The sequence below is a fragment of the Hydrogenophaga sp. RAC07 genome (assembly GCF_001713375.1).
Lineage (GTDB): Bacteria > Pseudomonadota > Gammaproteobacteria > Burkholderiales > Burkholderiaceae_C > Hydrogenophaga.
The window spans coordinates 170,318-224,275 of the sequence record NZ_CP016449.1 but is presented as its reverse complement, the minus strand read 5'-3'; the positions used below and the strand labels follow the sequence as shown (position 1 = coordinate 224,275).

The following is a 53,958-nucleotide window of genomic DNA, read 5'->3' as shown; positions in this document are numbered from 1 at the left end:
CCAGCAGCTTGCCCTGCGAGTCGACCACGCTGAGCGCGCACGGCAGGCTTTCGATGACGTTGTTGAGCAGCTCGTTGCTGCGCTCCATGGCTTCCGAGAGTTGTTTGCGCGCGGTCACGTCCTGCACGGCGCCCACCAGCTTGTGGGGAACACCGCCGAGCAGCTCCAACTCGCCCACGACACGCACCCAGGCAAAGCGCCCGCTGGCCGTCAGCATGGGCAGCTCCAGGTCGAACGGCTGTCCGCAGGCGATGGCCTGGTCGATCGCTTCTTCGATCTGAACCCGCGCATCGGGCAAATAGAACGCAATGCTTTCGTCCAGCGTGGGCACGTGCCCCGGCGGCAGGTCGTGGATGCGGCAGGTCTGGTCGGTCCAGCGCAGGCTGTGGGTCGCCAGATCCATTTCCCAGCCACCGATGCTGCCGATACGCCCCGTGCGGTCCAGGAAGGCCTGGCTCGATTGCAGGGCCGCAGCGCTCAGCCGGCGCTCGGTGACATCGTTCTGGATCGCCATGAAACCCAGGAACTTGCCGGCCTCGGATTTGAGCTGCTGGATCTCCAGCTCGATCCAGTACTCGCGTCCATGTTTTCCCCGGTTGAGCAACTCGCCCAGGAAAGGCTCGCCCGCATTGAGCGTTTCCCGCAGGCGCGCCAGCTCGCGCGCGTCAGTGCCTTCGAACTGCAGAAACGTGCCCGGTCGTTGCCCCAGCACCTCGGCCATGCTGTAACCGGTGATGCGCTCGAACCCGTCGTTGACCCAGGTGATGCGCCGCTGTGTGTCGGTGATCACCACCGCGTTGGAGGTGCGGCGCGCCACCACCGCCAGCCGCTCCAGGTCGATCGTCATGGAGCGCGCCAGCGCCTCGGCTTGGCGCCGCGCGCGGACCGTGTGCGATGCCATCCAGGCCAGCGCCAGCGTGAGCAGGATGCCCACGCCCAGCACCACCATCGCCGGGGTTTGCGTCACCGAAGCCTCGAAGCTGCTGGTGCTGCTGGTGAGCACGGTGAACGATCGGCCGTAGACCTTGAAGTGCAACTCCTGGCTGTAGGCCGACGCGGTGGGCAGGCGCGGCTCGTCGGTGCGGGTGATGCCTTTGCCTCCCTCGATGGAGTGAAAGCCTGCGACCCAGTTCTCCAGCGTGGGCGGTTCCAGATTGGTGTACAGCTGGAAGGTCAGCAGATCGTCGGTGATGCCGTTGATGCCGCGCAGCACGTCGCGGGCAATCAGGGGTGCGTACAACACGCCCTTGAGTTGGGCCTTGCGTTCGGCCTCGGTCGCCAGCTTCGCGCCGGTGTTGTAGACCGGCTTGAGCAGCAAAAAGCCGGGGGAAGCCGACCCGTCGCGGGTCAGGGGAACAGGCGGCGTGAGCGTGGTTTCGCCGCTGGCGATGGCGTGTTCGATGGCGGCGCGTCCGCGCGGATCGCTCCCCACGTCGGTCCCCATGGCGCCCTGGTTCAGATCCACGGGTTCGATGTAGCGGATGACGTAGAGGGTGTCGTGCTGCTTCTCGTCAAACTGGCGCAAGGTGAGTCCGGGCGAGTCGCCCGCGCGCATCTCGCGCAGGTAGGCGGGCAGTTCGCTGCGTTTCACCGGGTCGATCCAGCCAAAGCCGCGGTTGCCGGGCAGCGTCTGTTGCAGATTCATCGATTCAACCAGGGCCTTGAACTCCGCGCGGTCCACCCGCTCGCTGGCCACAAACGCACCGCGTGCACCCCGCAGGCCGTACACCGAGGCGGACAAGCGCTGGGTGATCTCGGTGGCGAGCAGATCGCTTTTGCGCCAGAAGTCGGCCTGGGCATCGAGCTGGACACGGCGTGCGAGGCTGTAGGCACTCAAGATGCTGACGATCAGCCCCAGGCACAGAACCACCGCAGTGAGGCGGTGGCCGGCCAGTGTCTGTTCGCGGCTTGAGAGGGCGGGTTTCATGGGCTGGGGGCGCAGAAGGGGCAGGACCTCCCAGTGTCTGGCCGCTGCCACCGTCCAAGGCGTGGATAAGCGGCAGCGCCACCGCCCAGTTGCGGCGATCAGGACGCCCACCGGGCGTCAATGCGAGGATTTGCGCCCGGCTTGTGCCGCTTTTCCGCGCTTGACAGCGCGCACAAGCGAGGAACATCGAGCACTCATTGACTGGAGCTGCCGTGGACCCCACATCACACGACCCAACCACCGAACGCCGCCGGGTGCTGATCGTCGACGACGACCCCACCATGGTGCATGTGCTGGCACGCACGCTGATGGACTGCGCCCAGCTCTATTTTTCGGTGCGCGGCGAAGACGCACTCAAGAAGCTCGACGCGCACCAGCCCGACCTGATGCTGATCGATGCGGACATGCCCGACCTGAGCGGCTACGAGGTGATGCAGCGCATGCTGCACAACCCCAGGACCCGCAACACGCAGGTCATCATGGTGACCTCACACACCGAAGACAGTCATCGCCGCCGCGCCATGGAGTTCGGTGCGGTGGATTTCTTTGTCAAACCGATCAACCGCGAAGCCATCCGCGCGCGGGTGGAACAGCTGCTCAACGACGATGTGGAATCCATCGAACTGAGTCTGTCGTCGCAGGGCGATTTCACCAGCAAGACCGCCCACACCACAGCGCCCAAGACTGCGTCACGCGCGGGGCAATCACGGGTGGAGATCGAGAACAGCTTCGCGGAGACCCAGATCTTTGCCGACTTCACCAGCATCCCGATCACCCAGGCGGTTGCACCGGCGACACCCCCTGCCCCGGTTGCACCCCCTGCCATCGTGCGCACAACGGTGGCACCGTCTGCCACCGACATGGCCAGCAGCGACAGCATCACCTCCGAGTTGTTCGAGCGCATGTCGGCCATCCTGGAGCAGACCGAATCGATCCGCCACACCGATCAGAAGGGCCTCTCGCCCGAGGTGTCGCGGCGCATCGGGCGCATCGAGGAAGAATGCGCCGAGGTGATCCAGTTGCTGGTCACCCTGAGCGAGTCCGCAAACTAGACACGAGCCCCCACGTTCCGCCGCTGCGCAGCTACGGCGCCACGCGCGAAAGGAAATGCGCCAGCGCCTTGAGGTCGCCGTCGGACACACCGTAGAGCGAGGCCGCCATGATGGTGTCACGCCCGATGGCCTGGTTGTTCTTGAACTGCAGCATCGAATACAGCAGGTAGTCCTCGCGCTGGCCGGCCAGCCGGGGCATCTGTTCGCGCCCGCGGTAGTCGGGCAGGTGGCAGATGCCGCAGCGCATGCCTTCGGCCAGCACCTTGCCCTGCGCCATGAGCGCAGGATCCCCCGGTGGTGGCGCGTTGCGCGCCGGCAGCTTCGCGAAGTGCACCGCCATGGCGGTGATGTCCGCGTCGCTCACGCCGTCGAGCAGGCCCTTCATGGCCGGGATGTCGCGCAGTCCCTCGCGAATGATCACGAGCTGGTTTTCAACGAACACCTTGGGCTGCCCGGCCAGCGACGGAATGTTGGGCAACTGCGAGTTGCCGTCCGCCCCGTGGCAGGCCGCGCAGGCCATCAGCCGCGCCGAGATGTCTTGCGCCCACACCGGGGAGCCGACCCACAGAAAAGCCCCGAGGAGTGCGCACACCCCCCGCGCAAGCAACATCTTCGCCATCGCTTACTTCTGGTACGAGATGCGGTAGATCGCACCCAGCTGCTCGTCGGACACCAGCATGGAGCCGTCCTTCATCTGCAGCATGTAGGCCGGGCGGCCCCAGAACGACTGGTCGGCTTCGTTCATGAAACCGGTCATGAAAGGCACGACCTGGCTGTTCTTGCCATCGGCGCTGGCCTTGACCATCACGATGTCGTAGCCGATCTTTTTCGTGCGGTTCCAGGAGCCCTTGCGCGCATTGAACAAGACGCCCTTGTACTCGGCCGGGAACATGTCGCCGGTGTAGAAGGTCACGCCCATGCTCGCGGCGTGCGGGCCCATGAGCGCCACGGGTGGCTCCACACCGGCGCAGGCGTTGTCCTTCTTCACGTCGGGGTCCGGCAGGTTGCCCTGGTGGCAGCTCGGGAAGCCGAAGTTCAGGCCCACCTTGTGCATGCGGTTGACAGTGTCGTTGGGCGTGTCGTCACCCAGCCAGTCGCGGCCGTGGTTGCTGAACCAGAGCTCCTGGGTGGTGGGGTGCCAGTCGAAGCCCACGCTGTTGCGCACGCCGGTGGCCACCACCTCCATGCCCGAGCCGTCGGGGTTGTAGCGGCGGATCTGGGCGTACTCGGGCGTGGGCAGTGCGCAAATGTTGCACGGCGCACCAAACGGCACATAGAGCTTGCCGTCCGGACCGAAGGCGATGTACTTCCAGTTGTGGTGCTGTTCCTTGGGCAGGTTGAACGCGGCGGTGATGTCCACCGGTGCGGCGGCCGGGTTGGTGGCGATGCCGTCGAAGCGCAACACCTTGTCGATGGCCATCACGTACAGCGCGCCCTTGTTGAAGGCCACGCCGGCGGGCTGGTTGAGCTTGTCCACCACGGTGCGCACGCTGCGCGAGCCACCGTTGTCGGACACCTCGTACACGCGCCCCAGGCCGCGCGTGCCCACGTAGATCTTGCCCGCGTCGCCTTGCGTCATGGCGCGACCGCCCGGCAGGCCGGTGGCCCAGATCTCGGCCTTGAAGCCCGGTGGCAGCTTGATCTTGTCGATCGGAATGTCGGCCGCCGCGGTGGCGGTGTTCTTGCCGGCCAGCGGCGCCAGCGTGGAGGTGGCCATGCTCTCGGGCATGCCCTGCTTCCAGGCGGGTGCGGGGGGCGCGGCGGGGGCAGCGGTCTGTGCCAGGGCGGCGCCTGTGCCGAGGGCCAGGCCCATGGCGAGGGCCACCGAGCTCATGCGGTGAAAGGCTTTCATGTCTTGTCTCCTGAGGTTTTTTGATGAGGGCACTTGGGCGGAAAACACGGGCGCAAGGCCACACCCGGACGCGCATTCTGGCGCGATCGTGAGCATGGTAACGGTCACGCAGCGGACTGTGAAGCGACTTCGATGCTGCACTGCGACTACAGTGCGCTGACCTCCTCACACACGGCACCACACCCCATGACAGACTCCGCACGCTTCGACCTCTACGCCTTCTGGCGCACCTCGGCCACCTACCGCGTGCGCGTGGCCTTCCACCTCAAGGGCGTGCAGCCCAACGAGATCAACGTCAACCTCGAGGCCGGCGAACAGAAGAGCGAGGCTTTCCTCCAGATCAACCCCATGGGCGCGATTCCCGCGTTGATCGACAACGCACCCGACCAGCCGCACACACCCATCACGCAGTCGCTGGCCATCCTCGAATTCATCGAGGAAACCCACCCCACGCCAGCCCTGCTGCCGGCCGACGCACACGGCCGCGCGCGGGTGCGCTCGCTCGCTGCCCTGCTCGCGGCCGACACCCACCCGCTCATCACACCCCGGGTGAAGAAGTACCTCACCAGCGTGGGCGGTTTTGACGAGGCGGCCTGGCGCGCCTGGCAGATCCAGTGGTTCAGCACCGGCCTGCAGGCGCTGGAACAGCGTCTGGCCAGCGAGCCCGAGACCGGTACCTTCTGCCACGGCCACACGCCCACCTTCGCCGACATCTGCCTGGCCAGCATCGTGGTCATGACGCGCCTCTTCAAGATCGAGGTGCCCGGATTGCCCAACGTGCACCGCATCATGGCGGCCTGCGAACAACTCGATGCGTTCGCGCGCGCCGCCCCCGGCCTGCAAGCCGGCGCACCCACGGCCTGACCCCAGGTTCCTCACCCCGGGTTTTGCAGTTTCTGCAAATTTGATTTCCAGCCCGGGGGGGCTTTCCGCAGGGTGATCGACATAGAGTGCGCCCAGAGCGGGCGAGGAGATCGGCCCGTTGGTCTTTCAACACCAGGACACACCATGACATTCAACGTCGTTGCCATCTCCGGCAGCCTTCGCAAGAGTTCCACCAACACCATGGCGCTGCGCGCCGCGCAACGCCTGGCGCCCGAGGGCATGGCGATCGAGATTGTCGACATCGCCGACATTCCCTTCTACAACGACGACGTGCGGGCCGCGGGTGAACCGGCCCCGGTGACGGCACTGAAAGCGAAGATCGCCGCCGCAGACGCAGTGCTCATCGCCACGCCCGAGTACAACTTCTCCATCCCCGGTGTGCTCAAGAACACGCTGGACTGGATGTCGCGCCCACCGTCGCCACCGTTTGACGGCAAGCCGGTGGCCATCCTCGGGGCGAGCCCCGGCCCGGTGGGCACCGCACGTGTGCAGTACCACCTGCGTCAGGTGCTGGTGTTTCTGAACGCCTTCACGCTGAACAAGCCCGAGGTGTTCATCAACCAGTCGGGCAGCAAGTTCAACGCCAAGGGCGAACTGACCGACGAGACCACGGCCAAATTCATCGGTGAACAGCTGGTGGCCTTGCGCACGCTGGCCGAGCGGGTGAAGCCGCGCTGAACACCACGAAGCGGCAAGCCCCCGCGACAGCAGAAATCACAGGGGCTGATTAAGATTCCGGTGCACACCCACAACACCGGAGACACCATGTTCGACACCGCGATCGCAGGCAGCCTGCCCAAACCGGCCTGGTTGGCCGAAACCGAAAAACTCTGGCCCCAGTGGAAGACACAAGGCCCCGAGTTGCAGCAGGCCAAGGCCGACGCCACGCTGTTGTGGATCAAGGCGCAGGAAGACGCGGGCCTGGACGTGATCGGTGACGGTGAACAGGCGCGCCAGCACTTCGTGCACGGGTTTGTGGAGCAGGTCGAGGGCATCGACTTCGAGCACAAGGTGACCATGGGCATCCGCAACAACCGCTACGACGCGCAGGTGCCGCAGGTGGTGGCACCGCTGCGCCTCAAGGGCCGCGTGCACGCGTTTGAAGCCCAGCTCGCGCGCAAGCACACGAAGAAAAAGCTCAAGTTCACCCTGCCCGGTCCCATGACCATCGTGGACACCGTGGCCGACCGTTTTTATGGCGACAAGGTCAAGATGGCCATGGCGTTTGCCGAGCTGCTCAACCAGGAAGCGCTGGCGCTGCAGGCCGATGGCGTGGACATCATCCAGTTCGACGAACCGGCCTTCAACGTCTACATGCAGGACGCGGCCGACTGGGGCGTGGCCGCACTCGAAGTGGCCGCGCGTGGCCTGACCTGCACCACCGCGGTCCACATCTGCTACGGCTACGGCATCAAGGCCAATGTCGACTGGAAACAGACGCTGGGCGACCAGTGGCGCCAGTACGAGCAGGTGTTCCCGGCGCTCGCGAAAAGCAGCATCCAGCAGGTGAGCCTGGAGTGTTTCCACTCACACGTGCCGCCCGAGCTGATGCAGCTGCTCGAAGGCAAGGACGTGATGGTGGGCGTGATCGACGTGGCCAGCGACGTGATCGAAACGCCCGAGCAGGTGGCCGACACCATCGGCCTCGCGCTCCAGTACGTGCCGAAAAAACACCTGATCGCCTGCACCAACTGCGGTCTGGCGCCCATGAGCCGCGAAGTGGCCATGGCCAAGCTTGAAGCGCTCGCACAGGGCGCCGCGCTGGCGCGCCAACGTTACGGGGCCTGACATGCGCGCGCCCCTGCCACCGGCCGACCTGGCCGATCTGGGCCTGTGCCCCATTCGCATGCGCCACCTCGTGGGCGTGTTCCAGGCCGATGTCGAGCGTGGCCGCCTGCCCGGTGCCGTGCTGGTGCTGGCGCGGCACGGCCGCATTGCGCTCATGGAGTCGGTGGGTCAACTCGACCCGGCACGCGACGCTGCCATGTCGCTCGACGCCATCTTCCGCATCTACTCCATGACCAAGCCCATCGTGTCGGTGGCGGTGATGATGTTGATTGAACAAGGGCGACTGAAACTGGCCGACCCGGTGCACCTGCACTTGCCCGAGTTTGCGAATCAGCAAGTGGCCGTGCAGACACCCGACGGCGCAACGCTGCGTACGGTGCAACGGGCCGCCACCGTGCAGGACCTGCTGCGCCACACCGCCGGCCTCACCTACGAGTTCCTCGGCGACTCGTCTGTGCAGCAGCTGTACCGGCGGGAAAACATGGGCTCGCGCGAACGCAGCAACGCCGAGTTCAGCCAGGCGCTGGCCGCCCTGCCGCTGATGTTCGAGCCCGGCAGCGTGTGGGCCTACAGCCGCGCCACCGACGTGCTGGGCCGGCTGGTCGAAGTGATCTCGGGCCAGCCACTCGCGGAGCATCTGCAGCAGGCCATCCTGGCACCGCTGGGCATGAACGACACGGCGTTTGTGGTGCCCGAGGCCGACCACAAGCGAATCGCCGAAGCGTTTGCGCACGACCCCGACGGCGGCATTCCCATGCGCCTGATCGACCCGCGCGAAACGCCGGCGCTGCACAGCGGTGGCGGCGGGCTCATGTCCACTGCGGCCGACTACGCGCGCTTCCTGCAGTTCATGCTCAACAAGGGCGAGCTTGGCGGCGTGCGACTGCTCGGCCCGCGCACGGTGGACTTCATGACGGCCGACCACCTGGGCCGCATTCCCGGCAACGACCCGTCGCTGCTGCCACCGGGCCACGGCTTCGGTCTGGGCTTTGCAGTGCGCACCGCTGCAGGCGAGGCCCCCATGCCGGGGTCGGTGGGCACGTTCCACTGGAGCGGCATCGGCGGCACCAGCTTCTTCGTCGACCCGGCGGAGCAACTCTTCGGCATCTTCCTCGCGCAAGCGCCCAACCAGCGCGAGCACTACCGCGCGCTGTTCCGCACGCTGGCTTATTCGGCGCTGGTGGACTGACTGGCTTTCGCCGGCGGCTGCCAGCGAAAGAACATGGGATAGACCTTCTCCACCACCGGGCCGTTGAAGTCCCAGGCCAGGCATTGGCCCAGGTGCACCGGCGGGCTGCCGTCGGCCGGTGGGGCGAACGAGGCCGAGCGTGTTTGAAACGCAGCGGTGGCCAGGTTGAACAACAGCTCGCGCAGGTGCGTGCAGCCCTGGATGCCGCCCAGGTGGCGCTGGATGGTGTGGCGCCAGCCCTTGCCCAGCACCTCGCCCACCATGCCCTGCATGGGCGCCATTGCTTCGGGACAGGGGCCGTGCGGGTGGGCGTCCATGGCCACCGCGATGTCGCGGATCACCATGGTCTCGTCCACCGTGACGCGGATGTGCATGTGGTGCACCGGCTCGCCGGCTTCCCAGCGGCGTTCGCCCTGGATCTCGAAACTGTGCGGCTTGCTGTCGTGCAGCGTGCCTTCGATGTCCCACAAGCCATCATCACGGCGAAAGCCCCGGTACTCGACGCGGCGGGTGTGCATGGGGGTGCGGGGCTGGGGGGCGGGCAGGGGCAAAACGGTTTCTCCAACAGGGTCGATGCAATGCCGTGATTTTCGGGCATCGGGAGCGGTGGCACACTGGGTCTTCCATTGCCCCGGAGACACGGCATGTCACACGACCACGATCACGAACACCCGCACGAACACACCCCGGCCTGGAAGCACGACGGTGTGCGCGTGGTGCCCGGCAACCAGCTCGACGGCAACGTGCCCTCGACCCCGGGCATGGACCGCAAGGCAGCGATCAACTTTGCGCGCGTGGGTGCGCAGAAGCTCTGGGCCGGCACGGTCACCATCCACCCCGATGCCAAGACCGGCGCCCACCACCACGGGCCGCTGGAGAGCGTGATCTATGTGGTCAAGGGCCGTGCGCGCATGCGTTGGGGCGAGCAGCTGGAGTTCACCGCCGAGGCCGGCCCGGGCGACTTCATCTACGTGCCGCCCTTCGTGCCGCACCAGGAGATCAACGCCAGCGCCACCGAAGTGCTGGAATGCGTGCTGTGCCGCAGCGATGGCCAGGCGGTGGCGGTCAACCTGGACATTGCACCGGTGGAAAAACCCGAGCAGGTGCTGTGGGTGGACCCCACGCACCCGACCGGCGCGGTCTGAGTTTCAGCCTTTGACCGCGGCTTCGAGCGCCAGCGCGGCGCTCAGCGCCTGGGCATCGCGCCAGCGCGGCCCGATCACCGTCACTCCCACCGGCATGCCGTGGCGGCCCAAGCCCGTGGGCACGTGCACACAGGGCACGCCGAGCAAGCTCCACATGCGGCTGAAGATCGGGTTGCCGGTGGCGTCCAGGCCCAGCGGTGCTTCACCCGTGGCGCTCGGTGCGATCAACACGTCCACCTGCTTCAGCAGGCCCTCGATCTCGCCGCGGGCATGGATGGCAAGCGCATGGGCCTCGGCCAGGCGTTCCCCGGTCACCGCAGCACCGCCAGCCAGCACGTCGGCAAAGGCCGGGCTGAACAGGTTCGAGTGGCTGTTGCGCTCGGGCGCAAACGCAGCCCAGGCCTCGAAACCCATGATGTCCATCTGCGCCTGCGCCAGACCGGCCCACGCGCCCGGGACCACCGCCTCGACCAGGCGCGTACCGAGCTTGTCGAAGTGGTGCGCAGCCAGTTGCAGCGCACGGCGGGCGTCTTCGTCGGCCAGGTCCCAATGCGGTGTGTGGCATACACCGACACGCCAGCCCTTGACCGGTGCCATCGGCAGCTCGACGCGCGAGAGCGTGCTCACGAAAAACGCGGCGTCGTCCACCGAGCGCGCGAACACGCCGGCGGTGTCCAGCGTGGGCGAGAGCGACTTGATGCCGGCCATGGGCAGCAGGCCAAACGTGGGCTTGTAGCCGACCACGCCGCAGTAGGCCGCGGGCCGGACGATGGAGGCGGCTGTCTGCGTGCCGAAGGCCAGCGGCACCATGCCGCACGCCACCGCCGCGGCCGAGCCGCTGGAGGAGCCACCGGGCGTGCGAGGTGCATCAAACGCGGCGCGCGGGTTGCGCGTGACGCCGGGCTTGAAGGTGGCGAACTCGGTGGTCACGGTCTTGCCCATGACCACACCGCCCGCTTCGCGCACGCTGGCGACCACGGCCGCGTCCACCGCCGGGCGGTGGCCCGCGTAGATCGGCGAACCGTAGGTGGTGGGCATGTCGGCCGTGTCGATGAGGTCTTTCACGGCGATCGGCACTCCGGCCAGAGGCCCTTGTGCGCCCGCGCGGTCCTGGGCTTGCGCCTGCGCGATCACCTGCGCGGCGTCGAAGTGCTGCCAGGCCAGGACGCCGGGCTCCAGCGCCTCGACGCGTTCCACCAACGCACGCGCCACGGTCTCTGCGCTGAGCTCGCGCCGCGCCACCTGCGCGGCGATCTCGCGCGCGGAACTGTCTTCAATCTTCTGCATGCCCATGCCTTCATCCAGCGTGCCGAACAGCCGGCACGTCAGTTCCGCATTCTGCGGGCCACGCGGCGCGAGGCGAGCCACTGAAGTGACATCTGGGGCGGGTCATGGGTGCGAAGCGCCCGCGCACGCCGCTACCATGCGCGCATGAACTACGAACAGATCCTTCTCGAACAAGCCGAAGCCTTTGCCCTGCACCTGGGTGAACACATCGACCAGATGCCCGAACGCGACGACAGCCACCGCGCGCTGGCCTGCGCCCTGGCGTGTGAGCTCAGCATCGAACACGCCTACGCCCTGCGCATCCTGTTTGCCACCGGCGCACAGAACGCGGCCAGTGCCATGCTGCAGGTGCAATACGAGGCGCTGGTGCGGGCTGCGTGGTTTGCCTACGTGACCACCGACGCCGAGCTCGAGGCCATGCTCGATCCAGACAGTGGGTTCACCCGCCCGGACCCCGGTCGCATGGTGCACGGGCTGAAGGCGCAGCTGGCGGGCGAACCTGCGTTGGCGGGCTTGGTGAAACCGCTGCTCGCGATGAACGATGCGTTCACCCGAGTCCTGGGCATGCTCGAGCGTGGCGGCATCAATCCCTTGCAGCACGCAAAAGTGGGCTTTCCGCTGGACGTGTTCGACACCGTGGTGCGCTGCTCCAACGGCCTCATGTACCTGGCTTTCCGTTTGCTCGCGCGGCAGGGCCCGGTGGGTGAGTTCATCCAGCGCATGGACGGTGCCCTGGCGGGCTTTGAAGACGCCCTGCCCATCGCCTGCTTCCAGGACCCGGCACTCGCGGCCTGAAACGGTTCAGCGCGGCTGGCGCTGGATGCGGATGGACTGGACGGTGCCGGAGCGGATGCGCACCGTGGCCATCAGGTTGCCCCGACCACGGTCGTAGATCCAGTCGTCGATCTGCTGGCACGGCACGGCGTTGCTGGCAAACGGCTCGGGCACGGGAACCAGCGATTTGTTCTGGAACACCGGCGCACAAAAACTGTCCTGCAACTGAGGGCGGCCACATTTCTGCAGCAGCGACACACGCGAGTCGCCTTCTTCCACGGTGCCTCCGCCGCAGCGCAGCGCGTCGGCGTGCGCCGGCAACGACAGCCAGGCGACAACCACCAACAAACCCAGACGACCCCGCAGACCCATGTGAACCTTTCGCATTCGAGAACCTGCAGTGTGCATGGGATGTGTGTCTGGCGTGTGTGTGGCCACCACAGTCCGTGTCAACGCGGCACATCGGGCCACGGCGACGTGCTTCGGTTCACCAGAGAGCGGAGTCGCGCATGTCCTGCACCTTGCGGCGGTTGCGCACGCGCAAGACGCTCAGGCCGTAAGCCAGTGCTGCCACCAACAGCACGGTGACGACCACCAGCTCACCCAGGCTCAGATGGCGCCCCAGAAAGACCGACATCAACCACGAGAACCCCAACAGGCACGCGGCGATGGCTGCGGCTGCAAGAGCTATGTACGGCAAGGAACGCAACATGGGGTGGTGGGGCTCGGGTGTTCTCAGGGACGTGCGCCAGCCTGGGCGGGCGCGGGAGGGGCAGAGCATCTGCCATGAATCCCGGGCTTTGCATTCTCGCACCAAGGCACGGGATTGCGTCACTACACTCTCCCCTCCTTGTGTGTGCCGATGGCCGCGCACGATCGGCCAGACAAATGGCTACCAAAGAACTACAAGATTTCGACGGACTGACGATGGACTTCCTGATTCTGGTGACGCTGGCGCTTTCGGGCCTGTGGTTTCTGCGCTCGATGGAGCAACGGCGCCGCGTGGTCCTGCTGGGCAGTTTTCTGGGCAAGTACCAGATCGAAGTGCTGATGGAAACGCTCACGCAGGGCTACCTGCGGGCGCTGGGTGAAGACGACCCGGCGCGGCGCGAGCAGATCCTCAACATGCTGACAGCGGCCGAACAGTCGGTGGCGCTGCAGTTCGGCAGCTTTGCCACCGAGTTTGCCCGTCTGGACGAGGAGCAGGCCCGGGTGAGCACCCTGAGCATGGCGTTGCCATTCGCCACCCGCCTGCTGCCCCAGGCCACGTTCGACGTGCGCGAGGCCTTCCGCATTCACGCGCGGGGACTGGCGGAGGCAGCCGGCAACGAACTGCAACGTTCACCCCGGGACAAGGCGTTCACGATGTCGGCCGAGTTGCTGCTGATGCAACACAGCTGCCACTGGTTTTGCCGTTCCAAGGCCACCGCCTCGGCGCGCTCGCTGATGCGCCATCAGACACCCCACGAACAACTGGTGGCCTCGGTGGCACCTGCCACGCGACGGGACTACCTGGCGCTGGTGAAGGGCTGACGCCGGTCAGCCCTTCGCGGGTCCGTTGAGCAGGCCAGCGTCGAGCTGCTGCAGCAACTCACGCAACGACTCCGCGTTTTGGGGGTCCTGGGCGCTGTCGAGTGCGTCCACCAGCACGTCGCGCACCGCGTCGGCCGTGACCAGCTCCATGTCCCAGTCGGGGAAAAGCCGCTCACGCACCTCTTCGCCCGAGGTCAACAACACCACGGTGTGGTGCCGGGGGTCCTTCTTGAGCAGCGCCAGCAGCGCGAGCACGCTGTCGCGCGGGCCTTCGAGCCACTGGAAAAAGATGCCGCTGCCGAAGACCAACAGGCCGGTGATGCTGCGCGCCGGATTGCAGCGACGCGAGGTTTCGATGATCTGGTTTACCGCGTCGTTGTCCACCCCGTCGGAGGCCCGGCTGCAGTAAACGAGGTTGTAGAGCAGCGGCGGGTTGTGGCCAGGCAAGGGTTCGTCGGCCGCTTCCGTGGGGCGTGTGTTCATGGTTCAGCCTCCCAGGCCAGCGAACACGTTCTGCACATCTTCGTTGGCGTCCAGCGCGGCCAGGAACGCTTCGACTTCTTCCAGGTCTTCTGCGCTCAGACTGCCCGGGTCGATCGGATTCTTGGGCTTGTAGCCCAGCTTGGCCGACAGCACGGTGAAGCCCTGCGCCGGCAGCGCGCGGCTCACCAGGTCGAGGTCGGTGGGGTCGGTGAGAAAGACCACCACACCATCCTCATCGGCCGGGTGAAAGTCTTGCGCACCCGCCTCGATGGCGGCCACCTCGGCATCGGCATCCTTCCTGGTGGCCTCCGCTTCGATGATGCCGAGGTGATCAAAATCCCACGACACGGAGCCCGATGTGCCCAGCTGCCCCTTGCGGAACAGCACACGCATGTCGGAGGCCGCACGGTTCACGTTGTCGGTCAGGCACTCGACCATGACCGGCACGCGGTGCGGCGCGAAGCCTTCGTAGACCACGTGTTCGAAGTGAACGGTTTCACCCGTGAGTCCGGCACCTTTCTTGATGGCGCGGTCCAGCGTCTCCTTGGGCATGGACACCTTGCGTGCCTGCTCCACCACCAGCCGCAGCCGCGAATTCGCAGCCGGGTCGGCGCCGTGACGCGCCGCGATCATGATGTCCTTGGCCAGCTTGCCGAACAGCCTGCCCTTGGCGTTGGCCGCCAGATCCTTGTGTTTTGCTTTCCACTGCGCGCCCATGGCAATCTTCCTTTGAGTTGACGCACGAGTTTACGCGTCAGCTACCGGGCGCCGTAGTACGCCCCTCCGACCCCCACCACCCGACCCGGCTCCAGCGAGGCCTTGTCGAACAGGCGGCGCAGCGATTGGGCGGGCGTCCTGCTGACGCTGGTCTCGCCCTGGGCCGACTCCGCCTGCGCCAACGTGAACTGGATGAGCTGGATGAACTGCGCGCGCGCCGCCGGATCGGTGCGAAACGCACGCACGCAAACGGGCGACGTGTCCAGGATCAAACCTTCCACCGCCACCCGCATGCACTCCCTGGCAAAGTCGATCGTCTGGCTGCGTGCAGGCATTGAAATCAACAGACCTGCCAGAAGCAACCATGCCCAGCGCCCGGACCTGAGGTCCGAGGGCTGGGCATGGCGGGAAGCGGCTGGGTTGGGCATGGCCTGATTTTCAGGCCCACCCACGACAGAGGGTGTCCACGAGGGACCGCCGGGCCACCGGCGGCCTCCGGTGGTCAGACCTTCGCAGAGGTGATGTAGCTGTCGTAACGCCACTCGGAGAAGCGGCTCCACAGGATCTGGTCGCGCTGGAAGGCGCGCATGTCCTGGTGGATCTTCTTGAACTCGGGCGACTTCGCTTCGTGCGCAGCGAACACTTCCATCGACGCCTTGAAGCCGGCGTCCATGACAGCTTTGGAGAACGGCATCAACTTGGTGCCACCAGCCACCAGGCGCTTGAGCGCTGCAGGGTTCTGGGCATCGTACTTGGCGGTCATGTCGCGCGCGGCCACGGCGCCGGCAGCGCGGACGATGGCCTTGTTCTCTGGCGACAAGGCATCAAAGGCCTTCTTGTTGATGAAGAACTCCAGTTCGGCGCCGCCTTCCCACCAGCCAGGGTAGTAATAGAAGGGCGCGACCTTGTTGAAGCCCAGGCGCTCGTCGTCGAAAGGACCGACGAATTCGGTGGCGTCCAGCGTGCCTTTTTCCAGCGCCTGGTACACCTCGCCGGCGGGCATGTTCTGCGCCACCACGCCCAGCTTGGCCATGGCCTCACCGAACAAGCCGCCGCCCATGCGCATCTTCAGGCCCTTGAGGTCGGCCACGGTCTTGATTTCCTTGCGGTACCAGCCACCCATCTGGGTGCCGGTGTTGCCGGAGCTCATGGAGACGATGTTGAACTTGCCGTAGAACTCGTCCATCAGCTTGCGGCCATTGCCGTGCTCCATCCAGGCGTCCATGTGGCGAGCGGTCAGGCCGAAGGGCACAGCGCAGCCGAACGCAAAGATCGAATCCTTGCCGGTGAAGTAATAAGGCGCGGTCTGCGCCATTTCAATCGTGTTGTCCTGGATGGCGTCGACCACACCAAATGCCGGCACGATATCGCCCGCGGCGTGCACAGACACCTCGAACTTGCCGCCCGACAGCGCCTTGACGGTCTCGGAGAATTTTTCAGCCGAGCCAAAGATGGTGGGCAACGACTTCGGGAAGCTGGAGGCCAGGCGCCAGCGAACAGCGGCCTGTGCGTGCACGGCAGGTGCGATACCGGTGGTCAGCACGCCGGCGATGCCGGCGTTCTTGATCAGGGAGCGACGATCCATTGGAAAAATCTCCTGTACTGGTTGGAAGGAAACAGCAAACCGTGCGATGGTCTTCATGGAACCAAAGGCCCTGAGCGATGACGCATCTTTGTGGAGGCAGACTCAGCCACAAACGTCGGCACAAACAAAAAAGCCCTCGTGACCGAGGGCTTGCTTGCCAAGCGAGTGCTTGATCTGGTTGGTTGCGCGGGCAAGATTTGAACTTGCGACCTTTGGGTTATGAGCCCAACGAGCTACCAGGCTGCTCCACCGCGCGTCAAGCCTATGATTCTATCACGCTTTGTCAGCGTCTGCGGCTGGCGCAGCATCTTCTGCACGATCAACCAACTCGACGAGCGCCATCGGAGCGTTGTCGCCCACGCGGTAACCCATCTTCAGGATGCGGGTATAGCCACCGGGTCGTGCGGCGAAGCGCGGGCCCAGTTCGTTGAACAGCTTCACGACCACATCACGGTCGCGCAAACGGTCGAATGCCAGGCGGCGGTTGGCCACGGTGGCAACCTTGGCCAGCGTGATCATGGGTTCCACCACGCGGCGCAATTCTTTCGCCTTGGGCACCGTGGTCTTGATGACCTCGTGCGTCAGCAGCGAATTCATCATGTTGCGAAGCATCGCAAGGCGGTGCTCGCTCGTGCGGTTGAGTTTTCTAAGTCCGTGTCCGTGACGCATTTTTCATCCTTTCAGTTGTTTTGCCCGCAGCCGTGTCAGGTACTGCAGGTTCGTCCGTGGCCGGCTTCGTGCCGGCTTGCGGAGTTTCAGTGCTTGTCCAAACCGGCCGGTGGCCAGTTCTCAAGCTTCATGCCCAAGGTCAAGCCGCGCGAAGCGAGCACTTCCTTGATTTCGTTGAGCGACTTGCGACCCAGGTTGGGGGTCTTGAGCAACTCGTTCTCGGTGCGCTGGATCAGATCACCGATGTAATAGATGTTCTCTGCCTTGAGGCAGTTGGCCGAACGCACGGTGAGTTCGAGCTCATCAACAGGGCGCAACAGGATCGGGTCGAACTGCTGCGAGCTGCGCTGCGCAGGGGCTTCGAAGTTGAGTTCGGCGCCTTCCAGCTGAGCGAACACAGCCAGCTGCTCGACCAGGATCTTGGCCGAAGCGCGAACCGCTTCTTCAGGACCGATGGAGCCGTTGGTCTCGATCTCGAGCACCAGCTTGTCCAGATCGGTACGCTGCTCGACGCGAGCGCTCTCGACCGTGTAGCTCACGCGCTTGACGGGCGAGAACGACGCGTCCAGCACGATGCGACCGATGGAGCGGGCCTGGTCGTCGTTGCGGCGCAGGCTGCCGGGCACATAACCACGGCCCTTTTCGACCTTGATCTGCATGTCGAGCTTGGCGCCTGCGGACAACGTGGCGATCACGTGGCCGGGGTTCACAATTTCGACATCGTGCGGGGTCTGGATGTCGGCAGCGGTCACCAAGCCTTCACCGTCTTTGCGCAGGCTCAGCGTGACTTCATCGCGGTTGTGGAGCTTGAACACCACGCCCTTGAGGTTCAGAAGCATGTTGACCACGTCTTCCTGGACGCCGTCGATCGACGAGTACTCGTGCACAACACCGGCGATGGTGACTTCGGTCGGCGCATGGCCGGTCATGGAAGACAGCAAAACCCGGCGCAAAGCGTTGCCCAGCGTGTGGCCGTAGCCGCGCTCGAAAGGCTCAAGCGTGACTTTGGCTTTGTTGGCCGAGACTTGCTCGACGTTGATGGTTTTGGGCTTCAGCAGATTGTTCAGCATTCAAACTTCCTTCAGTACCCTCGGCTCGTTACACCGATAAGGCAGATGGAGCATGGCCCGGCCGCACCCGCGAAGGTGCCTGCCGGGAACGAAATTAACGGGAATAAAGTTCGACGATCAACGATTCGTTGACGTCAGAGGCGAACTCGTCACGGTCAGGCGACTTCTTGAACACGCCTTCGACCTTTTCCACCGACACATCCACCCAGGCGGGGAAACCGATCTGCTTGGCCAGTTCCATGGCTTCCAGCACACGGCCCTGCTTCTTCGACTTCTCGCGAACCGCGATCACGTCACCAGCCTTGACCGAATACGAAGGAATGTTGACCGATTTGCCGTTCACCAGAATCGCCTTGTGCGACACGATCTGGCGCGCTTCTGCGCGGGTGGAAGCAAAACCCATGCGGAACACGACGTTGTCCAGGCGGGCTTCCAGCAGGAACAGCAAGTTCGCACCGGTGTTGCCACGACGGCGGTCGGCTTCTGCAAAATAGCGGCGGAACTGGCGCTCCAGCACACCGTAAGTGCGCTTGACCTTCTGCTTCTCGCGCAACTGCACGCCGAAGTCGGAGGTGCGCTGACCCGAGGTGCGGCCATGCTGGCCGGGCTTGGAGTCGAACTTGGCCTTGTCGCTGATCGAGCGGCGGGCGCTCTTGAGCAACAGGTCGGAGCCTTCACGGCGGGAGAGTTTGGCCTTGGGGCCGAGGTAACGTGCCACGTTGATGTCCTTGTGTTTCTGCCGCAACCGACATCAAAAGATGTCATTGCGGGAGCCACTCCTCAAATGAAGTGGCGGTGGGCTTAGCAAAAAATGCCACCGCAGGTGACTGCGGTGGCGCTCGAAAAAGCCTTCCATTGTACCGCGAGAGCGGTACCGCCTCAAATGCGGCGGCGCTTCTGCGGACGGCAGCCGTTATGGGGCACAGGCGTCACGTCAGAAATGGAGTTGATGCGGATGCCGAGAGCACCGAGGGCGCGCACCGACGATTCGCGGCCAGGACCCGGACCCTTGATCTCGACGTCCAGGTTCTTGATACCTTGCTCGATGGCCGCGCGACCAGCCACTTCCGAAGCCACCTGGGCTGCGAAAGGCGTCGATTTGCGCGAGCCCTTGAAGCCCTGGCCACCGGACGATGCCCACGACAGAGCATTGCCCTGGCGATCGGTGATCGTGATGATGGTGTTGTTGAACGAAGCGTGCACGTGCGCGATGCCGTCGGCAATGTTCTTGCGGACTTTTTTGCGGACGCGTGCGGATGCGCTGGTGGAGGGTGACTTGGCCATGGGAATCCTTCGAACCGATTACTTCTTCAGCGACTGGGCTGCCTTGCGGGGACCTTTGCGCGTGCGCGCGTTGGTCTTCGTGCGCTGACCGCGCAGTGGCAGGCCACGACGGTGACGGAAACCGCGGTAGCAGCCGATGTCCATCAATCGCTTGATGTTCATGGTGGTCTCGCGGCGGAGGTCGCCTTCGATCGTGAACGTGCCAACCTGGTCGCGAACTTTTTCGAGTTCCGCGTCACTCAGGTCCTTGATCTTCTTGGTGTAGTCGATGCCACACGCTTCGCAGATTTTGCGAGCGCGGGTGCGACCGATACCGAAAATTGCCGTCAAGCCGATTTCAGCGTGCTTGTGCGGCGGAATGTTGATGCCTGCAATACGAGCCATGATGGTCCTCTAAACTTCAATCAGCCTTGACGCTGCTTATGACGCGGATCGGTGCAAATGACTCGCACAACACCGTGCCGCTTGATGATCTTGCAGTTGCGGCACATTTTTTTGACCGAAGCCGAAACTCTCATAGTCTTCTCCTAGATATTCCAAAAAATATTCAACAACCAACCACTCACTTCGAACGGAACACAATCCGCGCTCGGGTGAGGTCGTAGGGCGTGAGCTCTACTTTGACTTTGTCGCCAGGCAGGATGCGGATGTAATGCATCCTCATCTTGCCGCTGATGTGTCCCAACACCACATGACCGTTTTCGAGCTTGACCCTGAAGGTCGCGTTGGGAAGGTTTTCAACCACCTCCCCTTGCATCTCGATCACGTCGTCCTTGGACATACAAACCAATCAACTACCGGGTGAGGTCTTGAAATTGGCCTTTTTCAGCAGCGAGTCGTACTGCTGCGACATCATGTAATTCTGAACCTGTGCCATGAAATCCATGGTCACCACAACAATGATCAGCAATGAAGTTCCACCAAAGTAAAACGGCACGTTGTACTTGAGGATCAGGAACTCGGGCAGCAGACAGACTGCGGTGATGTACACGGCGCCGGCCAGTGTCAGCCTCAGCAAGATCTTGTCGATGTAGCGGGCCGTCTGGTCACCTGGGCGAATGCCGGGAATGAAGGCACCGCTCTTCTTCAGGTTGTCGGCTGTCTCACGGCTGTTGAACACCAGCGCCGTGTAGAAGAAGCAGAAGAAGATGATGGCGGCCGCATACAAGGCAACATAGATCGGCTGGCCGGGCGACAACGCAGAGGCGATATCGCGCAACCAGCGTGTGGAGTCACCGGTGCTCACCCAGCTCACCACCGTCGTCGGCAGCAAGATGATGGACGAAGCAAAGATCGGAGGAATCACACCCGCCATGTTCAGCTTGAGCGGCAAGTGCGACGACTGACCGCCATAGACCTTGTTGCCCACCTGACGGCGCGCATAGTTCACCAAGATCTTGCGTTGACCCCGTTCGACGAACACCACGAAGTAGGTCACCAGGACCACCAGCGCGATGATGAAGATCGCCACCAGAATGTTCATCGCACCGGTGCGAACCAGTTCGAGCAAACCCGCCACAGCACTGGGCAGACCCGCGGCAATGCCGGCGAAGATCAGGATCGAAATGCCGTTGCCCAAGCCACGCTCGGTGATCTGCTCACCCAGCCACATCAGGAACATGGTGCCTGCCACCAGACTCACCACAGCGGTGAGGCGGAAACCCATGCCAGGATCGATCACCAGCCCGGCCTGGCCTTCCAGCGCGAGCGCAATGCCCATCGACTGAAAGATCGCCAATGCGAGCGTGCCATAGCGCGTGTACTGCGTGATCTTGCGACGCCCGGCTTCGCCCTCTTTCTTCAGCTGCTCGAACGTGGGCACCACGTAGGTCATGAGCTGCATGATGATCGACGCCGAGATGTACGGCATGATCCCCAGCGCAAAGACTGCGAACCGCGACAGCGATCCGCCCGAGAACATGTTGAACAGGCTCAGGATGCCGCCCGCCTGCCCCTTGAACAGCTGTTCAAGTTGCGCGGGGTCAATGCCCGGCACGGGGATGTGCGCACCAATGCGGTACACCACCAAGGCGAGCAGCAAGAAAACCAGCCGGCGACGCAGGTCGCCGTACTTGCCGGTTTTGGCCAGGGACGTGGATCCAGTTGCCACAGGTCGGTTCCGTCGGGTTCCGGTCAGGCGATCGAGCCGCCAGCGGCTTCGATCACGGCTTTGGCACCCGCGGTGACCGTCACGTCCTTGAAGGACACGGCACGCGTGAGTTCACCCGTCTTGATGACCTTGACGCGCTTGGCCAGGTGCGGCACAAGGCCAGCCTGTTTGAGCACGAGCATGTCCACATCGGCCACGTTGAGCGCGCTGATGTCGGTCAGCGTGACTTCGGCGTTGAACTGCAGTTGGGTCGACTTGAAACCGCGCTTGGGCAAGCGGCGCTGCAGAGGCATTTGACCGCCTTCGAAGCCCACCTTGTGGTAGCCGCCCGAACGGGACTTTTGGCCTTTGTGGCCACGACCTGCGGTCTTGCCCAGGCCGGAGCCAATGCCGCGACCCACGCGACGCTTGGCGTGCTTGGAGCCTTCAGAGGGCTTGATGGTGTTGAGTTGCATGTCCGTGACCCCGATCAGAGTACTTTGACCAGATAGCTGATCTTGTTGATCATGCCGCGCACGGCAGGTGTGTCCTGCAGCTCGCTGGTGCTGTTGAGTTTGCGCAGGCCCAGGCCGCGCACGGTGTCGCGGTGGGATTGCTTGGTTCCGATGGGGCTGCGCACCAACTGAACCTTGACGGTGTTTTGAGTGGTCATGATCGCTCCAATCAACCCAGGATGTCTTCGACGGACTTGCCACGCTTGGCAGCCACATCGGACGGGGTGGTTGAATTCTTCAGGGCGTCCAGCGTGGCACGCACCAGGTTGTAGGGATTGCTCGAACCATGGCTCTTGGCCACGACGTCGGTGATACCGAGCACTTCAAAAACAGCGCGCATCGGGCCGCCGGCAATGATGCCGGTACCCTTGGAGGCGGGCAGCATCATGACGTTGGAAGCGCCGTGCTCGCCGTGCACGCTGTGGTGCAGGGAACCGTTCTTGAGCGACACCTTGATCATGTTGCGACGAGCCGCTTCCATGGCCTTCTGAACGGCCACCGGCACTTCACGCGCCTTGCCCTTGCCCATGCCCACGCGGCCATCGCCGTCGCCGACGACGGTCAGTGCTGCGAAACCGAGGATGCGACCGCCCTTGACCACCTTGGTCACGCGGTTGATCGCGATCATCTTTTCGCGCAAACCGTCTTCGTTCGCTTCGTTCTTGATGTTTGCCGTAAATTTAGCCATTTTGTGGTTTCCGTTTGATCAGAACTGCAGGCCGGCTTCGCGGGCGGCGTCTGCCAGGGCTTTCACCCGACCGTGGTAGGCAAAACCGGAGCGGTCAAAAGCCACCTTTTCAATGCCGGCGGCCTTGGCCTTCTCGGCGATGCGCTTGCCGATCAAGGCTGCGGCGGCGGCATTGCCACCTTTGCCCGCGCCACCAATCTGGGCACGCACTTCCGCTTCGGCCGTGGAGGCCGAGGCCAGCACCTTGGCGCCGTCGTCGGAGATGACGTTGGCGTAGATATGCAGGTTGGTGCGGGTCACGCTCAGGCGGACAGCACCCTGCTGTGCAATGCGGATCCGCGTTTGGCGGGCGCGGCGCAGACGTTGCTCTTTTTTGGTCAACATGATCCTGATCCTTATTTCTTCTTGGTTTCCTTGATCACGACCTTTTCATCCGCATAACGGATGCCCTTGCCCTTGTAGGGCTCGGGGGGGCGCACGGCCCGCACTTCGGAAGCGACCTGACCAACACGCTGACGGTCCGAACCCTTGATCAGGATTTCGGTCGGCGTCGGCGTTTCCACCTTGATACCGGCAGGCATGTCCATCACCACCGGGTGGGAGTAACCCACCGTCAGGTTCAGCTTGGTGCCTTGTGCCTGGGCCTTGTAGCCCACGCCCAGCAGCGTGAGCTTCTTTTCGAAGCCCTTGCTGACGCCGTTGACCATGTTGTTGACCAGCTGACGCATGGTGCCCGACATGGCATTGGCTTCGCGGGACTCGTTCACAGGAACGAAAGTCAGCGCGCCGTTGTTGCTTTCAACCTTGACCAGCGCGTTTTGCGCCAGCGCCAGGGCACCCAGGGTGCCCTTGACGTTGATCAGATCGTCTTTGACGGCGATCTCGACCCCGACAGGGATGGAGACCGGCAGTTTTCCAATACGTGACATTAATTGCTCCTCAATGCCCGCATCAGGCGACGTAACACAGGACTTCGCCGCCGACACCGGTGGCGCGAGCCTTGCGATCGGTCATCACACCCTGGGGCGTGGTGACGATGGCCACACCCAGACCGTTCTGGACCTGGGGGATGGCGTTGCGACCGCGGTAAACACGCAGGCCGGGACGGCTCACACGCTCGATGCGCTCGATCACGGGACGGCCAGCGTAGTACTTCAAGGCGATTTCGAGTTCGCTCTTGCCGTCGTTGTTCTTGACCTGGAATCCGTCGATGTAGCCTTCGTCCTTCAGGACTTGGGCAATCGCGGCTTTGACCTTGGAGGCCGGCATCGACACGGTGGACTTCTCGACCATCTGCGCGTTGCGGATGCGGGTCAACATGTCGGCGATAGGATCACTCATGCTCATGTGGGGTTCTCCTAGGGCTTACCAGCTGGCTTTGGTGATGCCGGGGATTTCTCCGGCAAACGCCATTTCGCGGACCTTGGCGCGAGCCAGGCCGAAATGAGCGAAGGTGCCGCGCGGACGACCGGTGATCTCGCAGCGGTTGCGCTGGCGGGTCGGGTTCGAATTGCGGGGCAGCTTCTGCAGACCCAGGCGGGCCGCATCGCGCTCTTCGTCGGACTTCTTGACGTCGTTGGCGACGGCTTTGAATTCGTTGTATTTCTTGGCGAACTTGGCCGCGAGTTTCTCGCGCTTGAGTTCACGTTGCAGTAGTGCTTGTTTAGCCACGCGCCACCTCAGTTCTTGAACGGGAAACGGAAACCAGCCAGAAGAGCCTTGCACTCTTCGTCGTTCTTGGCGGTCGTCGTGATGCTGATGTTGAGACCGCGCAAGGCGTCAACCTTGTCGTACTCGATCTCAGGGAAGATGATCTGTTCCTTGACGCCGACGTTGTAGTTGCCGCGGCCGTCGAACGAGCGACCGGAGATACCACGGAAGTCGCGCACACGGGGCAGAGCCACGGTGACGAAACGGTCCAGAAATTCGTACATCTTGGCGCCGCGCAGGGTCACCATGCAGCCGATGGCCTGCTGTTCGCGGATCTTGAAACCGGCGATGGCCTTGCGGGCCTTGGTCACCACTGGCTTCTGACCGGCGATCTTGGTCAGGTCGCCCACGGCGTTGTCCATGACCTTCTTGTCGGCCACAGCTTCGCTCACACCCATATTCAGCGTGATCTTGGTGATGCGGGGCACCTCCATGATCGACTTGTAGCCGAACTTCTCCACCAGGCTGGGCGCGATCTTGTCGCGGAAAATTTCTTGCAAACGTGCCATGGTCATGCCGCCTTGATTTCTTCGCCGCTGGACTTGAAGACGCGCACTTTCTTGCCGTCAGCCAGGAGCTTGATGCCCACGCGATCCGCCTTGCCCGTGGCGCCATTGAAGATGGCGATGTTGGACTGGTGGATGGGCATGGTTTTTTCGATGATGCCGCCGGTCACACCCTTCATGGGGTTCGGCTTGGCGTGCTTCTTGACGATGTTCACGCCTTCGACGACCAGCTTGCTGTCGTCGGCACGGAGCACGACCTTGCCGCGCTTGCCCTTGTCGCGTCCTGCGATCACGATGACTTCGTCACCACTGCGAATCTTGTTCATGATGATTCCTCAGAGAACCTCGGGCGCCAGCGACACGATCTTCATGAACTTTTCGGTGCGCAGCTCGCGCGTCACCGGTCCGAAGATGCGGGTGCCGATGGGCTCCAGCTTGGCGTTGAGCAACACTGCTGCGTTGCCGTCGAATTTGATGAGGGCGCCGTCTTGACGACGGATACCCTTGGCGGTGCGAACCACCACAGCGTTGTAAACCTCGCCTTTTTTGACGCGGCCACGGGGCGCTGCTTCTTTGATGGTGACCTTGATGACGTCGCCCACGCTGGCGTAACGCCGCTTGGAGCCGCCGAGCACCTTGATGCACATCACGGACTTGGCACCCGTGTTGTCGGCAACATCGAGTCGAGATTGCGTTTGGATCATTTGATTTAAGTCCCAACTTGAATCCCCCCAGCCACCACGGCCGGGAGTGATCAGTCTTGGGCCCGTCGTCGAGAACCGAAGCGGCCTGAGCCAACTTCAACTCTGTCCGAATGGGCAGATTGCCTCGCTTTTTTGGAGCGAAGCCGCGCAGTATCACATGGTTTCAGCGGACTGTCAACGCTGTGGCCGGTAAAAATCAGCTAATTCGCTGCGGACGAGGGCAGATAGCGGGTGCACAGGTCCAGAAATGCGCCCAGGGCCGGGTCCGAGCCCAGCTCCTGCTGCAGGATGCCGGCCACGGCGGGCGCCATCCGGGCGGCTTCGGCGGCATCCAGGAACAGGATGCGCGAGCGGCGGGCGAGCACATCCTCCACCGTCCGGGCGTGCTCGAAGCGGGCGGCGTAACGCACCATGGCTTCGGTCACGCCAGCCCCCAGGGTGTTGTTTTGCCCGGGGCATTCGTTGACCTGCGCCCCGTCGGACCCGTACAGGTGCAGGCCGGGCGCCGCGTGCAGGGGCGTGGCTGGACTGGCCACGGCAGCGCCCCTGAGCACATGCGCTTCGCTCTGGCCGCCCGCGCGCCGGGGCAGCAGCCGGCTGGCGAAGCATCGCTCCAGCACGTCTTCCGCCATGGCGCGGTAGGTGGTCCATTTGCCCCCGGTCACGGTGACCAGGCCGTTGGGGTCGACCACGATGGTGTGTTCGCGCGACAGCACCTTGGTGCCACCCTCGGCTGCGGCGGGTGCGGCCACCAGGGGTCGCAGGCCCACCCAGAGGCTCTTGATGTCTTCACGGCGCACCGGCCGGCTCAGAGCCTGGCTGGCCTCGCTGAGGATGAATTCGAGCTCTTCGGCAAAGGCATCGGGCTCGCGCGGCAGGTCCCGGCGCGGGGTGTCGGTGGTGCCCAGCACCAGTTTGCCCAACCACGGCACGGCGAACAGCACGCGGCCGTCGCGCGTCTTGGGCACCAGCAGTGCGTGGCCGCCGGGCATGAAGTCGCGGTCCACCACCACGTGCACGCCCTGGCTGGGGCTGACCATGCGCGAGGGTGTGCCCGGGTGGGCGGGCGGCTGGGTGTGGTCGCGCAGCGCGTCGACCCAGACACCGGTGGCGTTGACCACGCAGCGGGCCTGCAACTGCAACGTGGCGCTGCCGAGTCGGTCCTTCACGTCCAGCGACGACAGGGGGGCGTCGCCCCCGGCGAGCTGGCGCACCGCCGTCACTTCGGCATAGTTCACAACCTGGGCCCCCGCGGCCTCGGCGCTGCGGGCCAGCGCCAGCGCGAGGCGCGCATCGTCGAACTGGCCGTCCCAGTACTTGACGCCACCGCGCAAGCCCTCGGGGTTCACCCCGGGCAGGGCCTGCAGGGTCTGCGAGCGGCTGAGGAATTCGGTGCGGCCCAGCCCGGCGCTGCCGGCCAGCATGTCGTAGAGCTTGAGGCCGATGCCGTAAAACGGGGTCTGCCACCACTTGTAGGACGGCATGACGAAGGGCAGCGGTTGCGCGAGGTGGGGCGCGATGCGCAGCACCGTGGCCCGCTCCGCCAGGGCTTCGCGCACCAGGGCCAGGTTGCCCTGCGCCAGGTAGCGCACGCCGCCGTGCAGCAGTTTGGTGGATCGCGACGAGGTGCCGCCGGCAAAGTCGTGCGACTCCAGCAGCACCACCGAGAAACCGCGCAGTGCCGCGTCGAGCGCCACCCCGAGTCCGGTGGCACCACCACCGACGACCGCCAGGTCAAAAACGCCGTGGCGGGGGAGCGATTCAAGCAGTTCTGCGCGTGTCATGAAATGGGGGGTGGCCCTCCGCACCGGGGCGGCGCGAAGGGCGGGTTGCTACAAAAACCAGTGCGTCACATCAACGCGCCTTGCCATTCTTCCATGCGTTGAGCAATTGGTCGTAGGCGATGGTCTCTCCCTTGGGCTTCTCGTTCGCCAGCTTTTTCCAGGGTGCGGCCTTGTCGCTCAGGTACTTGGCGGGGTCGCCCTTGGGGTTGAGCTTGGGCGCGCAGCGCTCCATGCCGGCGCGCTCCAGGCGGCTCATGACCTGGTCCATCTGCTCGGCCAGGTTGTCCATGGCCACCTGCGGCGTTTTCTCACCCGTCACGGCTTGCGCCACGTTCTGCCACCAGAGCTGGGCCAGCTTGGGGTAGTCGGGCACGTTGGTGCCGGTGGGCGTCCAGGCCACGCGGGCCGGGCTGCGGTAGAACTCGACCAGGCCCCCCAGCTTGGGCGCCAGATCGGTCATGGCCTTGCTCTGGATGTCGCTCTCGCGGATGGGGGTCAGGCCGACGATGGTCTTCTTCAGCGAGGTGGTCTTGGCGGTCACGAACTGCGCGTACAGCCAGGCGGCGGCCGTCTTGTTCTCGTCGTGGCCGTTGAAGAACGACCACGAACCCACGTCCTGGTAACCGTTCTGCATGCCCTGCTTCCAGTACGGGCCGTTCGGGCCGGGTGCCATGCGCCACTTGGGCGTGCCGTCGGCGTTGACCACCGGCAGGCCGGGCTTGGTCATGTCGGCGGTGAAGGCGGTGTACCAGAAGATCTGCTGCGCGATCTGGCCCTGGGCGGGCACCGGGCCGGCTTCGCCGAAGGTCATGCCGGTGGCTTCTTTCGGCGCGTACTTCTTCATCCAGTCGATGTACTTGGTGAGCGCGTACACGGCGGCCGGCGAGTTGGTGGCGCCGCCGCGCGAAACGCTGGCACCCAGCGGCGTGCAGCCGTCGGCCGAGGCACGGATGCCCCACTCGTCCACCGGCTTGCCGTTGGGAATGCCGATGTCGGCGGTGCCGGCCATCGAGAGCCAGGCGTCGGTGAAGCGCCAGCCCAGCGAGGGGTCCTTCTTGCCGTAGTCCATGTGGCCGTAGATCGGCTTGCCGTCGATGGTCTTGACGTCTTCGCTGAAGAAGGCGGCGATGTCCTCGTACGCGCTCCAGTTCAGCGGCACGCCCAGGTCGTAGCCGTACTTGGCCTTGAACTTGTCTTTCAGGTCTTGCCGCGCGAACAGGTCGGCGCGGAACCAGTACAGGTTGGCGAACTGCTGGTCGGGCAACTGGTAGAGCTTGCCGTCGGGCGCGGTGGTGAAGCTGGTGCCGATGAAGTCCTTGATGTCCAGGCCGGGGTTGGTGTACTCCTTGCCCTTGCCGGCCATGTAGTCGGTCAGGTTCATCATCTTGCCGTAGCGGTAGTGCGTGCCGATCAGGTCGGAGTCGCTGATCCAGCCGTCGTAGATCGACTTGCCCGACTGCATGGACGTCTGCAGCTTCTCGACCACGTCGCCTTCTTGAATGAGGTCGTGCTTGACGGTGATGCCGGTGATTTCGGCAAAGGCTTTGGCCAGTGTCTTGCTCTCGTACTCGTGCGTGGTGATGGTCTCGGACACCACCGAAATTTCTTTCACGCCCTTGGCCTTGAGCTTGGCGGCGGCATCGATGAACCACTTCATCTCGGCGGCCTGCTGGGCCTTGGTGAGGGTGGAGGGCTGGAACTCGCTGTCGATCCACTTCTTGGCGGCGGCCTCGTCGGCCCAGGCCGGCAGGGAGCCCAGGGCGAGCAAGGCTGCCAGGGCCAGTGGGGTGTGTCGCAATCTCATGTTTGTCTCCTCGATCGGTGTGCTTCCCCGGTGTGTGACAGGTCTCGGCCCCGGGGAAGCAACGGGCCGAATACCGAAGACCATGAAACGATCAGCCCTTGCGCAGTGCCAGCACCAGCCAGGCCATGGATGCGATGAAGGAAATCCAGATGCTGGGCTCCTGCTCCAGCGACAGCCATTGCGTGATCCAGCCCGCCAGGCCGATGAAGGCCAGGTTGATGTAGGCCGCGCCGAGCAGGCCGATGAAGAGCCGGTCACCGCGCGTGGTGACCATGGGCAGGAAGCCCTTGCGTTCGACCGTCGGCGACTTGATCTCCCACACGGTCATGCCGATCAGCATGAGCGCGATGCAGGTGAAGAAAACGGCCACGGGTGTGGTCCAGACCATCCACTGAAACATAAAACCCCCAATCAGTTGGGGTCAGAGCACGCTGCGCCTGGTCTGACCCACAAGGCAATCACAGTTGAGGACAGGGCACGCTTCGCGTGGACTGTCCCGCAAAGCATTCAAACTCGTCCCATCGCAAAACCTTTGGCGATGTAATGCCGCACAAACCAGATGACGATGGCGCCCGGCACGATGGTGAGCACGCCCGCCGCCGCCAGCGTGGCCCAGTCCATGCCGCTGGCGCTCACGGTGCGCGTCATGGTGGCCACGATCGGCTTGGCGTTCACGCTGGTGAGCGTGCGCGCCAGCAGCAATTCGACCCAGCTGAACATGAAGCAGAAGAAGGCCGCCACGCCCACGCCGGCCTTGATGAGCGGCAGGAAGATGGTGAAGAAGAAACGCGGGAAGCTGTAGCCGTCGATGTAGGCCGTCTCGTCGATCTCGCGCGGGATGCCGCTCATGAAGCCTTCGAGAATCCACACCGCCAGCGGCACGTTGAACAGCAAGTGCGCCATGGCCACGGCGATGTGCGTGTCCATCAGGCCGAGCGTGGTGTAAAGCTGGAAGAACGGCAGCAGGAACACGGCCGGTGGCGTCATGCGGTTGGTCAGCAGCCAGAAGAACACGTGCTTGTCGCCCAGGAAGCGGTAACGCGAGAACGCATAGGCCGCCGGCAGCGCCACGGTGAGCGAGATCACCGTATTGATGCCCACGTAGATCAGGCTGTTGATGTAGCCCGAGTACCACGAGGGGTCGGTGAAGATGGTCTTGTAGTTGGCCCAGGTGAACTCGGCCGGCCAGAGCGTGAACGAGGACAGGATTTCCTCGTTGGTCTTGAAGCTCATGTTGAGCATCCAGTAGATGGGCAGCAGCGCGAAGACCAGGTAGGCGATGAGGAACAGCGTCCTCTTCTTGTACGTGCGGTTATCCATGACCCTGCTCCTTTTCCGACGTGCCCAGGCTCTGCATCCAGTTGTAGAGCACGAAGCAGAACAGCAGGATGATGAGGAAGTAGATGAGGGAGAACGCCGCTGCCGGACCGAGGTCGAACTGGCCGACCGCCTTGGTGGTGAGGTACTGCGACAGGAAGGTGGTGGCGTTGCCGGGGCCACCGCCGGTGAGCACGAAGGGCTCGGTGTAGATCATGAAGCTGTCCATGAAGCGCAGCAGCACCGCGATCATGAGCACGCCGCGCATCTTGGGCAGCTGGATGTAGCGGAACACCGCCCACTTGCTCGCGCCGTCGATGCTGGCGGCCTGGTAGTAGGCATCGGGAATGCTGCGCAGCCCGGCGAAGGCCAGCAGCGCCACCAGCGGCGTCCAGTGCCACACGTCCATGATCAGTACCGTCCACCAGGCGTGTGTGGAATTGCCGGTGTAGCTGTAGTCCATGCCCACCCACTGCAGGAAATAGCCCAGCAGCCCGATGTCGGCGCGGCCGAAGATCTGCCAGATGGTGCCGACCACGTTCCACGGGATCAGCAACGACAAGGCCACCAGCACCAGCACCGCCGATGATTTCCAGCCCTGCGCCGGCATGGACAGCGCCAGCGCGATGCCCAAGGGAATTTCCACCAGCAGCACTGCGAGCGAAAACTGGATCTGTCGCCACAGCGCCAGGTGCAGTTCTTCGTCGCGCATCACGGCAGCAAACCATTCGGTGCCCACGAAGACGCGGCGGTCGGGGGACAAGACGTCCTGCACCGAGTAGTTCACCACGGTCATCAGCGGCAGGATGGCCGAGAAGGCCACACAGACGATGACGGGCAGCACGAGGAACCAGGCTTTCTGGTTCACGGGTTTGGTCGTATTGCTCATTTGATGAGTGCCTCGTCCTGGTAGAAGCAGGTGTGCTCACCCAGCACCCGCAGGTGCACGGTCTCGCCCGCTGCCGGGGCAGCGGCCTCGGGCGCGAGGCGGCACTTGAGCCGGTGTTCGCCGGTCTCAAGGGTCACCATCACGTAGGTGCCGATGTCCTGCACGCGTGTGACCGTGGCGGGCAAGGTGTTGGGCTCGCCGGCCTGGCCCAGGGCCAGGTACTCGGGGCGGATGCCGAGCTTGAGCGCGCCCTCGGGCAGGGTCAGGCCGTTGGTGAGGGCGAAGGGTTGACCCAGCACCACGAGGCCGCCGCGAACGCTGGACGCCGGCAAAAAGTTCATGCCCGGCGAGCCGATGAAGTGGCCCACGAAGGTGTGCTCCGGTCGCTCGAACAGCGCCTCCGCCGCGCCCACCTGCACCGCCCGCCCACGCGTCATCACCACCACCTCGTCGGCAAAGGTGAGTGCCTCCACCTGGTCGTGCGTCACGTAAATCAGTGTGAGCTTGAGCTCGTGGTGGATCTGCTTGAGCTTGCGCCGCAGCTGCCATTTGAGGTGCGGATCGATCACGGTCAGTGGCTCGTCGAACAGCACGGCCGACACGTCGGAGCGCACGAGGCCACGGCCGAGCGAGATCTTCTGCTTCTGGTCGGCGCTCAGGCCCGCCGCGCGCATGTCGAGCTGGTGGCTCATCTCCAGCATCTCGGCAATACGGCCCACTTGCGCCTTGATTTCCGCCTCCGGCACCTTGCGGTTCTTCAGCGGAAACGCCAGGTTCTGCGCGACCGTCATGGTGTCGTAGATCACCGGGAACTGGAACACCTGCGCGATGTTGCGCTGCTGCGGGCTCTGGCGCGTCACGTCGCGGCCGTCGAACTGCACCGTGCCTTGTGACGGCACCAGCAGGCCCGAGATGATGTTGAGCATGGTCGTCTTGCCGCAGCCCGAGGGGCCGAGCAGCGCGTAGGCGCCGCCGTCCTCGAAGGTCATCTTCAACGGCAGCAGCGCGTAGTCCTCGTCCTTCGTCGGGTTCGGTTTGTAGGCGTGCGCCAGGTCGAGTTCGATGCGTGCCATCAGTGCGCCCTCCCCGGCCGCGCCGGCGCCCGCACCAGCGGGCCCCCGGCGTCAAAGACAAACAGGCTGTCGGGCTGCAGGTACAGCGTGATCGGCTCGCCCAGCGGGCACACGTGAACCCCGGTGAGTTGGGCCACCAGCTCACCCACGCCGGTGTGCACGTGCACGAAGGTGTCGGAGCCGGCGATCTCGGCCAGCTCCACGCGACCGGGCAGGGCCACATCACCGGGCCGCTGCGTCACGCGCAAGCCACCAGCGCGCAGGCCCAGCGTGAGGCGTTTCGGCGCGTCGGACGGCAAGGGCACGGGCCAGATGTCGCCGCCCTCCACCCGCACGCCACCGGCCACCGCCTCGGCGGCCATCAGGTTCATCGGCGGGTCGCTGAAGGCGCGCGCCACGCGGATGCTTTGCGGCTGGTGAAACACCTCGGCGGTGGGGCCGTACTGCAGCAGCTCGCCCGCGTCCATCACCGCGGTGTAGCCGCCCAACAGCAGCGCCTCGCCCGGCTCGGTGGTGGCGTAGACCACGGTGGAGTCGCCCGTGGCAAAGAGCTGGGTGAGCTCCTCGCGCAGCTCTTCGCGCAGCTTGTAGTCCAGGTTCACCAGGGGTTCGTCGAACAGCATCAGTGGCGCCTGTTTGGCCAGCGCACGCGCCAGCGCCACGCGCTGCTGCTGCCCGCCCGAGAGCTCCGCCGGCAGGCGGCCCAGGAACATGTCGATGTGCAGCCGCGCGGCGATGTCGCGCACCTTCTGGTCCACGTCGCGGTCACCGCGCAGGCGCATGGGCGAGGCGATGTTCTGCGCCACCGTCATCGAGGGGTAGTTGACGAACTGCTGGTAGACCATGGCCACGTTGCGCTGGCGCACCGACATGCGCGTCACGTCCACGCCGTCCACCAGCACACGCCCGGTGGTGGCCACGTCCAGGCCGGCCATGACACGCATCAGGCTGGTCTTGCCGGCTTGCGTGGCGCCGAGCAGCACGGTGACCGCACCGCTCACCAGGCTCAGGCTTTGGGGATAAAGGTGCACGGCAGGCCCAACGGTCTTGCCCACCTGTTCCAGAGACAACTGCATTCGACTCCCAGCGTGAAAAACCGCACATCCATGATCGGATGGCATTTCGTTTGCAGGATTCTATTGTTCGTTTATGTTCGTTTTTATTCGGTATTTACCCTGACCAAGGCCAAAAAGATTTCCGTTATGTTCGGGTGGCCCCGTCTTCCCGCCACCTCCGATGAACCTCAACCCCCGCCACACCGAACTGCTCGACGAAGTGCGCGCCCACGGCCCGCAGACCATCGAGGCGCTGGCCGAACGCTTCGGCGTCACCCTGCAAACGGTGCGCCGCGACGTGCAGCGCCTGGCCGAGGCCGGCTATCTCTCGCGCTTTCACGGCGGCGTGCGCCTGCCGGGTTCGACCACCGAGAACATCGCCTACCGCCAGCGTCAGGCCATGCAGGCGGACGCGAAGACACGCATCGCCCGCGCCGTGGCGCGGCGCGTGCCCAACGGTTGTTCGCTGATCATGAACATCGGCACCACCATCGAAGCGGTGGCGCGCGAGCTGCAGCACCACCGCGGCCTGCGCGTGATCACCAACAATCTGCACATCGCCTCGCTCATGAGCACCCACCCCGACTGCGAGGTGATCGTGGCCGGCGGCGTGGTGCGGGGCGCCGACCAGGGCATCGTGGGCGAAGCCACGGTGGACTTCATGCGCCAGTTCAAGGTCGACATCGGCCTGATCGGCATCAGCGGCATCGAAGCCGACGGCTCGCTGCGCGACTTCGACTACCGCGAGGTGAAGGTGGCGCGCGCCATCGTCGAACAATCGCGCGAGGTCTGGCTCGCGGCCGACCACAGCAAGTTCAACCGGCCTGCGATGGTTGAGCTCGCCCGGCTGGACGACATCGACGTGGTGTTCACCGACCAGCCGCCACCGCCGCCGTTTGGCGACCTCCTGATCCAGGGCAACGTGGAGTGCGTTCTCGCGGACTTCGCCACCCACCACGACACAGCCATCGCCTGACCCCTCCGGACCACCCCATGACCTACCTGCTCGCCCTGGACCAGGGCACCTCCAGCTCCCGCAGCATCGTGTTCGACCACGCAGGCCGCGTCGTGACCATGTCGCAGCGCGAATTTCGCCAGATCTACCCGCAGCCGGGCTGGGTCGAACACGACCCGCGCGACCTCTGGACCACCCAGCTGGAGACCGCGCGCGAGGCCCTGAAACAGGCCGGCCTGAGCGCCGGGAAGATCCATGCCGTGGGCATCACCAACCAGCGCGAGACCACCGTGGTGTGGAACCGCAAAACGGGCGAGCCGGTCTACAACGCCATCGTCTGGCAGGACCGCCGGGCAGAGGCCACCTGCGCCGAGCTGCGCGAACGGGGCGCGAGCGACACCGTGCTGCAGAAGACCGGCCTGCGCATCGACGCCTACTTCTCCGGCACCAAGCTCAAGTGGATCCTGGACAACGTGGCTGGTGCACGCGCGCAGGCCGAGCGCGGTGAACTCGCCTTCGGCACGGTCGACAGCTGGCTGATCTGGCAGCTCACCGGCGGCGCGCGGCATGTGACCGACGTGAGCAACGCCTCGCGCACCATGCTGTTCAACGTGCACACCCGCGAGTGGGACGACGAGCTGCTGGCCCTGCTCGACATCCCCAAGAGCCTGATGCCCGAGGCGCTGCCGTCGAGCGCGCACTTCGGGGAAATGAAGGCCGAGTGGCTGGGCGCGCCGCTGGAAATCGGCGGCGTGGCGGGCGATCAGCAGAGCGCCCTGTTCGGCCAGGCCTGCTTCACCGCCGGCATGGCCAAGAACACCTACGGCACCGGCTGCTTCATGCTCATGCACACCGGCGAACGTTTCCAGGTCAGCCAGAACGGGCTGATCACCACCGCCACGGCGCAACCGCCGGGACCCCAGCAGTACGCACTCGAAGGCAGCGTGTTCATTGGCGGTGCGGTGGTGCAGTGGCTGCGCGATGGCCTGCGCGCCATCCAGTCCAGCAGTGAGGTCCAGTCGCTCGCCGAAAGCGTGCCCGACGCCGGCGGCGTGGTGCTGGTCCCGGCTTTCACCGGCCTGGGCGCGCCCTACTGGCAGCCCGACACGCGCGGCAGCATCACCGGCCTCACACGCGGCACCACCATCGCGCACATCGCGCGCGCCGCGCTGGAGAGCATCGCCTTCCAGAGCGCGGCCCTGCTCGACGCCATGAGCCGCGACGCGGTGGCCGCCGGCGGCGTGCCGGTGAGCGAACTGCGGGTGGACGGCGGCGCCTGCGTGAACGACCTGCTGATGCAGATCCAGGCCGACCTGCTGGGCATCCCGGTGGTGCGGCCCGCGGTCATCGAGACCACCGCGCTGGGTGCTGCCTATCTCGCCGGGCTGCACACCGGCCTCTACGCCGGGCTGGACGAACTCTCGAAACAATGGCGCGCCGAGCGCACCTTTCACCCCACGCTGTCGCGTGAACGCGCGGCTGAAAAAATGGCGCAGTGGGAACACGCGGTGCGGCAGACCGTAGCGCCCTGAAGCGGCGGGTGGCGGCGCGCGACAATGGCGCAATGAACACCCCCACCCACCCCACCATCACCTTCATCGGCGGCGGCAACATGGCCAGCGCCATCGTCGGCGGCCTGCTCCGCCAGGGCCATCCCGTCAGCGCCCTGCAGATCGTCGAACCCTGGGACGAACAGCGCACCAAGCTCGCGCAGCAGTTCCCCGGCGTGTCACTTCTCGCCGCCGCCAGCGCGGATCTGAACCCCTCAAGCCTCGTGGTCTGGGCCGTGAAGCCGCAGACCTTCAAGGACGCCGCCCTCGCCAGTCAGCCCTTCCTCGCCAACGCGCTTCACCTCAGCGTGGCCGCCGGCATCACCAGCGAGAGCATGGCCGGCTGGTTGCAGACGCAGCGCATCGTGCGCGCCATGCCCAACACACCGGCGCTGGTCGGCCTGGGCATGACCGGCCTGTTCGCCCGCGACGGCGCCAGTGCTGCCGACCGCGCGCTGGTCGAAGCCGTGGTGAAGACCACCGGCGAGCTGGTGTGGGTGAGCGCCGAACAACAACTGGACGCCGTGACCGCGCTCTCAGGCTCGGGCCCGGCCTACGTGTTCTATTTCCTGGAAGCCATGCGCGACGCCGGCGCCCGCATGGGCCTGCCGCCCGACGTGGCCTACCAGCTCGCCGTGGGCACCTTCATCGGCGCGTCGACCCTGGCACAACGCTCCGACGATCCGCCGCAGGTGCTGCGCGAACGCGTGACCTCCAAGGGTGGCACGACCTACGCGGCTTTGACGTCGATGGAATCGGCGGGTGTGAAAGCCAAGTTTGAAGAGGCGCTGTTCGCTGCGCAGAAACGGGCCGAGGAGCTGGGGCGGGAGTTCGGGAAGTAAGTCTCGCGCGGCTCTCGGACGCGGTGCGCTCTGCTCCGCAGCTGTCCTCCGAGCAAATCAAATGCCCGACAGCACCGCGTCCATGGCCGACACCAAGGCGCTGGCCTGCGCTGCCACGTTGTCAACCGGTCGGCGCAACTCTTTGGCGGGCAGGGGAGCGGCATAGTGCGCCAGCGCGTGCAGGCGCTTGCCTTTGACCATGATGACCGGACACAGTGTGGTCGGCACCTTGGTCCCTGAACTGAACACGGCGAGCGGCATGGTCAGCCGCGTGGCCAGGGCATCGAGCAGATCACTCTGGATCACGACCACGTAGGGAATGCCGTCGGCTGCGCTGCGGCTGGGATTGGCGTAGACGTCGTACTGCGGCATTGGCGGTTCACCAAGGGCGGAGATCTTCACCCGGAATGCCGAGCGCATCGAATCGGGCGTTCTGGGCTTCAATCCAGTCACCGAACTCGCATTCAAACGCCTTTTTGCGCGCAGCGCGTGTGCTCTTGCCGCTGCTGGCCTGCAGGGCCAGGTACTGCTCAGCCGAGAGGATCACGGTGTCGATGTGGCCGGCCTTCTCAACAAAAACCGGTTCGCGCTTGGCTTGTGCGCAGAGGCTGCCAAATCGATTTTTGGCTTCGGTGGCGGTGACTCGCATGGCGGGCTCCTTGGTGGTTTGGCCATTTTAGCCATTGCTGACCAACGAAGGCACAAGGCTGAAACGCCCGCCCATCTGTTCACGGCCGCAGCTCACTCAACCCAGGCCAAGCACCACGCCCACAAACACGGTGAACCCCAACCAGTGGTTGAGGCGGAACGCCTTGAAGCAGCCGTCGCGGCTGCGGTCCTTGATGAGCTGGAAGTGCCACGCCACCTGGGCCAGCGCCACCACCAGCATCGCGCCCCACACCCAGGGATTCACGACCGCCCAAAGCGCAGCCGTCCAGACCGCAAGGAACACGAGATAGAACGCGGTGACCGAAGGCACGTCGTACACACCCAGCGTGATCGCCGAGGTCTTCATGCCGATGCGCAGGTCGTCGTCGCGGTCGACCATGGCGTACTCGGTGTCGTAGGCCAGCACCCAGAAGAGGTTGCCCAGCAACAGCACCCAGGCCAGCGGCGGCACCTGCGACTGCACGGCCGCAAACGCCATGGGCACGCCGAAGCTGAAGGCCACGCCCAGCACGGCCTGCGGCATGGACACATATCGCTTGGCGTACGGATAGGCCAGCGTGATGGCCAGCGCGGCGAACGACATGAGCACCGTGAGCGTGTTGGTGGTGAGCACCAGCCCGAATGCCGCCAGCGCGAGCACCGCGCCCACGGCCAAGGCTTCGCGCGTGGAGACCTTGCCCGAGGTCACCGGGCGCTGCGCGGTGCGCTTGACGTGTTTGTCGAACTCGCGGTCCGCCACGTCGTTCACGCAGCAACCGGCGCTGCGCATGAGGATGGTGCCGAGCACGAACACGGCCAGCAGGTGCCAGCCGGGGAAACCGCCGGCGGCCACCCACAGCGCCGCCAACGAAGGCCACAGCAGCAGCAGCCAGCCGGCTGGGCGGCTCCAGCGGATCAGGTCAAGGTACAGCGACAGGCGCGAAGGCGCGTGGGACGTTGCAGCGACCATGGGCAGGCAGATCAGTCCTCAAGAATCGAACGCAGCATCCACGCGGTCTGCTCGTGCACCGTGAGGCGCTGCGTCAGCAGGTCGGCCGTGGGCTCGTCGCCCGCCTTGTCGACCACCGGAAACAGCTCACGCGCCGTGCGCGCCACCGCTTCGTGGCCCTGCACGAGGATGCGCACCATCTCCATGGCCTTGGGCGGCGTGGCCGGTGCGTCGGGCACCGAGCTGAGCTTGCTGAACTGGGCGTAGCTGCCGGGGGCGTCGTGGCCCAGCGAACGGATGCGTTCGGCCACCGGATCGACTGCCGTCCACAGCTCGGTGTACTGCGTCATGAACAGGGTGTGCAGCGAAGTGAACATCGGCCCGGTCACGTTCCAGTGGAAGTTGTGCGTGGTCAGGTACAGCGTGTAGGTGTCGGCCAGCAGCTTGGACAGGCCTTTGGCAATCGCCGCGCGGTCCTTCTCGTTGATGCCGATGTTGATGCTGGGCGCACTGACTTTGCTGGCGGTTTTGGCCATGGATAACTCCTTCGGGATGGTTGAAAAACAAAAAATCAAGAGAGGCGTTTGACGCCCGGAAGTTCGCAGGCGTAGATGGCGTTGCGCAGTTCGGCAATGGCCTCGTACCGCGTGAAGCTGCGCCGCCAGGCCAGCACGACGCGCCGCGTGGGCGCCTCGCCCTCGAACGGCAGGTAGCGCACGTACGACGAGTCGCCAAAGTCCTGCCCCGGCGAGGCGTGGCCGTCCAGCGCTGACGAAGGCACCGACAAACGCGGCACCAGCGTCACGCCCATGCCGGCGGCCACCATGTGTTTGATGGTCTCCAGCGACGAACCCTCGAAGCTCTTGCGGATGCCTTCGGCGTCGTTGGAGAAACGCGCGAACTCGGGGCAGACCTCCAGCACGTGGTCGCGAAAACAATGGCCCGTGCCCAGCAGCAGCATGGTCTCGCGCTTGAGCTCTTCGTTCGTGATGTGGCCTTGTTTGGCCAGCGGGTGCGTGTGCGGCACGGCGGCGAGAAAGGGCTCGTCGTAGAGCGCCGCAATCGCCAGGTTGGTGTCGGGAAACGGCTCGGCCAGGATGGCGCAGTCGATCTCGCCCAGGCGCAGTTGTTCGAGCAGCTTGACCGTGAAGTTCTCCTGCAGCATCAGCGGCATCTGCGGCGTGCGGTCGATCACGTGGCGCACCAGGTCGGGCAGCAGATACGGGCCGATGGTGTAGATCACGCCCAGCTTGAGTGGGCCGGCCAGCGGGTCCTTGCCGCGTTTGGCGATTTCCTTGATGGCCGCGGCCTGCTCCAGCACGGTCTGCGCCTGGCGCACGATTTCTTCGCCCAGCGGCGTCACGCTGATCTCGCTGGCGTTGCGCTCGAAGATCTTGAGCTCCAGCTCGTCTTCGAGTTTCTTGATGGCCACCGACAAGGTGGGCTGCGAAACGAAGCAGGCCTCGGCCGCCTTGCCGAAGTGCTTTTCCCGCGCCACGGCCACGATGTATTTGAGTTCGGTCAGCGTCATGAAGCTATTGTGCCCCCCTGCGCCGCTTCGCGTCTTCCCCCCTGGGGACCACGCCAGTGGCCCGGCAAAGCCGGTTCCACGGCGTGTGCTTGATGGAGGCTCGCGCTCCGGTCGACTTCACGCCTTGAGGAATTCCGCCTTGCCACCCAACCAGCGGGCGATGTGTTTTTCGGCCATCTGCGGGTACTCCGCCAGCATCACCGGCGCGGCCTCGCGCGCCCATTCGAGCAGGTGGGTGTCGGTGGCGAGGTCGGCAAAACGCAGCAGCGGCGCGCCCGACTGGCGCGCGCCCAGAAACTCGCCCGGGCCCCGGATTTCCAGGTCGCGCCGGGCGATCTCGAACCCGTCATTGGTTTCCGCCATGGCCTTCAGGCGCTCGCGCGCGGTCTCGCCCAGGCGACCACCGTCGGGCGGTGTGTAGAGCAGCACGCAGGCCGAGGCCGCTGCGCCGCGACCCACGCGACCACGCAGCTGGTGCAGCTGGCTCAGGCCAAAACGCTCGGCGTGCTCGATCACCATCAGCGAGGCGTTGGGCACGTCCACCCCCACCTCGATCACGGTGGTGGAGACCAGCACGCCCATCTGCCCACCAGTGAACAGCGACATCACCGCCTTCTTTTCGGCCACCGGCATGCGCGAGTGCAGCAGACCCACGAGCACGCCGGGCAATGATTCACTCAACTCGGCGTGCGTGGCGGTCGCGTTGGACAAGTCCAGCGCCTCGCTCTCCTCGATCAGCGGGCACACCCAGTACACCTGCCGCCCCTGCGCCAACTGGCCCCGGATGCGCTCGATCACCTCGGCGCGGCGGCTGTCGGCCACCACCTTGGTGACGATGGGCGTGCGCCCAGGCGGGAGTTCGTCGATGGTGGAGACGTCGAGGTCGGCGTAGTAGCTCATGGCGAGCGTTCGCGGAATCGGGGTCGCGGTCATCATGAGCAAATGGGGCTCCCCCTCGGTCATGCCCGATCCCATCTTGCTGCGCAGCGCCAGCCGCTGCGCCACGCCAAAGCGGTGCTGTTCATCAATGATCGCGAGCGCCAGGTTCTTGAACACCACCTGATCCTGAATGACGGCGTGTGTGCCCACCACCAGCGCCGCCTCGCCGCTGGCGATCAGCGCGAGCATTTCGCCGCGTTGCTTTTTTTTCTGGCTGCCGGTGAGCCAGGCCACGCGTTTGCCCAGCGGCGTGAGCAGCGGTTCCAGCCAGCCGATGAGCTTGGCGAAATGCTGCTCGGCGAGGATCTCGGTCGGCGCCATCAGCGCGCATTGCCAGCCTGCGTCGATGGCAATGGCGGCGGCCAGCGCGGCCACCACCGTCTTGCCCGAGCCCACGTCGCCCTGCAGCAACCGGTGCATCGGTAGCTGGCGCATGAGGTCGCGCGCGATCTCTTCACCCACGCGGCGCTGCGCCGTGGTGAGCGCAAACGGCAACACGCCGAGCAGCTGTTCGTGCAGGCCACCCGGCTGGACGCGCAGGGCCGGCGCGCTCAGGGCCGCGCGCTCCTGCCGCGCAGTGAACTGCGAGAGCTGCTGCGCCAGCAGTTCTTCGGCCTTCAGGCGCTGCCAAGCGGGGTGGCTGCGGTCTTCGAGTGCGTCCAGCGACACGTCGGCGCCCGGGTGGTGCAGAAACTGCAGCGCGTCGCGCAGCGTCCAGGTGCCGCGCACCACGGCGTTCAGGCCACCCAGCAGGGCCGGCGGCAGGTTTTCGCCCAGGTCGGCGCGCCGCAGCCCGCTGGCCACCACCTTGCGCAGATACGCCTGCGGCAGCTGCGCGCTGGTGGGGTACACCGGCGTGAGCGCGTCGGGCAATTCACCCCCCGCGGCATGAAACGCCGGATGCACCATGGTCCAGCCCAGGAAACCGCCGCGCAGTTCGCCGCGCACGCGCACCCGTTGCCCCACGGCCAGCGTCTTCTGATGCGCGGGGTAGAAGGTGAAGAAGCGCAGGGTGCAGGTGTCGGTGCCGTCGTCCAGCGTCACCAGCAGCTGGCGGCGCGGGCGCTGCGTGATCTCGCTGTTCGTCACCGTGCCTTCGATCTGCGCCAGTTGCCCGTCGCGGGCCTCACGCAGCGTGACGATGCGGGTTTCGTCCTCGTAGCGCAGCGGCAGGTGCAGCGCCAGATCGATGTCGCGCACGAGCCCGAGTTTGTGCAGGGCTTTCTGGGGGGCGGACAGCGCGGGCGCGGCTGCTTTGCCTTCGGCTTGGGCGGGCATGCGCGCATTGTGCCCGGCCACACACGGTCACCAATGCCCTCGCACGAGCGCGCCCCGTGGCCCTCGCCTAGCATGGTGCGTCACGTCAACTCCTCACCCCATGGACGCCTCACACTTTTACGAACCGTCGCAAGGCCACGGCCTGCCGCACGACCCGTTCAACGCCATCGTCGGGCCGCGCCCCATCGGCTGGGTCTCCACCCGCGCCAGCGACGGCGTGCTCAACCTGGCGCCCTACAGCTTCTTCAACGCCTTCAACTACGTGCCACCCATCGTGGGCTTCTGCAGCATCGGGCACAAGGATTCGGTGCGCAATGTGGAGGCGACCGGCGAGTTCGTGTGGAACCTGGTGACACGCCCGCTGGCCGAACAGATGAACCAGACCTGCGCCCACGTCCCGCCCGAGGTGGACGAATTCGCGCTGGCCGGGCTCACGCCGGTGGCTTCGCGTGTGGTGTCCGTCCCTCGGGTGCAAGAGAGCCCCGTGAGCTTCGAATGCCGGTTGTCGCAGATCGTGCGGCTGACTTCGGCAGCCGGTGCGCCCATCGACAGCTGGCTGGTGCTGGGTGAGGTGGTGGGCGTGCACATTGCACGGCAGCTGCTGAAGGCGGGTGTGTACGACACAGCGAACGCCGGGCACATCCTGCGCGGCGGCGGCCCGGCCGACTACTTCACGATCGGCCCTGAACAGCTGTTCCAGATGCACCGCCCTCGCTGAATCTGGATCGACCGCGCAGAACTGAGACAATCACGGCCTTTGTTTCTTCACTTGGAACGGGCCTGTCCGGCCCTCAAGCTGCATGCCTTCATCTGCCTCCTCTGCGCGCACCCTCACGGTCGCCGACTTTGATTTCCGCCTCCCCCCCGAGCTGATCGCCCAACACCCCGCGCCCGAGCGCAGCGCTTCGCGCCTGCTCGACGGCACGGGCTCCGCGCCGGTAGACCGCATCTTTCGCGAACTGCCCGGCCTGTTGAAGGACGGTGACCTGCTGGTGTTCAACGACACCCAGGTGATGAAGGCCCGCCTCTTCGGCCAGAAGGCCAGCGGCGGCCAGCTCGAAATGCTGATCGAGCGCGTGCTGCTGCCCCTGGAGGCCAGCGACGGCACCGTCCACGAGGTGGTGGCCCACCTGCGCGTGAGCAAAAAACCGCAGCTCGGCGGCCGGCTGCACATGGCCGGAGGCCTGGGCCGTGGCGGGTTTGACGCCGTTTTCATCGGCCGCTGGCCCGACGAACAGGGTCAGCTGTTCCGCTTCCGCCTGCACGGCCCTGCCGGTGAAACGCCCTACGAGCTGATGGCGCGCCATGGCCATGTGCCGCTGCCGCCCTACATCACCCACACCGACGAAGCCGACGACGAACGCCGCTACCAGACCGTGTTCGCGCGCGTGCCTGGCGCCGTGGCGGCGCCCACGGCCGCGCTGCATTTCGACGAGACCGTGCTGGCCGCGCTCGACGCGCGCGGCGTGCGCCGCGCCAGCGTCACGCTGCACGTGGGCGCGGGCACCTTTGCGCCCATGAAGGCCGGGCGCATCGAAGACCACGTGATGCACCACGAGCGCTACGCGATTCCGCCGGCCACCCTGCAAGCGATCGCCGACTGCCGCGCGCGCGGCGGGCGTGTGGTGGCGGTGGGCACCACCACCGTGCGCACGCTGGAGAGCTGGGCACGCTCGGGTGAGACCGAGGGCGACACCAACATCTTCATCACGCCAGGTTTCGGGTTCCAGGTGGTCGACCTGATGGTCACCAACTTCCACCTGCCCCAGTCCACGCTGATGATGCTGGTCAGCGCCTTCGCCGGTTTCGATCACATTCGCGCGCTGTATGCCCACGCCATCGAACACCGCTACCGCTTCTTCAGCTATGGCGACGCCATGCTGCTTTCAAGGAACCCCGATGCTGCAGTTTGAAGTCCTCAAGACCGACCCCACCAGCCACGCGCGCCGCGCGCAGCTCACGCTCAACCACGGCGTGGTGCAGACGCCCATCTTCATGCCGGTGGGCACCTACGGCACCGTCAAGGGCGTGATGCCGCAGAGCCTGCACGACATGGGCGCACAGATCATCCTGGGCAACACCTTTCACCTCTGGATGCGCCCGGGCCGCGAGGTGATGAACAGTTTCGGCGGCCTGCACGGCTTCGAGCAGTGGCACAAGCCCATCCTCACCGACTCGGGCGGTTTCCAGGTCTGGTCGCTCGGCGCCATGCGCAAGATCACCGAAGAAGGCGTGACCTTCGCCAGCCCGGTCAACGGCGACAAGCTCTTCATGTCGCCGGAGGTCAGCATGGACATCCAGACCGGGCTGAACAGCGACATCGTGATGCAGCTCGACGAGTGCACGCCGTACGAGACCAACGGCCACCTGACCACCGAGGCGGAGGCGCGCAAGAGCATGGAGATGAGCCTGCGGTGGGCCAGGCGGTCGCAGGACGAATTCGCGCGGCTGGAGAACCCCAACGCGCTGTTCGGCATCGTGCAGGGCGGCATGTTCGAGCACCTGCGCCAGGAGTCGCTGGACGCACTCGTCGACATGGACTTCCCCGGCTACGCCATCGGCGGCGTGAGCGTGGGCGAGCCGAAAGAGCAGATGCTGCAGATCATGGCGCACACGCCGCACCGCCTGCCGGCGCACAAGCCGCGTTACCTCATGGGCGTGGGCACACCCGAAGACCTGGTGCAGGGCGTGGCCGACGGCGTGGACATGTTCGACTGCGTCATGCCCACGCGCAACGCGCGCAACGGCACGCTGTTCACCCGTTTCGGCGACCTGAAGATCCGCAACGCGCGCCACAAGACCGACCACCAGCCGCTGGACACCACCTGCACCTGCCACGCCTGCGCCGGCAAGAGCGGCGTGAGCTGGGATCAGGGCGGACGCGACGGTTTCAGCCGCGCCTACCTGCACCACCTGGACCGCTGCGGCGAGATGCTGGGTCCCATGCTGGCCACCATCCACAACCTGCACTACTACCTGAACCTCATGCGCGAGGTGCGCGAGGCGCTGGACGCGGGCACGTTCGGCGCCTTCCGAGCGCAGTTCAAGGCGGACCGGGCGCGCGGGGTCTGACTGACGCGCGGGTGCCAGCCGATCGCGGCCAGCGCGTCTAAGCTGCAGCCATGTCGCAGTCCCACGTCCCCCGCCACATCCTGCCCATCCTGGTGCTCGCCCAGTTCCTGGGCACCTCGCTGTGGTTCGCGGTCAACGCGGTCATGCCCGACCTGCAGCGTGAACTGGGCTGGCCCACCAGCGCGGTGGGCACGCTCACCTCGTCGCTGCAGTTCGGCTTCATCCTGGGCACGCTGGTGTTTGCGCTGCTGGCCATTGCCGACCGTTTTGCACCACGCCGCGTGTTCCTGGTGTGTGCGCTCGCTGGTGCGGCCTGCACGGTGGGCGCGTGGTGGATGGTGCGTGACTACACGGCGCTGCTGGGCTGGCGGTTTGCCACCGGCTTCTTCCTCGCGGGCATCTACCCGGTCGGCATGAAGATCGCGGCGCAGTGGTACACGCGCGGTCTGGGTGCAGCGCTTGGTCTGCTGATCGGCGCGCTGGTGCTGGGTTCGGCCAGCGCGCATGCGCTGCGCGCACTCAGCGGCGCCCTGCCCTGGCCCACGCTCATGCTCGGCGTGGCCGCACTGGCTGCCGCCGGTGGCCTGCTGCTGTTCTTCGGCACCACCGATCCGCCCCACGCGCAAGCCCGCGTCACGGTGCTGCAGTGGCGCGCGCTGGCCACGCTGTGGACCGATTCGCGTGTGCGCAGCTCGGTGCTCGGTTACTTTGGCCACATGTGGGAGCTCTACACCATGTGGGTGATGGTGCCGCTGGTGCTGGCCACGCGGCTGCAAGGCACGGCGCTGTCGTGGACCGCGTTCTGCGTGCTCGGGGCCGGCGTGATCGGCTGCGCGGGCGGCGGCTGGGTGGCGCAGCGCTGGGGCAGCGCACGCGTGGCGGGCACGCAGCTGGCCATCAGTGGACTGTGTTGCCTGACGGCCTTCTGGATGATCGATGCGGGCGACGCGCTGTTCTACGCCTGGCTGGTGCTCTGGGGCATCACGGTGTCGGGCGACTCGCCGCAGTTCTCCACCCTCACCGCACGCAACGCGCCGCCGCAGGCCGTGGGCAGCGTGCTCACCCTCACCAACAGCATCGGCTTTGCAATCTCCATCGTGAGCATCCTGCTGTTTGTCTCGCTGGCCGAGACGGTGGCGCTGGGTGCCCTGCTGCCCTGGCTGGCGATCGGCCCGGCGCTGGGGCTGTGGGCGCTGCGACCCTTGTGGCGAGAGGAAGCCCGCCGTCCCTGAAGCGGCTTCAGTGGCCCAGGTGCTGGGCCACCTTCTTGAGCAGCAGGTCGCGGTTGAAGGGTTTGGCCACAAAGTCCACCGCCCCGGCCTTGCGGCTGTCCACGATCACCTGCTTCTCGGTCTGCCCGGTCAGCATGATCACGGGAATGTCCTGCGCCAACGCGGTGCCCTTGAGTTCGCGCGTGAGCGCGATGCCGTCCGAGTCGGGAAGCTTGAGGTCCATCAGGATCAACCCGGGGCGGTTGAACATGAGGAACTGCTGCGCGTCGTTTGCGGTGCCCACCGCGTGCACGTCGTAGCGCGCGGCGGTGAGCAACTGCGTGAGCAGGCGCCGCATGAACTCGTCGTCGTCCACCACCAGCAGCAGCGGGCGGCTCACCTTGGCGTGTTGCATCAGATCGCGCGCGGCCTGCAGCGGTTGGGCCAGCTCTGCCGTGATGGTGTCGACCCAGTCGCGCATGGGTTGCGCCGCCTGCACCACCTCTTCCAGCGTGGGAATCAGCGCCTCGCGCTGCAGTTTGCCGAAGGCTTGTTCCACGCGCGTGGCATCGCGCACCGTCAAGGCGTCGTCCAGGCCGGTCGCCAGGATGCGCTCGGACAAGCCGCCCATGGCGCGGCTGACCGAGGCCTGGGCCTGGCGCGCGGTGTTCTGGGCGTTCTGCGCGTGCACCCGCCCCAACCGCACCTGCTGGGCCAGCTGTTCTTCGAGTGTTTCCGCGCGGCGCGCGAGTGTGGCGAGCTCGGAGAGCGGCGCCAGCGCCAGCTCCTGGTCGAGCGCACCCAGCGCCAGGTGCACCGACATCGCCAGGCGCTTGGCGTCATGCACCAGCGGCCAGAACAACACGTAGTCGTCAAACACCTCCTGCAGGCACAGGTCGAAGGCGCGGCGCACGTTTTCCTTGTCGCACAACAACAGCGTGCGATGCAACAGCGACTGGATCACTTCACTGCGCCGGTACAGGCCGAGGTAAAAGCGTTCGCAGGCTTCCACCGACTTGAAAGCCAGCACCAGCACCTGCGGCTTGACGCGGTCGAACACCGCGTCCGACTTCATCGCATCGGTGGTGGCCTCCACGTGGGGGTAGCGGTCGCGCAGCATGCTGCAGACCTGCTCGGCGTCCACCGCGTTGTCCCCGACGACGAGGATGCGGGCTTCTTTGTGGTTCATGGTGGCTCGTTCAGTGGGCAGCGCCTGAGGGATGCATGCCCTCATGACCGGACAAACGTGTCATCACATGGGCCAGCGCGTCTTCCATGCGGGCCACGAGGCCGTGCATCTCGGTGGTGCTGCAACCGGGGTCGGCACGCTCGATGCGCTCGCAGCAAGCCGCCAGCGACATCGCGCCAATCACCCGGCAGGACGACTTGAGGCGGTGCGCCAGATCGCCCAGCGCACCCAGGTCGGCGCGGTTGGCCGCACGGCGCATCTCGTCCATGGTGTTGAGCGCGGACAACAGGAAACGCCGACGAAAATCCGCCAGCAGTTCGGGGTCGTCGCCCACCAGGCGTTCCAGCGCCTGGTCGTCGTACGCGTCGAGCCCAACCTCGACTTCAAACACGTCGACCTCCTCGCAGTCCACCGGCTCGAACGCCGTCGTGGTCTGCACGTCGTCCGTGGGCAGCCAGCGCCTGAGCATTTCACCCAACTGGTCGGTCTGCACCGGTTTGCTGAGGTAGTCGTCCATGCCGGCGGCGCGGCAGCGGTCGATCTCGCCGCTCAGCGCATTGGCCGACAAGGCCACGATGGGCATGCGCGAGTCACCGGTCTCGTGTGTGCGGATGGTGGCGGCCAGCGTGTAGCCGTCGATGCCCGGCATGTGCAGGTCGGTGAGCAGCAGGGCGTGGCGGTGCGTGGCCTGCCCGGCGCGCCACAGCGCCAACGCCTCCAGCCCGTCGCTGACCATCTCCACCGCCACGCCCAGCAGCGCGAGCTGGTGGCCGATCACCTTCTGGTTGATGGCGTTGTCCTCGGCCACCAGCACCAGCGGCCCACCGGAGGGGGCGAAATGCGGCCCGGTCTGCGTGACCAGGACCGGACTGTCATCCACCACGTGGCGGGGTGCCGGCGTGGCGTCGAAAGGCAAGGTCACGGTGAAGGTGGAGCCTTGGTCCGGCACGCTCTGCACCTCCACCCAACCGCCCATCAAGCCGGTGAGGCGCTTGCAGATCGACAGGCCCAGGCCGGTGCCGCCAAAGCGGCGCGTGGTCGCGCTCTCGGCCTGCACAAAGGGTTTGAAAATGCGCTGCAAAGCTTCGGGCGCCATGCCGATGCCGTTGTCGACCACGCTCAACTGCAGGTGCCCGGGCAGGTCGGGTCCGCACCGCTGCACCAGCAGATCCACCCGGCCGGCGCGGCCAAGGCCGGCCGAGAACTTGATGGCGTTGCCCAGCAGGTTGTTGAGGATCTGGCGCAACCGCACGGCGTCGCTCAGGATCCAGTCCGGCACACCCTCGGCCACATCGACCTGCAGTTCGACCCCTTGTGAAGCGGCCGTGGGACGCAGGGCGTCGCACACACTGTCGGTGAGGCGCACCAGGGCGACCGGCGCGCTCTCCAGCTGGAGCTGGCCTGCCTCGATCTTGGAGAAGTCCAGGATGTCGTCGATGATGGTCAGCAGGGCCTGCGCCGATTCGCTCACGGTGTCGGCCAGGTCGCGCTGGTAGGGCGAGAGTGTGGAGCGTTGCAGCAAATCCAGGCTGCCCACCACGCCGTTCATGGGCGTGCGGATTTCGTGGCTCATGGTGGCGAGAAACGCGCTTTTGGCTTCGCTGGCGGCCTCGGCCGCGCGACGCGCCGCCACCAGAGCCTCGGTGCGCTGCTCCACCAGGTCCTCCAGGTGGTGCTGGTGCTGCTCCAGCTCGTCCATCAGGCGCCGTTTTTCGGTCACGTCCAGCATCAGCGCCATGTACTGGGTCACCCGGCCCTGGGCGTCGCGGATCGGGGTGATGGTCGCGTCTTCGACATAGTCCACCCCGTCCTTGCGGCGGTTGAACAGGTGGCCGCGCCACGGCTTGCCGGCCAGCAGCTGATCCCACATGTGCTCGTAGGTCTCGCGCGGTGTCTTGCCCGACTGCAGCAGGCGCGGGTTGCGCCCCAGCAGCTCCTGCAGTGTGTAGCCCGAGCTGGAGAGGGTGGCGGCGTTGGCGTATTCAATGTTGCCTTCCAGATCGGTGATCACGATGCTCTGCACACTTTGCTCCACCGCCATCGAGAGCAGCCGGACCTCCTGCTCTTGCGCGTGGCGCTCGGTGATGTCGCGCATGACGACCACAAAGCACTGGTCGACCACGCGGGTGCTCATCTCGGCCATGAAGCTGCTGCCGTCGCGCCGCACCACGCGCCAGTCGCCCAGGCGCTCGTCGCCCTTGAGGACCTTGAGCGCGGCGCGCGTGAGCCGCGCGTGTTCGCTGGCGGGCAGCAGGTCGTGCAGCCGCATGTGGCGCAGTTCCTCCGCGCTGCGGCCCAGCATGCGCGCGGTTGCGCGGTTGACCTCGACCACCTGCTGGTTGCGGTCCAGCAGCAGGATGCCGTCGCCGATCTGGTCGAACAATTTGCGACGCTCGCCGTCGGCGCGTTGCAACTGCTGGTTCACCTGCTGGGTGCGCAGCCAGTGTTCGGCCACCCGCGCCAGGTCCTTGAGCACACGGCGCTGGTCGTCGGTGAGCTGGTGCGGCTGGTGGTCGATGGCGCACAGCGTGCCCATGTTGTGACCCTCCACCGTCAGCGGCACGCCGGCATAAAAGACCACATTCGGCGCACCGGTCACCAGCGGGTTGTCGGCAAAGCGGGCGTCCAGCCGGGCATCGGGCACCTCGAACAGTTCGGACTGCAGGATGGCGTGGGCGCAAAACGCGAGCTCGCGCGGGGTCTGCTCGGCGTCCAGCCCATGGCGCGCCTTGAACCACTGGCGGTGTTCGTCGACCAGGCTGACCAATGAAATCGGACACCCGAGCAGCTGGGCAGCGGTGCGCACCAGGCCGTCGAGCACGGGATCGGCGGGCGTGTCGAGCACGCCGAGCGCGCTCAGCGTGTCCAGCCGCTGGGATTCGTCGGGGGTGGGCGGTGCGGATTGCATGGCGGGGTCTCAGTCGGGTTGGGCGTTTGTGCCGGCCAGGGATGCGAAGGCCTGCTTGAGTTGAACGATGGACGGGCGGTTGCAGCCGGTGCCGGCGCCGGGGGCGCTGTCCTGCGAGTCGTCAAACACGTGCACCAGCGCCTGGGGTGCGGCGCGCGCGAGAAAACGTTTGAGCGCGGGCACCAGCACGCTGTCGAGCGACAGGTCGAGCACCAGCAGGTGGGCCTGCATGCGGGTGGCGCGCGCCATGGCGTCGTAGTAGGAGTCGACGGTCTCGATGACGCAACCCGGCAGGTTGTTCTGCACGCACCGCTGCAGCAGCGCCAGGCGCTGCGGGTTGTCCACCACCAACAGCACCCGACAGGGGACATCGAGAGACCCCGCTGCGTTCGGGCGACCGGCAAGGCTGGAAGGGGACACGGACGTCTCGCTGGCGGATGCCCGGGCCCGGCGGGCCACGATTCAGCAACCGTGAGCCGACTTTAAGAATCGGTTCTGCCGGCGTCTGTGGGGAGTTCTCGATCGGATGTGTGGGTTGTCCGTGATGCCCCACGCGGGTGTGCGACACCACACAAACCGCGTGGCACGAACACCACGAATTTCACGCGCCGTCGGCGTCGATCAGGCCGTTGCGGATGGCAAAGCGCACGAGCGCAGGCACGTCGGGCGTGGCCAGTTTGGCCATGAATCGGCTGCGGTAGGAGTCCACCGTCTTGGGCGAGAGGTGCAGCGCCCGGCCGATCTCGGTGCTCGACTGGCCCTGCACCACCATCACCACGATCTGCCGCTCCCGCACCGACAGCGTGTCCAGCGCGGCGTCGCCCGGCGCGGTGAGCCCCTGCACCGCGAGTTCGGCCACCTCGGTGCCCAGGTAACGCTGCCCCTTGCCCACCGCATCGAGGGCGGCCAGCAGCTCGGAGGCGGGTGCGCCCTTGAGCACATAACCCGCCGCGCCCAGCCGCAGCGCCTCGGCCACATGGCGCGGCTGGTTGGACATGGTGAGCACGATGGTGCGCACCTCCAGTGCGCGGCGTTGCAGCTCGGTCAGCAGCTCAAAGCCCGAGCGCACCCCCAGGTGCAGATCGAGCAGCACCGTCACGGGTCCGAGATCGCGCAGGTCGGCCAGCGCCTGCGTGGGGTCGGCCGACTCGCCCACCACCCGGTGCCCGGCCGCCTGCAACACGGCGCGCAAGCCGTCGCGCAAGAGGGTGTGGTCGTCCAGCAGGTACAGATCGCTCATGACCGGGGTGCCTCCCAGTGCAGGGTGACGCGGGTGCCGCCGGTGGTTTCGCCGGTGACGGAGAATCGCGCGCCGATCGAGATCGAACGCTCGCGCATGCCCACCACGCCCAGGTGACCGGGCCGGCCGAGCTGCATGTCCTGCGGGATGCCCACGCCGTCGTCGATCACGTCCAGTTGCAGCGTGTTCACATCGCCTTCGAGCAACACCCGGATCAGCGACGACTGCGCATGCAACCGGGCATTGGCGATCGCCTCGCGCGCCACCATGAAGGCGCTGTACTCCACGTCGGCGGGCCAGCGCTGTCGCTGCAAACCATCGGCCACCTCGAGCAACACGTCGGAGCCCACCGCCAGCAAGGTGGTGCGGATCTCGTTGTCCAGCGCCGCGGCCAGGCCCTGCTCCTCCAGCAACGGCGGGCGCAGGTCGGCCAGCACCTCGCGCACGTCCAGCACCGCTTGCGCCAGCATCCGGGCCAGCTTGCGGCACAGATCGGCAATCTCGGGCGGCAGGCTGTCGCCCGCGGTGGCCACCACGGCGTCCAGGTTCAGGCGCGCCACGGCCAGCGACTGGCCCAGGTTGTCGTGCAGGGCCTGCGCCACGCGTCGGGTGGTGTTCTTCTCTTGTGTCAGCAGGCGCTGGGTGAGCTCGGAGAGTTCGAGCTGGTAGCGGATGAGCGCACTTTGTGCGGCATGCCGGTCGGCCACGTCACGCAGCACCGCGATGTAGCGCTGCGGGTCGAGGGCCCGGGTGCGCACCTCCACCGGCAATCGGCTGCCGTCGCGGCGCACGATGGTCCACTCCACCAGCGGGCCGGGACCGTCGGCCGTCTCCAGCAAGGTGTCGTGCGAAGGCGCGGCCCGCTCATCCGCCAGCAGGGACTGCAGCGACACATCGACCAGGCGCTCGCCCTCGTGCCCCAGCATGCGCAGGGCCTGGGAATTGGCCTCCAGGACCCGGTTGTTGGTATCGATCAGCAGCACGCCGTCGGCCAGCTGCTCGAACAGGCTGCGCCGGTAGGCCTCGGATTCGCGCAGGGCCGCCTCGGCCTTCTTGCGTGGGGTGATGTCGACCGTGGTGCCGGCCATGAAGACCGCGCGCCCGTCGTCGTTCCACTCGGCCTGACCTTGAATGTGCATCCAGCGCCACTCACCCTGCGCGTCGCTGACGCGGACCTCCAGATCGAAGGGCGCGCGGTCTTTGAGGTGCCGGCGCATGGCCTCGCGGTGGCGCACCAAATCGTCGGGATGGGTCATGGCGCCCAGGCGGCTGCGGTATCCCGCGACGGCCATGGGTTCATAACCGAGTTGCCGCCAGAAATCGTCGCTGAAACTCAGCAGGTCGCGCAAGAGGTCCCAGTCCCACACCTGCCCACCGGCCGCTGCCAACCTGAAACGTTGTTCGCTGCGCCGCAGGCTGGCCTCGCTGTCGCGCAAGGCCTGTTCGCTTTCCACCAGATCGGTCACGTCCAGCGCAATGCCCTGCACAAAGGCGGGCCTGCCATCGCCGGGATCGATGCGCCGCGAACGATCGCGGAAATGGCGCCATTGGCCTTGCGCATCGCGCAGCCGGTATTGAATCTGATGATCTTCACCGTCGACGTAAGGCTCGGACAGCGCGGCCACCGCGCGCGCAGTCGTCGGGGTGCAAGGCCTTGGTCCACGACAACGGGTCGGCCATCCATTCGTGAGCGGTGTAACCCAGGATGTGGATGGATGGGCTGACGTAGAGCGCGGCGTAAGGAGGCTCCACAGACGCGCGGTAGACCATCGCCGGCATGTGTTCGACCAGCAGGCGGAAGTCGCGCTCGCGGTCGAGCAGCAGGCGCTCGAACAGCTTGCGTTCGGTGATGTCGTTGCAGAAGATCGAAATCCCCTCGGGTGAGGGAAAGACGCGTCCTTCAAACCACTTTTCCCAGGGCGCGTAGAACGCCTCGAAGACTTCCGCCTGCTGGGTCCGCAATGCCCTGTCGTACGCGCGGTGAAAGACTTCCGCGTGTTCCAGCTCGTACTCGTCCCAGATGTATCGACCGATCAGTTGTTCGACCCGATCGCGCTGGAGCAGCCGCAAGGCAGGCACATTGAGGTAGGTAAAACGCATGTCCTTGTCGAGCGCGAAGATCGCGTCGCCCACCCGATCGATCACATGGTCCAGCAATTCGCGCGCAGCCCGCGATTCGGTGCGGGCACGTTCGGCCTGCTGCTCCAGCAGGATCTGCGCGGTCACCTCGTTGACCACCACGAGGCGCGCCGGCCGACCTTCCCAGTCCAGA

63 protein-coding genes and 1 tRNA gene (2 of these 64 only partly in view) are annotated in these 53,958 nt (G+C 65.6%); 15 read left to right on the top strand and 49 right to left on the bottom strand.

The window, feature by feature from the left end; all coding sequences use genetic code 11:
- Window positions 1–1,927 carry the 5' portion of a response regulator gene (locus BSY239_RS01015; protein ID WP_069045193.1) on the bottom strand. Its footprint begins 3,737 nt before the window's first position, so 1,927 of the gene's 5,664 nt are visible here — the first part of the coding sequence; it begins with the start codon at window positions 1,925–1,927; its stop codon lies beyond the left edge, outside the window.
- Between the two features lie 212 nt (window positions 1,928–2,139).
- Between BSY239_RS01015 and BSY239_RS01010 the strand changes: the two genes are divergently transcribed.
- Complete coding sequence (locus BSY239_RS01010) at window positions 2,140–2,979, top strand: response regulator (RefSeq protein ID WP_069045192.1); 840 nt, start codon at window positions 2,140–2,142, stop codon at window positions 2,977–2,979.
- Window positions 2,980–3,010: 31 nt separating this feature from the next.
- Here BSY239_RS01010 and BSY239_RS01005 read toward each other — a convergent pair whose 3' ends face one another.
- Complete coding sequence (locus BSY239_RS01005; protein ID WP_069045191.1) at window positions 3,011–3,598, bottom strand: c-type cytochrome; 588 nt, start codon at window positions 3,596–3,598, stop codon at window positions 3,011–3,013.
- A 3-nt stretch (window positions 3,599–3,601) separates the two neighbouring features.
- Complete coding sequence (locus BSY239_RS01000) at window positions 3,602–4,831, bottom strand: PQQ-dependent sugar dehydrogenase (RefSeq protein ID WP_216637492.1); 1,230 nt, start codon at window positions 4,829–4,831, stop codon at window positions 3,602–3,604.
- Between the two features lie 186 nt (window positions 4,832–5,017).
- On the opposite strand from BSY239_RS01000, the gene maiA reads away from it, so the two are divergent.
- The 4 genes from maiA to BSY239_RS00980 all read left to right on the top strand — a co-directional run bounded on the left by maiA (window position 5,018) and on the right by BSY239_RS00980 (window position 8,693).
- Window positions 5,018–5,695: a maleylacetoacetate isomerase gene (maiA, locus tag BSY239_RS00995; RefSeq protein WP_069048691.1), complete on the top strand. Its 678-nt coding sequence runs from the start codon at window positions 5,018–5,020 to the stop codon at window positions 5,693–5,695.
- A gap of 144 nt (window positions 5,696–5,839) precedes the next feature.
- The gene (locus tag BSY239_RS00990; protein ID WP_069045190.1) at window positions 5,840–6,394 is read left to right on the top strand and encodes an NADPH-dependent FMN reductase; all 555 of its coding nucleotides are present in this window, start codon (window positions 5,840–5,842) and stop codon (window positions 6,392–6,394) included.
- 87 nt (window positions 6,395–6,481) lie between these two features.
- The gene (locus tag BSY239_RS00985; RefSeq protein WP_069048690.1) at window positions 6,482–7,504 is read left to right on the top strand and encodes a methionine synthase; all 1,023 of its coding nucleotides are present in this window, start codon (window positions 6,482–6,484) and stop codon (window positions 7,502–7,504) included.
- A 1-nt stretch (window position 7,505) separates the two neighbouring features.
- On the top strand, window positions 7,506–8,693 hold the full coding sequence (locus BSY239_RS00980) for a serine hydrolase domain-containing protein (protein ID WP_069045189.1): 1,188 nt from the start codon (window positions 7,506–7,508) through the stop codon (window positions 8,691–8,693).
- Here BSY239_RS00980 and BSY239_RS00975 read toward each other — a convergent pair.
- A complete protein-coding gene (locus BSY239_RS00975) occupies window positions 8,672–9,211 on the bottom strand; it encodes a DUF2889 domain-containing protein (RefSeq protein ID WP_335583415.1) in 540 nt (179 codons plus the stop codon). The genes BSY239_RS00980 and BSY239_RS00975 overlap by 22 nt on opposite strands.
- Before the next feature lie 126 nt (window positions 9,212–9,337).
- Between BSY239_RS00975 and BSY239_RS00970 the strand changes: the two genes are divergently transcribed.
- On the top strand, window positions 9,338–9,838 hold the full coding sequence (locus tag BSY239_RS00970) for a cupin domain-containing protein (protein ID WP_069045187.1): 501 nt from the start codon (window positions 9,338–9,340) through the stop codon (window positions 9,836–9,838).
- 3 nt (window positions 9,839–9,841) lie between these two features.
- Here the strand turns inward: BSY239_RS00970 and BSY239_RS00965 are convergent, their stop codons facing one another.
- A complete protein-coding gene (locus BSY239_RS00965; RefSeq protein WP_083240138.1) occupies window positions 9,842–11,125 on the bottom strand; it encodes an amidase in 1,284 nt (427 codons plus the stop codon).
- A 144-nt stretch (window positions 11,126–11,269) separates the two neighbouring features.
- Here BSY239_RS00965 and BSY239_RS00960 point away from each other — a divergent pair, with 144 nt between their 5' ends.
- The gene (locus BSY239_RS00960) at window positions 11,270–11,920 is read left to right on the top strand and encodes a DUF6988 family protein (RefSeq protein WP_069045186.1); all 651 of its coding nucleotides are present in this window, start codon (window positions 11,270–11,272) and stop codon (window positions 11,918–11,920) included.
- 6 nt (window positions 11,921–11,926) lie between these two features.
- Here the strand turns inward: BSY239_RS00960 and BSY239_RS00955 are convergent, their stop codons facing one another.
- Both BSY239_RS00955 and BSY239_RS22305 read right to left on the bottom strand, forming a co-directional pair.
- Window positions 11,927–12,286 (bottom strand): DUF2845 domain-containing protein, encoded by a 360-nt coding sequence (locus BSY239_RS00955; protein WP_172823054.1) that lies wholly within the window; start codon window positions 12,284–12,286, stop codon window positions 11,927–11,929.
- Window positions 12,287–12,386: 100 nt separating this feature from the next.
- Complete coding sequence (locus BSY239_RS22305; protein WP_156775386.1) at window positions 12,387–12,611, bottom strand: hypothetical protein; 225 nt, start codon at window positions 12,609–12,611, stop codon at window positions 12,387–12,389.
- 215 nt (window positions 12,612–12,826) lie between these two features.
- On the opposite strand from BSY239_RS22305, the gene BSY239_RS00950 reads away from it, so the two are divergent.
- A complete protein-coding gene (locus tag BSY239_RS00950; RefSeq protein WP_069045184.1) occupies window positions 12,827–13,432 on the top strand; it encodes a hypothetical protein in 606 nt (201 codons plus the stop codon).
- A gap of 6 nt (window positions 13,433–13,438) precedes the next feature.
- Here BSY239_RS00950 and BSY239_RS00945 read toward each other — a convergent pair whose 3' ends face one another.
- The 30 genes from BSY239_RS00945 to BSY239_RS00805 form a co-directional block, all read right to left on the bottom strand.
- On the bottom strand, window positions 13,439–13,915 hold the full coding sequence (locus BSY239_RS00945; RefSeq protein ID WP_069045183.1) for a BLUF domain-containing protein: 477 nt from the start codon (window positions 13,913–13,915) through the stop codon (window positions 13,439–13,441).
- Window positions 13,916–13,918: 3 nt separating this feature from the next.
- On the bottom strand, window positions 13,919–14,632 hold the full coding sequence (locus tag BSY239_RS00940; protein ID WP_069045182.1) for a YebC/PmpR family DNA-binding transcriptional regulator: 714 nt from the start codon (window positions 14,630–14,632) through the stop codon (window positions 13,919–13,921).
- Window positions 14,633–14,673: 41 nt separating this feature from the next.
- A complete protein-coding gene (locus tag BSY239_RS00935) occupies window positions 14,674–14,967 on the bottom strand; it encodes a hypothetical protein (RefSeq protein ID WP_156775385.1) in 294 nt (97 codons plus the stop codon).
- A 167-nt stretch (window positions 14,968–15,134) separates the two neighbouring features.
- Window positions 15,135–16,217 carry a TRAP transporter substrate-binding protein gene (locus BSY239_RS00930; RefSeq protein ID WP_069045180.1) on the bottom strand — a complete coding sequence of 361 codons (1,083 nt, stop codon included), beginning with the start codon at window positions 16,215–16,217 and terminating at the stop codon, window positions 15,135–15,137.
- Between the two features lie 179 nt (window positions 16,218–16,396).
- Window positions 16,397–16,473, bottom strand: a tRNA-Met gene (locus tag BSY239_RS00925).
- Window positions 16,474–16,490: 17 nt separating this feature from the next.
- Window positions 16,491–16,886: a 50S ribosomal protein L17 gene (gene rplQ / locus BSY239_RS00920; protein WP_069045179.1), complete on the bottom strand. Its 396-nt coding sequence runs from the start codon at window positions 16,884–16,886 to the stop codon at window positions 16,491–16,493.
- 86 nt (window positions 16,887–16,972) lie between these two features.
- Window positions 16,973–17,956, bottom strand: a complete 984-nt coding sequence (locus tag BSY239_RS00915) for a DNA-directed RNA polymerase subunit alpha (RefSeq protein ID WP_069045178.1) — start codon at window positions 17,954–17,956, stop codon at window positions 16,973–16,975.
- 94 nt (window positions 17,957–18,050) lie between these two features.
- Entirely contained in the window at window positions 18,051–18,674 is a 624-nt protein-coding gene (gene rpsD / locus BSY239_RS00910) for a 30S ribosomal protein S4 (RefSeq protein WP_056269099.1), read from the bottom strand.
- Between the two features lie 161 nt (window positions 18,675–18,835).
- Window positions 18,836–19,240 carry a 30S ribosomal protein S11 gene (rpsK, locus tag BSY239_RS00905; protein ID WP_056268973.1) on the bottom strand — a complete coding sequence of 135 codons (405 nt, stop codon included), beginning with the start codon at window positions 19,238–19,240 and terminating at the stop codon, window positions 18,836–18,838.
- Between the two features lie 18 nt (window positions 19,241–19,258).
- Window positions 19,259–19,624: a 30S ribosomal protein S13 gene (gene rpsM, locus BSY239_RS00900; RefSeq protein ID WP_056268975.1), complete on the bottom strand. Its 366-nt coding sequence runs from the start codon at window positions 19,622–19,624 to the stop codon at window positions 19,259–19,261.
- 20 nt (window positions 19,625–19,644) lie between these two features.
- Window positions 19,645–19,758 (bottom strand): 50S ribosomal protein L36, encoded by a 114-nt coding sequence (gene rpmJ / locus BSY239_RS21875; protein ID WP_009514917.1) that lies wholly within the window; start codon window positions 19,756–19,758, stop codon window positions 19,645–19,647.
- A gap of 44 nt (window positions 19,759–19,802) precedes the next feature.
- Window positions 19,803–20,021 (bottom strand): translation initiation factor IF-1, encoded by a 219-nt coding sequence (gene infA, locus BSY239_RS00895; RefSeq protein WP_029461331.1) that lies wholly within the window; start codon window positions 20,019–20,021, stop codon window positions 19,803–19,805.
- A gap of 9 nt (window positions 20,022–20,030) precedes the next feature.
- Window positions 20,031–21,350, bottom strand: coding sequence for a preprotein translocase subunit SecY (secY, locus tag BSY239_RS00890; RefSeq protein ID WP_069045177.1), 1,320 nt, complete (start codon window positions 21,348–21,350; stop codon window positions 20,031–20,033).
- Between the two features lie 23 nt (window positions 21,351–21,373).
- Window positions 21,374–21,805, bottom strand: a complete 432-nt coding sequence (rplO, locus tag BSY239_RS00885) for a 50S ribosomal protein L15 (RefSeq protein WP_069045176.1) — start codon at window positions 21,803–21,805, stop codon at window positions 21,374–21,376.
- A gap of 14 nt (window positions 21,806–21,819) precedes the next feature.
- Entirely contained in the window at window positions 21,820–22,002 is a 183-nt protein-coding gene (gene rpmD, locus BSY239_RS00880) for a 50S ribosomal protein L30 (RefSeq protein ID WP_056268982.1), read from the bottom strand.
- 11 nt (window positions 22,003–22,013) lie between these two features.
- Complete coding sequence (gene rpsE, locus BSY239_RS00875) at window positions 22,014–22,532, bottom strand: 30S ribosomal protein S5 (RefSeq protein WP_056268984.1); 519 nt, start codon at window positions 22,530–22,532, stop codon at window positions 22,014–22,016.
- A gap of 18 nt (window positions 22,533–22,550) precedes the next feature.
- On the bottom strand, window positions 22,551–22,916 hold the full coding sequence (gene rplR, locus BSY239_RS00870; protein WP_069045175.1) for a 50S ribosomal protein L18: 366 nt from the start codon (window positions 22,914–22,916) through the stop codon (window positions 22,551–22,553).
- Between the two features lie 11 nt (window positions 22,917–22,927).
- A complete protein-coding gene (gene rplF, locus BSY239_RS00865) occupies window positions 22,928–23,461 on the bottom strand; it encodes a 50S ribosomal protein L6 (protein ID WP_069045174.1) in 534 nt (177 codons plus the stop codon).
- 22 nt (window positions 23,462–23,483) lie between these two features.
- Window positions 23,484–23,879 carry a 30S ribosomal protein S8 gene (rpsH, locus tag BSY239_RS00860; protein WP_056268992.1) on the bottom strand — a complete coding sequence of 132 codons (396 nt, stop codon included), beginning with the start codon at window positions 23,877–23,879 and terminating at the stop codon, window positions 23,484–23,486.
- 18 nt (window positions 23,880–23,897) lie between these two features.
- A complete protein-coding gene (gene rpsN, locus BSY239_RS00855) occupies window positions 23,898–24,203 on the bottom strand; it encodes a 30S ribosomal protein S14 (RefSeq protein WP_056268994.1) in 306 nt (101 codons plus the stop codon).
- Window positions 24,204–24,211: 8 nt separating this feature from the next.
- Window positions 24,212–24,751 (bottom strand): 50S ribosomal protein L5, encoded by a 540-nt coding sequence (gene rplE, locus BSY239_RS00850; protein WP_069048688.1) that lies wholly within the window; start codon window positions 24,749–24,751, stop codon window positions 24,212–24,214.
- 2 nt (window positions 24,752–24,753) lie between these two features.
- Window positions 24,754–25,074, bottom strand: a complete 321-nt coding sequence (gene rplX, locus BSY239_RS00845) for a 50S ribosomal protein L24 (RefSeq protein WP_069045173.1) — start codon at window positions 25,072–25,074, stop codon at window positions 24,754–24,756.
- Between the two features lie 9 nt (window positions 25,075–25,083).
- Window positions 25,084–25,452 (bottom strand): 50S ribosomal protein L14, encoded by a 369-nt coding sequence (gene rplN / locus BSY239_RS00840; RefSeq protein WP_056268999.1) that lies wholly within the window; start codon window positions 25,450–25,452, stop codon window positions 25,084–25,086.
- A 200-nt stretch (window positions 25,453–25,652) separates the two neighbouring features.
- Window positions 25,653–27,236 carry a glycerol-3-phosphate dehydrogenase/oxidase gene (locus BSY239_RS00835; protein WP_069045172.1) on the bottom strand — a complete coding sequence of 528 codons (1,584 nt, stop codon included), beginning with the start codon at window positions 27,234–27,236 and terminating at the stop codon, window positions 25,653–25,655.
- A 70-nt stretch (window positions 27,237–27,306) separates the two neighbouring features.
- Entirely contained in the window at window positions 27,307–29,040 is a 1,734-nt protein-coding gene (locus tag BSY239_RS00830; protein WP_069045171.1) for an ABC transporter substrate-binding protein, read from the bottom strand.
- Window positions 29,041–29,131: 91 nt separating this feature from the next.
- On the bottom strand, window positions 29,132–29,440 hold the full coding sequence (locus BSY239_RS00825) for a DUF2160 domain-containing protein (RefSeq protein ID WP_069045170.1): 309 nt from the start codon (window positions 29,438–29,440) through the stop codon (window positions 29,132–29,134).
- Between the two features lie 107 nt (window positions 29,441–29,547).
- A complete protein-coding gene (locus tag BSY239_RS00820; RefSeq protein WP_069045169.1) occupies window positions 29,548–30,360 on the bottom strand; it encodes a carbohydrate ABC transporter permease in 813 nt (270 codons plus the stop codon).
- The gene (locus tag BSY239_RS00815) at window positions 30,353–31,246 is read right to left on the bottom strand and encodes a carbohydrate ABC transporter permease (protein WP_069045168.1); all 894 of its coding nucleotides are present in this window, start codon (window positions 31,244–31,246) and stop codon (window positions 30,353–30,355) included. Before BSY239_RS00815 ends, BSY239_RS00820 begins: the two co-directional genes overlap by 8 nt.
- Complete coding sequence (locus tag BSY239_RS00810) at window positions 31,243–32,319, bottom strand: ABC transporter ATP-binding protein (RefSeq protein WP_069045167.1); 1,077 nt, start codon at window positions 32,317–32,319, stop codon at window positions 31,243–31,245. The genes BSY239_RS00815 and BSY239_RS00810 overlap by 4 nt, the downstream gene beginning before the upstream one ends.
- A complete protein-coding gene (locus tag BSY239_RS00805; RefSeq protein WP_069045166.1) occupies window positions 32,319–33,395 on the bottom strand; it encodes an ABC transporter ATP-binding protein in 1,077 nt (358 codons plus the stop codon). The genes BSY239_RS00810 and BSY239_RS00805 overlap by 1 nt, the downstream gene beginning before the upstream one ends.
- A 160-nt stretch (window positions 33,396–33,555) precedes the next feature.
- Here BSY239_RS00805 and BSY239_RS00800 point away from each other — a divergent pair, with 160 nt between their 5' ends.
- Genes BSY239_RS00800 through proC form a run of 3 tightly spaced genes read left to right on the top strand, consistent with a single transcriptional unit; the run spans window position 33,556 to window position 36,721 of the window.
- Window positions 33,556–34,350, top strand: coding sequence for a DeoR/GlpR family DNA-binding transcription regulator (locus tag BSY239_RS00800; RefSeq protein WP_069045165.1), 795 nt, complete (start codon window positions 33,556–33,558; stop codon window positions 34,348–34,350).
- 17 nt (window positions 34,351–34,367) lie between these two features.
- Window positions 34,368–35,861 carry a glycerol kinase GlpK gene (gene glpK / locus BSY239_RS00795; protein WP_069045164.1) on the top strand — a complete coding sequence of 498 codons (1,494 nt, stop codon included), beginning with the start codon at window positions 34,368–34,370 and terminating at the stop codon, window positions 35,859–35,861.
- A gap of 32 nt (window positions 35,862–35,893) precedes the next feature.
- Window positions 35,894–36,721, top strand: a complete 828-nt coding sequence (gene proC, locus BSY239_RS00790; protein WP_069045163.1) for a pyrroline-5-carboxylate reductase — start codon at window positions 35,894–35,896, stop codon at window positions 36,719–36,721.
- Window positions 36,722–36,778: 57 nt separating this feature from the next.
- Here proC and BSY239_RS00785 read toward each other — a convergent pair whose 3' ends face one another.
- The 6 genes from BSY239_RS00785 to recG form a co-directional block, all read right to left on the bottom strand.
- The gene (locus tag BSY239_RS00785) at window positions 36,779–37,093 is read right to left on the bottom strand and encodes a CcdB family protein (protein WP_069045162.1); all 315 of its coding nucleotides are present in this window, start codon (window positions 37,091–37,093) and stop codon (window positions 36,779–36,781) included.
- A gap of 7 nt (window positions 37,094–37,100) precedes the next feature.
- Window positions 37,101–37,370: a type II toxin-antitoxin system Phd/YefM family antitoxin gene (locus BSY239_RS00780; protein ID WP_069045161.1), complete on the bottom strand. Its 270-nt coding sequence runs from the start codon at window positions 37,368–37,370 to the stop codon at window positions 37,101–37,103.
- A 96-nt stretch (window positions 37,371–37,466) separates the two neighbouring features.
- Complete coding sequence (gene ubiA, locus BSY239_RS00775; protein ID WP_069045160.1) at window positions 37,467–38,339, bottom strand: 4-hydroxybenzoate octaprenyltransferase; 873 nt, start codon at window positions 38,337–38,339, stop codon at window positions 37,467–37,469.
- Between the two features lie 11 nt (window positions 38,340–38,350).
- Window positions 38,351–38,854, bottom strand: coding sequence for a Dps family protein (locus BSY239_RS00770; protein ID WP_069045159.1), 504 nt, complete (start codon window positions 38,852–38,854; stop codon window positions 38,351–38,353).
- A 35-nt stretch (window positions 38,855–38,889) separates the two neighbouring features.
- Window positions 38,890–39,849 carry a LysR substrate-binding domain-containing protein gene (locus tag BSY239_RS00765; RefSeq protein WP_069045158.1) on the bottom strand — a complete coding sequence of 320 codons (960 nt, stop codon included), beginning with the start codon at window positions 39,847–39,849 and terminating at the stop codon, window positions 38,890–38,892.
- A 117-nt stretch (window positions 39,850–39,966) separates the two neighbouring features.
- Window positions 39,967–42,066, bottom strand: a complete 2,100-nt coding sequence (gene recG, locus BSY239_RS00760; RefSeq protein WP_069045157.1) for an ATP-dependent DNA helicase RecG — start codon at window positions 42,064–42,066, stop codon at window positions 39,967–39,969.
- 100 nt (window positions 42,067–42,166) lie between these two features.
- Here recG and BSY239_RS00755 point away from each other — a divergent pair, with 100 nt between their 5' ends.
- The 4 genes from BSY239_RS00755 (at window position 42,167) to BSY239_RS00740 (ending at window position 46,370) form a co-directional block, all read left to right on the top strand.
- Window positions 42,167–42,784, top strand: coding sequence for a flavin reductase family protein (locus tag BSY239_RS00755; protein ID WP_069045156.1), 618 nt, complete (start codon window positions 42,167–42,169; stop codon window positions 42,782–42,784).
- Between the two features lie 82 nt (window positions 42,785–42,866).
- The gene (queA, locus tag BSY239_RS00750) at window positions 42,867–43,979 is read left to right on the top strand and encodes a tRNA preQ1(34) S-adenosylmethionine ribosyltransferase-isomerase QueA (RefSeq protein ID WP_069045155.1); all 1,113 of its coding nucleotides are present in this window, start codon (window positions 42,867–42,869) and stop codon (window positions 43,977–43,979) included.
- Window positions 43,966–45,138: a tRNA guanosine(34) transglycosylase Tgt gene (gene tgt / locus BSY239_RS00745; protein WP_069045154.1), complete on the top strand. Its 1,173-nt coding sequence runs from the start codon at window positions 43,966–43,968 to the stop codon at window positions 45,136–45,138. Before queA ends, tgt begins: the two co-directional genes overlap by 14 nt.
- Window positions 45,139–45,188: 50 nt before the next feature.
- A complete protein-coding gene (locus tag BSY239_RS00740) occupies window positions 45,189–46,370 on the top strand; it encodes an MFS transporter (RefSeq protein ID WP_069045153.1) in 1,182 nt (393 codons plus the stop codon).
- A gap of 7 nt (window positions 46,371–46,377) precedes the next feature.
- On the opposite strand, the gene BSY239_RS00735 is transcribed toward BSY239_RS00740, so the two are convergent.
- The 6 genes from BSY239_RS00735 to BSY239_RS00710 form a co-directional block, all read right to left on the bottom strand.
- Window positions 46,378–47,538, bottom strand: a complete 1,161-nt coding sequence (locus BSY239_RS00735; protein ID WP_069045152.1) for a response regulator — start codon at window positions 47,536–47,538, stop codon at window positions 46,378–46,380.
- Window positions 47,539–47,548: 10 nt separating this feature from the next.
- The gene (locus tag BSY239_RS00730) at window positions 47,549–50,446 is read right to left on the bottom strand and encodes a PAS domain S-box protein (RefSeq protein WP_069045151.1); all 2,898 of its coding nucleotides are present in this window, start codon (window positions 50,444–50,446) and stop codon (window positions 47,549–47,551) included.
- 9 nt (window positions 50,447–50,455) lie between these two features.
- Window positions 50,456–50,866, bottom strand: a complete 411-nt coding sequence (locus BSY239_RS00725; protein WP_156775383.1) for a hypothetical protein — start codon at window positions 50,864–50,866, stop codon at window positions 50,456–50,458.
- Between the two features lie 181 nt (window positions 50,867–51,047).
- The gene (locus BSY239_RS00720; RefSeq protein ID WP_069045149.1) at window positions 51,048–51,686 is read right to left on the bottom strand and encodes a response regulator; all 639 of its coding nucleotides are present in this window, start codon (window positions 51,684–51,686) and stop codon (window positions 51,048–51,050) included.
- The gene (locus BSY239_RS00715) at window positions 51,683–53,311 is read right to left on the bottom strand and encodes a sensor histidine kinase (protein WP_069045148.1); all 1,629 of its coding nucleotides are present in this window, start codon (window positions 53,309–53,311) and stop codon (window positions 51,683–51,685) included. The genes BSY239_RS00720 and BSY239_RS00715 overlap by 4 nt, the downstream gene beginning before the upstream one ends.
- A protein-coding gene (locus BSY239_RS00710; protein ID WP_172823052.1) for a PAS domain-containing protein crosses the window boundary here: on the bottom strand, window positions 53,277–53,958 show its 3' portion. 326 nt of this gene lie beyond the right edge of the window; 682 of the gene's 1,008 nt are visible here — the last part of the coding sequence; its start codon lies off the right edge, out of view; it ends in the stop codon at window positions 53,277–53,279. Before BSY239_RS00710 ends, BSY239_RS00715 begins: the two co-directional genes overlap by 35 nt.

Coding starts and splice junctions, on each gene's coding strand:
- maiA (WP_069048691.1), top strand. CDS start 5,018: ATGACAGACTCCGCACGCTTCGACCTCTACGCCTTCTGGCGCACCTCG.
- BSY239_RS00930 (WP_069045180.1), bottom strand. CDS start 16,217: ATGGATCGTCGCTCCCTGATCAAGAACGCCGGCATCGCCGGCGTGCTG.
- BSY239_RS00985 (WP_069048690.1), top strand. CDS start 6,482: ATGTTCGACACCGCGATCGCAGGCAGCCTGCCCAAACCGGCCTGGTTG.
- rpsE (WP_056268984.1), bottom strand. CDS start 22,532: ATGGCTAAATTTACGGCAAACATCAAGAACGAAGCGAACGAAGACGGT.
- BSY239_RS00975 (WP_335583415.1), bottom strand. CDS start 9,211: ATGCACACCCGCCGCGTCGAGTACCGGGGCTTTCGCCGTGATGATGGC.
- rpsH (WP_056268992.1), bottom strand. CDS start 23,879: ATGAGCATGAGTGATCCTATCGCCGACATGTTGACCCGCATCCGCAAC.
- rplO (WP_069045176.1), bottom strand. CDS start 21,805: ATGCAACTCAACACCATCAAGCCCTCTGAAGGCTCCAAGCACGCCAAG.
- BSY239_RS00935 (WP_156775385.1), bottom strand. CDS start 14,967: ATGCCTGCACGCAGCCAGACGATCGACTTTGCCAGGGAGTGCATGCGG.
- BSY239_RS01005 (WP_069045191.1), bottom strand. CDS start 3,598: ATGGCGAAGATGTTGCTTGCGCGGGGGGTGTGCGCACTCCTCGGGGCT.
- BSY239_RS00950 (WP_069045184.1), top strand. CDS start 12,827: ATGGACTTCCTGATTCTGGTGACGCTGGCGCTTTCGGGCCTGTGGTTT.
- BSY239_RS00720 (WP_069045149.1), bottom strand. CDS start 51,686: ATGAGCGATCTGTACCTGCTGGACGACCACACCCTCTTGCGCGACGGC.
- ubiA (WP_069045160.1), bottom strand. CDS start 38,339: ATGGTCGCTGCAACGTCCCACGCGCCTTCGCGCCTGTCGCTGTACCTT.
- BSY239_RS00945 (WP_069045183.1), bottom strand. CDS start 13,915: ATGAACACACGCCCCACGGAAGCGGCCGACGAACCCTTGCCTGGCCAC.
- BSY239_RS00740 (WP_069045153.1), top strand. CDS start 45,189: ATGTCGCAGTCCCACGTCCCCCGCCACATCCTGCCCATCCTGGTGCTC.
- BSY239_RS01000 (WP_216637492.1), bottom strand. CDS start 4,831: ATGAAAGCCTTTCACCGCATGAGCTCGGTGGCCCTCGCCATGGGCCTG.
- tgt (WP_069045154.1), top strand. CDS start 43,966: ATGCTGCAGTTTGAAGTCCTCAAGACCGACCCCACCAGCCACGCGCGC.
- rplR (WP_069045175.1), bottom strand. CDS start 22,916: ATGTTGACCAAAAAAGAGCAACGTCTGCGCCGCGCCCGCCAAACGCGG.
- BSY239_RS00785 (WP_069045162.1), bottom strand. CDS start 37,093: ATGCCGCAGTACGACGTCTACGCCAATCCCAGCCGCAGCGCAGCCGAC.
- BSY239_RS00960 (WP_069045186.1), top strand. CDS start 11,270: ATGAACTACGAACAGATCCTTCTCGAACAAGCCGAAGCCTTTGCCCTG.
- BSY239_RS00780 (WP_069045161.1), bottom strand. CDS start 37,370: ATGCGAGTCACCGCCACCGAAGCCAAAAATCGATTTGGCAGCCTCTGC.
- infA (WP_029461331.1), bottom strand. CDS start 20,021: ATGTCCAAGGACGACGTGATCGAGATGCAAGGGGAGGTGGTTGAAAAC.
- rpsM (WP_056268975.1), bottom strand. CDS start 19,624: ATGGCTCGTATTGCAGGCATCAACATTCCGCCGCACAAGCACGCTGAA.
- BSY239_RS00735 (WP_069045152.1), bottom strand. CDS start 47,538: ATGAACCACAAAGAAGCCCGCATCCTCGTCGTCGGGGACAACGCGGTG.
- rplQ (WP_069045179.1), bottom strand. CDS start 16,886: ATGCGTCACGGACACGGACTTAGAAAACTCAACCGCACGAGCGAGCAC.
- BSY239_RS00765 (WP_069045158.1), bottom strand. CDS start 39,849: ATGACGCTGACCGAACTCAAATACATCGTGGCCGTGGCGCGGGAAAAG.
- rplE (WP_069048688.1), bottom strand. CDS start 24,751: ATGGCACGTTTGCAAGAAATTTTCCGCGACAAGATCGCGCCCAGCCTG.
- rpmJ (WP_009514917.1), bottom strand. CDS start 19,758: ATGAGAGTTTCGGCTTCGGTCAAAAAAATGTGCCGCAACTGCAAGATC.
- BSY239_RS00970 (WP_069045187.1), top strand. CDS start 9,338: ATGTCACACGACCACGATCACGAACACCCGCACGAACACACCCCGGCC.
- BSY239_RS00820 (WP_069045169.1), bottom strand. CDS start 30,360: ATGGATAACCGCACGTACAAGAAGAGGACGCTGTTCCTCATCGCCTAC.
- BSY239_RS00730 (WP_069045151.1), bottom strand. CDS start 50,446: ATGCAATCCGCACCGCCCACCCCCGACGAATCCCAGCGGCTGGACACG.
- BSY239_RS00990 (WP_069045190.1), top strand. CDS start 5,840: ATGACATTCAACGTCGTTGCCATCTCCGGCAGCCTTCGCAAGAGTTCC.
- BSY239_RS22305 (WP_156775386.1), bottom strand. CDS start 12,611: ATGTTGCGTTCCTTGCCGTACATAGCTCTTGCAGCCGCAGCCATCGCC.
- rpmD (WP_056268982.1), bottom strand. CDS start 22,002: ATGACCACTCAAAACACCGTCAAGGTTCAGTTGGTGCGCAGCCCCATC.
- BSY239_RS00915 (WP_069045178.1), bottom strand. CDS start 17,956: ATGCTGAACAATCTGCTGAAGCCCAAAACCATCAACGTCGAGCAAGTC.
- BSY239_RS00940 (WP_069045182.1), bottom strand. CDS start 14,632: ATGGGCGCGCAGTGGAAAGCAAAACACAAGGATCTGGCGGCCAACGCC.
- BSY239_RS00755 (WP_069045156.1), top strand. CDS start 42,167: ATGGACGCCTCACACTTTTACGAACCGTCGCAAGGCCACGGCCTGCCG.
- proC (WP_069045163.1), top strand. CDS start 35,894: ATGAACACCCCCACCCACCCCACCATCACCTTCATCGGCGGCGGCAAC.
- BSY239_RS00770 (WP_069045159.1), bottom strand. CDS start 38,854: ATGGCCAAAACCGCCAGCAAAGTCAGTGCGCCCAGCATCAACATCGGC.
- rplX (WP_069045173.1), bottom strand. CDS start 25,074: ATGAACAAGATTCGCAGTGGTGACGAAGTCATCGTGATCGCAGGACGC.
- BSY239_RS00835 (WP_069045172.1), bottom strand. CDS start 27,236: ATGACACGCGCAGAACTGCTTGAATCGCTCCCCCGCCACGGCGTTTTT.
- BSY239_RS00980 (WP_069045189.1), top strand. CDS start 7,506: ATGCGCGCGCCCCTGCCACCGGCCGACCTGGCCGATCTGGGCCTGTGC.
- BSY239_RS00805 (WP_069045166.1), bottom strand. CDS start 33,395: ATGCAGTTGTCTCTGGAACAGGTGGGCAAGACCGTTGGGCCTGCCGTG.
- BSY239_RS00800 (WP_069045165.1), top strand. CDS start 33,556: ATGAACCTCAACCCCCGCCACACCGAACTGCTCGACGAAGTGCGCGCC.
- BSY239_RS00830 (WP_069045171.1), bottom strand. CDS start 29,040: ATGAGATTGCGACACACCCCACTGGCCCTGGCAGCCTTGCTCGCCCTG.
- recG (WP_069045157.1), bottom strand. CDS start 42,066: ATGCCCGCCCAAGCCGAAGGCAAAGCAGCCGCGCCCGCGCTGTCCGCC.
- glpK (WP_069045164.1), top strand. CDS start 34,368: ATGACCTACCTGCTCGCCCTGGACCAGGGCACCTCCAGCTCCCGCAGC.
- BSY239_RS00965 (WP_083240138.1), bottom strand. CDS start 11,125: ATGCAGAAGATTGAAGACAGTTCCGCGCGCGAGATCGCCGCGCAGGTG.
- BSY239_RS00825 (WP_069045170.1), bottom strand. CDS start 29,440: ATGTTTCAGTGGATGGTCTGGACCACACCCGTGGCCGTTTTCTTCACC.
- rplN (WP_056268999.1), bottom strand. CDS start 25,452: ATGATCCAAACGCAATCTCGACTCGATGTTGCCGACAACACGGGTGCC.
- BSY239_RS00810 (WP_069045167.1), bottom strand. CDS start 32,319: ATGGCACGCATCGAACTCGACCTGGCGCACGCCTACAAACCGAACCCG.
- BSY239_RS00955 (WP_172823054.1), bottom strand. CDS start 12,286: ATGCGAAAGGTTCACATGGGTCTGCGGGGTCGTCTGGGTTTGTTGGTG.
- queA (WP_069045155.1), top strand. CDS start 42,867: ATGCCTTCATCTGCCTCCTCTGCGCGCACCCTCACGGTCGCCGACTTT.
- rplF (WP_069045174.1), bottom strand. CDS start 23,461: ATGTCACGTATTGGAAAACTGCCGGTCTCCATCCCTGTCGGGGTCGAG.
- BSY239_RS00815 (WP_069045168.1), bottom strand. CDS start 31,246: ATGAGCAATACGACCAAACCCGTGAACCAGAAAGCCTGGTTCCTCGTG.
- rpsK (WP_056268973.1), bottom strand. CDS start 19,240: ATGGCCAAGTCACCCTCCACCAGCGCATCCGCACGCGTCCGCAAAAAA.